The sequence below is a fragment of the Nocardia coubleae NBRC 108252 genome (assembly GCF_001612805.1).
GTDB lineage: Bacteria > Actinomycetota > Actinomycetes > Mycobacteriales > Mycobacteriaceae > Nocardia > Nocardia coubleae.
This window is the reverse complement of the sequence record NZ_BDBD01000021.1, coordinates 227,525-284,104: the sequence shown is the minus strand read 5'-3', so window position 1 is coordinate 284,104 and position 56,580 is coordinate 227,525. Positions and strand designations below refer to the sequence as shown.

The following is a 56,580-nucleotide window of genomic DNA, read 5'->3' as shown; positions in this document are numbered from 1 at the left end:
CGAGTGGTGCCGTGTGGCTGGGGCGGTCGAGGTGCGGCTGGGGGGTTCTGTTGTGGTGGGTGAGGCGGGGGGAAACGCGGTTGTCCGTTCCCCTTAGGATTGGGGCGTGACCAGCGCAGCCCCAGACAACTCGCGTAATCGTGCCGATGCCCTGCCCAAGAGCTGGAATCCCAGCGAGGTAGAGGCCGACCTGTACGAGGGCTGGGTAAACGCCGGGTACTTCACCGCCGACGCCACCTCGGCCAAGCCCGCGTACTCCATCGTGCTGCCGCCGCCGAACGTCACCGGCACCCTGCACATGGGGCACGCGCTCGACCACACCCTCATGGACCTGCTCACCCGCCGCAAGCGGATGCAGGGGTACGAGGTGCTGTGGCTGCCGGGCATGGACCACGCGGGCATCGCGACCCAGACCGTGGTGGAGAAGCAGCTCGCCGTCGACGGCAAGAACAAAGAGGACTTCGGCCGCGAGCTGTTCATCGACAAGGTGTGGGACTGGAAGCGCGAGTCCGGCGGCCAGATCCAGGGGCAGATGCGCCGCCTCGGTGACGGTGTCGACTGGAGCCGCGACCGGTTCACCATGGACGACGGGCTCTCGCGCGCCGTGCAGACCATCTTCAAACGGCTCTACGACGCGGGCCTGATCTACCGCGCCGAGCGGCTGGTGAACTGGTCGCCCGTGCTGCAGACCGGCATCTCCGACCTCGAGGTCGACCACAAGGAGGTCGACGGCGAGCTCGTGAGCATGCGCTTCGGCTCCCTGAACGACGACGAACCGCACGTCATCGTGGCCACCACCCGGGTGGAGACGATGCTCGGCGACACCGCCGTGGCCGTCCACCCGGACGACGAGCGGTACAAGGCGCTGATCGGCACCACGCTGTACCACCCGATCACCGGCCGTCAGATCCCGATCGTCGCCGACGACTACGTCGACCCGGAATTCGGTTCCGGCGCGGTGAAGATCACCCCCGCCCACGACCCCAACGACTTCGAACTCGGTCTGCGCCACGGCCTGCCGATGCCGACGATCATGGACAAGTCGGGCCGGATCGCCGACACCGGAACGGAATTCGACGGCATGGACCGTTTCGAGGCGCGCGTGAAGATCCGCGAACGCCTCGAGGCCGAGGGCCGCATCGTCGGGCGCAAGTACCCCTACAAGCATCAGGTCGGTCACTCGGAGCGCTCCGGCGAGCCGATCGAGCCGCGCCTGTCGATGCAGTGGTGGGTCAAGGTCGACACCCTGGCGAAAGCCGCGGGCGACGCGGTGCGCGACGGTGACGTGAAGATCCATCCGGCCAGTCAGGAACCGCGCTGGTTCGACTGGGTCGACAACATGCACGACTGGTGCATCTCGCGTCAGCTGTGGTGGGGCCACCGCATCCCGATCTGGTACGGGCCCGAAGGCGAGATCGTCTGCCTCGGCCCGGACGAGCAGGCCCCCGAGGGCTGGGTGCAGGACCCCGACGTGCTCGACACCTGGTTCTCCTCGGGTCTGTGGCCGTTCTCCACGATGGGCTGGCCCGACGCGACCCCCGAGCTGGCGAAGTTCTATCCGACCAGCGTGCTCGTCACCGGTTACGACATCCTGTTCTTCTGGGTGGCCCGGATGATGATGTTCGGCATGTACGTCAGCGACGATCCGGTGCTGACGGCAGGCAAGGGCGGGCAGAAGCAGGTCCCGTTCGAAGACGTGTTCCTGCACGGCCTCATCCGCGACCAGCACGGCAAGAAGATGTCGAAGTCGCGCGGTAACGGCATCGACCCGCTGGACTGGATCAACTCCTACGGCGCCGACGCGCTGCGCTTCACCCTGGCCCGCGGCGCCCAGCCCGGCGGCGACCTCTCGGTCGGTGAGTCGCACGCGCTCGCCTCGCGCAGCTTCGTCACCAAGCTGTTCAACGCCACCAAGTTCGCGCTGATGAACGGTGCCCGCACCGGCGACCTGCCCGCGCGCGAGACGCTCACCGACGCCGACCGCTGGATCCTCGACCGGCTCGACCAGGTCCGCGCCGATGTCGATTCCGCGTTCGATTCCTACGAATTCGGCAAAGCCTGCGAGGCGCTGTACCACTTCGCCTGGGACGAACTGTGCGACTGGTACCTGGAACTGTCGAAGGTGCAGTTCGCCGAGTCCGATGCGCGCGCCGAGAGCACCTCGGTGATCCTCGGCAACGTGCTCGACGCGGTGCTTCGCCTGCTGCATCCGGTGATCCCGTTCGTCACCGAGACCCTCTGGAAGGCGCTCACCGGCGGTGAATCGGTGGTGGTCGCGCCGTGGCCGCAGGCCAGTGGCGTCGCCGCCGACGAGCGGGCCGCCCAGCGGGTCGCCGACGCGCAGCGGCTCATCACCGAGATCCGCCGCTTCCGTGGCGATCAAGGCCTGGCGGACAAGCAGAAGGTGAAGGCCACGCTGGTCGGCATCGAGGAAGCCGGACTCGCCGGTTTCGCGGCGTCGGTGGCGAACCTGGCCCGCCTCACCGAACCCGGTGACGACTTCGCGACCACCGCCGAGGTGGAGGTCCGCCTGTCCACGGGCACGGTGACCGTCCAGCTCGACACCTCCGGCGCCATCGACCTCGACGCCGAACGGCGCAGGCTGGAAAAGGATCTCGCGGTCGCGCAGAAGGACCTCGACCAGACCACCGCCAAACTGGCCAACGAGGCGTTCCTGGCCAAGGCGCCGCAGCAGGTGGTCGACAAGATCACCGCTCGCCGCGAGGTGGCCACCGCGGAGGTCGCCCGGATCAGCGCGCGCCTGGCGGAGCTGAGCGCCAAATGAGCGACCTCGGCCCCGACGACGGCGATCTCGGCCCCGAGGAGGCAGGCTTCGGCGGTGACGACTACCGCCCGGCCCAGCTCGGCACCGGCCCGTCGCCGGTCGAGCTGGCCGAAATGGCGCTCGTCGAAGCCGAACTCGACAAACGCTGGCCGGAAACCAAGATCGAGCCGTCGCTCACGCGCATCAGCACCCTGATGGATCTGCTCGGCAACCCGCAGCACAACTACCCGGCCATCCACATCGCGGGCACCAACGGCAAGACCTCGGTGACCAGGATGATCGACGCGCTGCTCACCGCCCTGCACCGGCGTACCGGCCGGATCACCAGCCCGCACCTGCAGCTGGCGACCGAGCGGATCAGCATCGACAACGCGCCGATCAGCCCCGCCCGGTATGTGGAGACCTACCACGAGCTCGCGCCGTACATCGACATGATCGACAAGCGCTCCGCCGAGGCGGGCGGCCCGGCGATGAGCAAGTTCGAGGTGCTCACCGGCATGGCCTACGCCGCGTTCGCCGAGGCACCCGTCGACGTGGCCGTCGTCGAGACCGGCATGGGCGGTACCTGGGACGCCACCAACGTGATCGACGGCCAGGTCGCCGTCATCACCCCGATCGGCCTGGACCACACCGAGTACCTCGGCCCCGACCTCGAGTCGATCGCCAAGGAAAAAGCGGGAATCATCAAGCGCGCCAAGGAAGCTCTGGTTCCGGTCGACACCGTCGCGGTGATCGCCGAACAGGCCCCCGAGGTGATGGACGTGCTGCTGCGCCGGGCCGTGGAGGCCGACGCGGCGGTCGCGCGCGAAGGCGCCGAATTCCGGCTGCTGGAACGGGCCGTCGCGATCGGCGGCCAACTGCTGACCCTGCAGGGGCTCGGCGGCGTCTACGACGAGATCTTCCTGCCGCTGCACGGCGAACACCAGGCCCGCAATGCCGCCCTCGCGCTGGCCGCCGTCGAGGCGTTCTTCGGGGCGGGTGCCGAGCGTCAGCTCGACATCGAAGCCGTGCGCGCCGGATTCGCGGCCGTCACCAGTCCCGGACGGATGGAACGGATGCGCAACGCGCCGACCATCTTCGTCGACGCCGCCCACAACCCGGCGGGCGCGCAGGCGCTGGCGAACACGCTCACCGGCGAATTCGACTTCCGCAAGCTGGTCGGTGTGGTCGCCGTCCTCGGCGACAAGGACGCGGCGGGCATCCTCGACGCCCTGGAACCGGTGTTCGACGAGATCGTCGTCACCAGCAACGGGTCGCCGCGCGCCATGGATGTGGACACCCTCGCCGACCTGGCCGTCCAGCGTTTCGGCGACGAGCGGGTGATCACCGCCGACACCCTGCCCGACGCCCTGGAGTCGGCGATCGCCCTGGCCGAACAGGCAGGCGACGACGGCGATGTGATCTCGGGTGCGGGCGTGATCGTCACCGGATCGGTGGTCACCGCCGGCGCCGCCCGCGCCCTGTTCGGGAAGGGGCCGGCGTGAGTGGTCAGCCGGAAAACGACGCGAGCGCGCCGAACGGATCGAGCATGAGTGAGGTACCCCCGCCCGCTACCGATCCCTGGAAGGGATTCCGGGGGGTGATGGCCGGGACGCTGATCCTCGAGGCGATCGTGGTGTTGCTGGCACTGCCGGTCGTGGGTTCGGTCGGCGGCGGGGTGACCTGGTTCTCGGGCACCTATCTGGTGGTCCTGGCGCTGCTGATGATTCTCGGCGCCGGATTGCAGCGCAAGCCGTGGGCCATCCCGTTCAACCTCGGGCTGCAGGTCCTGGTGCTGGCGGGAACGTTCATCCACCTGTCGATCGGGATCATCGGGCTGGTATTCGCGGCCGTGTGGGCATTCATCCTGCTGCTGCGCGCCGACGTGCAGCGACGCATGGACGCCGGGTTGTTGCCGAGCCAGCGGATGCGGCGGACCCAGTCCTGAACGGGGTCGTTCGGCGTGGACGCCTACCCGACGCTAGGGTTAGCGCGTGACTGAGCAGACGTTGGTACTCATCAAGCCGGACGGTGTCTCCCGTGGCCTCGTCGGCGAGGTCCTGGCGCGCATCGAGCGCAAGGGCCTCACCATCAAGGCGCTGGAGCTGAAGAACGTGTCCGCCGAACTGGCGGGCGAGCACTACGCCGAACACGCCGAGCGGCCGTTCTTCGGTTCGCTGATCGAATTCATCACCTCCGGCCCGGTCGTCGCGGCCGTGCTCGAGGGCCCGCGCGCGATCGCGGCGTTCCGTCAGCTCGCCGGTGGCACCGACCCGGTCGAGAAGGCCGTCCCCGGAACCATCCGCGGCGACTTCGGCCTCGAGACCCAGTACAACCTCGTTCACGGCTCCGACTCGCCCGAGTCCGCCAAGCGTGAGATCGCGCTCTGGTTCCCCGAATTCCCTGCTTGACCGTGCTGTCCTCGCTCGTCGCGTCCGGTTCGGACGCGACGGGCTCGAGTGACGGTTCCGCGCGCGAGTTGCGCCGATGGCGATCACCGCGCGAACCATATGGGATACTGAAGACGGATGTGTTCGATACCGATGTCATCGAAGCCCCACCAGGGCGGTCGGTGACAGCCTGACGCGCAGGTACGCGGCAGCGGCGACGGACATGACCGGATGACACCGCAGTTGGATGCCGATCATCGCTGCCATGGACAACCCTGTTGCTGGGGTTGCCGGGCACGCTGGATGAGCGCCTCAGCGCGCGGCGTCACGCCGTACAGCCAGGCGCCGCGTGACCGGTTGGCCCGCCAGATGATCGATTCCAGGCGCGACCGGATACGCGGGGCGAGACCAGATGACCCTCGTACCATCGGGTACGAGGTGCACGGACGATGCCCCCGCGCCGGCCGCGTCACTCCCGTACCGGGGATGGACGCGCCCGGGGGCCCGAGGAGACTTCGTGGCCGAACAAGAGCCGCTGGACACAACACAACAGGATGCCGATCAATTGCCGGAGCGAATTCGAGTTCATGCACTGGCCAAACGACTGGGAGTGACCAGCAAGCGCATCCTGGCCAAGTTGGCCGAGCTGGGCGCCGAGGCGCGCAGCGTGCAATCCAATGTCGACCGGGCGGTCGCCGAGACCGTACGCGACGCGATCGCCGCCGCCGACGCCGAGACCGGCGAACCCCCGGCACCCGCCCCGACCACCAGGGGTAGGAAGAAAGCCACCGCACCCGTCGCCGAGCAGCCGGCCGACCCGACCACCACCTTGTTCTCCGCGCCCGAAGTCGCGCGCCCCGACGAGGTGTTCGCCCCGATGGCCGACGACGCCCACACCGGGCTGTTCACGCACCGGGCGACCGAGGAACCGGCCCCCGAACCGGTGGCCTTCGAGGCGCCCTCGGTCGGCATGCCGCTGTTCCTGCCGCCCGACGCGAGCGCCGCCGAAGAGGCGCGCAAGCGCCGTCGCGCCGAACGCGCGCCCAAGAAGGTGGAAGAGCCCGTCGAGGAGCCCGAGGCGCTCGACGAGACCGAGGCCACCGACCAGTCCGGTGACACCGATACCGATTCCGACAGCGACAACGACGCCGACGGGCAGCCGCGCCGCCGTCGCCGCGGGCGCCGTGGTCGCGGTCGCGGCCGTGGCGAGCAGTCCGCCGACGGCGAGGACAACGACTCCGACGATCACGACACCGAGGACGAGCCCGCCGCCGAGCAGCCCGCCCCGGCCGAGGCCGAGCAGTCCGACGACACCGACGAAGACGACGACAACCAGCCCGAGGGCGCGAGCCGCCGCCGTCGGCGCCGTCGCCGTCGCAAGGTCGGCGGGGAGTCCGCCGACACCGACGCCGCCGCCGAGGACGACCCGCCGAACACGGTCGTGCACGAGCGCGAGCCGCGCAACAAGAGCCGCAGCCGGACCGGTGCCTCCGACGAGGTGCAGGGCATCTCCGGTTCCACCCGCCTGGAAGCCAAGCGTCAGCGCCGCCGCGACGGCCGCGACGCGGGCCGCCGCCGTCCGCCGATCCTCACCGAGTCGGAGTTCCTCGCCCGTCGCGAGGCCGTCGACCGGGTGATGGTCGTGCGCGAGAAGGCGTTCGACCCGGCCGAACACGCACCGGGTCACCAGACCACCACGCAGGTCGCGGTACTCGAGGACAACATCCTCGTCGAGCACTTCGTGACCAGCTCCGGTCAGGCATCGATGGTCGGCAACGTGTACCTGGGCAAGGTGCAGAACGTGCTGCCGAGCATGGAGGCCGCGTTCATCGACATCGGCCGCGGCCGCAACGGTGTGCTCTACGCCGGTGAGGTGAACTGGGAGGCCGCCGGTCTGGGCGGCAAGGAACGCAAGATCGAGCAGGCGCTCAAGCCGGGCGACACAGTGCTGGTCCAGGTCTCCAAGGACCCGGTCGGCCACAAGGGTGCCCGCCTGACGACCCAGATCTCCCTCGCCGGTCGCTTCCTGGTGTACGTGCCGGGTGGCACCTCCACCGGCATCAGCCGCAAGCTGCCCGACACCGAGCGCAAGCGGCTCAAGGAGATCCTGCGCGAGATCGTGCCCGCCGACGCCGGCGTCATCATCCGCACCGCCTCCGAAGGCGTGAGCGAGCCCGAGCTGGCGCGCGACGTGGAACGGCTGCAGGCCACCTGGCGCACCATCGAAGAGGCCTCGAAGAACGCGGCCAAGGACGCGCCCAAGGCTCTCTACGAAGAGCCGGACATGCTGGTGAAGGTCATCCGCGACCTGTTCAACGAGGACTTCGCCAAGCTGGTCATCGAGGGTGAGCGCGCGTGGAGCACCGTCGAGAACTACGTGCGAACCGTCGCCCCCGACCTGCTGCCGCGGGTGAACCGGCACGAGAACAACGGTGTCGACGTGTTCGACGCCTACCGCATCGACGAGCAGCTGGCCAAGGCTCTGGATCGCAAGGTGTGGCTGCCCTCGGGCGGCACCCTGGTGATCGACCGCACCGAGGCGATGACCGTCGTCGACGTCAACACCGGCAAGTTCACCGGTTCCGGCTCCTCGAACCTCGAGGAGACCGTCACCAAGAACAACCTGGAAGCGGCCGAGGAGATCGTTCGCCAGATGCGGCTGCGCGACATCGGCGGCATGATCGTCGTCGACTTCATCGACATGGTGCTCGAGTCCAACCGCGATCTGGTGCTGCGCCGCCTCACCGAGGCGCTCGGTCGCGACCGCACCCGCCACCAGGTGTCGGAAGTCACCTCGCTGGGCCTGGTCCAGATGACGCGCAAGAAGCTGGGCACCGGCCTGGTCGAGGCGTTCTCCACCACCTGTGAGCACTGCCACGGCCGCGGCATCCTCGTGCACTCCTACCCGGTCGATTCCGGGTCGGGCATCGAGGAACCGCGCGGCAAGGAGAGCGGTTCGCGGCGTCGTCGCGGCAAGGACAAGGACCGCGACACCAAGCCCGCCCAGACGGCCGCACCGGCCACCAACGGCACCGCTCCGGTCGCCGAGCACGACGAGGAGGACATCGCTGTCAAGCGGGCCCACCCGGTCGCGCTGGCGATGGCCGCCCACCACGGCGACGAGGACGGCGAGACAGTGCAGGCCGAGGTCGAGACCGAGCAGCCGGCTCCCGAGCCGACCCGCTCGCGCTCCCGGTCCCGGTCGCGGCGGTCCAACCGCGCCGCGCAGACCGAGACCGCGATCGACAGCCCCGCGCTGACCGGGGTCGTCCCGGCCGAGGACGAGGTGGTCGAGGAGGTCGTCGTCACGCCCGCCCCGGCCGACGAGGCGCCGACGGTCGAGCCCGTCGAATCGTCCTCGCTCGCCCAGGAACCCGTCGAGGAGCCCGCCGCTCCCGTCGCCGAGGAACCCGCACCGGTGACCGAGGAACCGGCCGCCAGGGCGCCGCGTAGGCGTCGGGTAGCCCGTTCGACGGCGGCTCCGGCCGCCGACAGCGCGGGCGCGGTGTTCGTCGTCTCGGCGAACGAGCAGCCGCCCGCGGCAGCCGTCGTGGACTTCGACGCCGAACCCGTCGTCGTCCCGCAGCGCAAGCCGCGCAGGCGTGCGGTGGCACGTCCGGCGGGCGCGCCTGCGCCGGAATCGAACTGAGGTGACGTCCCCCGATTCGGCGCTGACCGGCCGAATTGGGGGACGGCATACCGTTCTGGTAACCTAGGTCGGTCGCTGCCCAGCGATTGGGCATCCGGCCGGACGGCCGGGTGATACCGCAGGCAGGCAGCTAACGTTCTTCCCCCGCACGTGCGGGGATGAGCCCAGAAATACGCGTCGCAGCTGCGGCGTGGACATGTGCAGGACCAACGTGAGTGGAGGAAGCCGACCGATGGCAGCGTACGCAATCGTCAAGACCGGCGGAAAGCAGTACAAGGTCGCGGTCGGTGACCTGGTGAAGGTCGAGAAGATCGAGGGCAAGCCCGGCGACGCCGTGGCCCTGACCCCGGTTCTCGTCGTCGACGGCGCCGATCTGACCACCGATGCCGACAAGCTGGCCAAGATCTCCGTGGCCGCCGAGGTCGTCGATCAGACCAAGGGTCCGAAGATCCGGATTCACAAGTTCAAGAACAAGACCGGCTACCACAAGCGCCAGGGTCACCGTCAGCCGCTGACGGTCATCAAGGTCACCGGCATCAAGTAAGAATTCCCGAGGAGACGAAGCAATGGCACATAAGAAGGGTGCATCCAGCTCCCGGAACGGTCGTGATTCGAACGCCCAGCGCCTCGGCGTGAAGCGCTTCGGCGGCCAGAAGGTCAGCGCGGGCGAGATCCTCGTCCGTCAGCGCGGAACCCACTTCCACCCCGGCGTCAACGTCGGCCGTGGTGGCGACGACACCCTGTTCGCCCTCGCGGCGGGCGCGGTCGAGTTCGGCACCAAGCGTGGCCGCAAGACCGTCAACATCGTTGTCCCGGAGCCGGTCCAGGCCTGACCGCCTGGAGCGTCAGCTCCCCACGGACACCAGAGCGGGTCAGGGTTTCCCTGACCCGCTCTGTCGCGTTCGTCCACCATTACCGCAAACGACAAGTCAGAAGGAGGAGGATCAACCCATGTCCAAATTCATCGACCGCGTCGTGCTGCATGTTCGTGCCGGTAGAGGTGGACACGGTTGTGCCTCGGTGCACCGTGAGAAGTTCAAGCCGCTCGGCGGTCCCGACGGGGGCAACGGTGGCAACGGTGGCGATGTGATCCTCGAGGTCGACGCCAACGTGCACACCCTGCTCGATTTCCACTTCCATCCCCACGCCAAGGCGGGCAACGGCAAGCCGGGCGAGGGTGGTAACCGCGACGGCAAGCAGGGCACCGACCTGGTGCTGCAGGTGCCCGACGGCACCGTGGTCGTGGACAGCGACGGCAAGGTCGTGGTCGACCTCGTCGGCGTCGGCAACCGGTTCATCATCGCCCGTGGTGGTCGCGGTGGCCTCGGCAACGCCTCGCTGGCGTCCAAGGCGCGCAAGGCGCCCGGTTTCGCGCTGCTCGGCGAGGAGGGCGAGGAACTCGATCTCGTTCTCGAGCTGAAGTCGGTCGCCGATGTGGGTCTGGTCGGGTTCCCGTCGGCCGGTAAGTCGTCGCTGGTCTCGGTGCTCTCGGCCGCCAAGCCGAAGATCGCCGACTACCCGTTCACGACGCTCGTGCCGAACCTCGGCGTGGTGCAGTCCGGCGACACCACCTTCACCGTCGCCGACGTGCCCGGCCTGATCCCCGGCGCCAGCCAGGGTCGCGGCCTCGGGCTCGACTTCCTGCGCCACCTGGAACGGTGCGCGGTGCTCGCCCACGTCGTCGACTGCGCGACCCTCGAACCCGGCCGCGACCCCGTCTCCGATGTCGACGCGCTCGAGGCGGAACTCGCCGCGTACAAGCCCGCGCTCTCCGGTGACGAGAGCCTGGGCGACCTGGCCGACCGCCCGCGCGTGGTCATCCTGAACAAGACCGACGTCCCCGACGGCAAAGAGCTCGCCGAGATGGTGACGCCCGAATTCACCGCCCGCGGCTGGCCGGTCTTCGAGATCTCGGCCGTGAGCCGCGCCGGTCTGCGTCCGCTGACCTTCGCGCTGGCCGACATGGTCCGCCAGTACCGCGAAGACCACCCCAAGGCGGCGCCCAAGCGTCCGATCATCCGCCCGATCGCGACCGACGAGTCCGGTTTCAGCGTGATCGCCGATCCGCAGGAACCCGGCGGTTTCATCGTGCGCGGAACCCGGCCGGAACGCTGGATCCGCCAGACCGATTTCAACAACGACGAGGCCGTGGGTTACCTGGCCGACCGGTTGGCTCGTCTCGGTGTCGAAGCGGAGCTGGTGAAGCAGGGTGCCGAACCCGGCTGCCCGGTGACCATCGGCGAGGTGACCTTCGAGTGGGAGCCGCAGATCTCGGCCGGTGTCGACATGCAGCCGACCGGGCGCGGCACCGACCTGCGACTCGAGAACAACGACCGCATCGGCGCGGCCGAGCGCAAGCTCGCCTCGCAGGCGCGGCGTGGTCTGCTCGACGAGAACGGTGAACGGAAGAGTTGACGGTGGTGTCGCGCCCGGCGAAATTCGCTGTCGGGCGCGACGAGTCGGTCGGCATACTGCGGTAGGGCTCCTGCGAGCCCGTCGACGACGATTCGTGCAGGGAGTTGGGCGATGCAGGTGGGTTCGGAGCTGAGTCAGGGACGGGCCGCGATCGTGTCGGCGCGCACCGTGGTGGTGAAGATCGGTTCGTCGGCTCTCACCAGCCTCGAAGGCGGTCTCGACACCGGCCGGCTCGATTTGCTCGCCGATGCCGTCGAGGCGCGGATGCGGGCCGGGTCCGATGTGGTCGTCGTGTCCTCGGGTGCCATCGGCGCCGGGCTCGCACCGCTGGGCCTGTCGAAGCGGCCCAAGGATCTGGCGACCAAACAGGCCGCGGCCAGTGTCGGCCAGCTCGCCCTGGCACACGCCTGGGGAACCTCGTTCGCGCGGTACGGCCGCACCGTCGGCCAGATACTTCTCTCCGCCGATGATTTCGCGCGTCGTGAGCATCATCGCAACGCGCAGCGCACCCTCGATCGGTTGCGTTCGCTCGGTGCGGTCGCGGTGGTCAACGAGAACGACACCGTGGCCACCGAGGAGATCCGTTTCGGTGACAACGACCGCCTCGCCGCCCTCGTCGCGCACCTCGTGGGCGCCGACGCCCTGATCCTGCTCTCCGATGTGGCCGGACTCTACGACGGCGACCCGCGCAAGGGGCCCGCCAATTTCATTCCCGAGGTGCGCGGCAGTGCCGACCTCGACGGCGTCATCGCGGGCAGCGGCGGTGCGCTCGGCACCGGCGGCATGGCCTCCAAACTGTCGGCCGCCCGCCTCGCCGCCGACGCGGGCATCCCCGTCCTGCTCGCCTCGGCCGCCGAAGCCGCGACCGCCCTCTCCGCGGGTACCGTCGGCACCGCCTTCGCCGCCCGCCCCGTCCGCCTGTCGGGCCGCAAGTTCTGGGTCCGCCACGCCGCCGACACCCGCGGCGCCGTCCTGCTCGACGACGGCGCCGTCGCCGCCGTCGCCGAACGCCGCTCCCTGCTCGCCGCGGGCATCACCGGCCTGCGCGGCCGCTTCTTCGGCGGCGACGTGGTCGACCTCGTCAGCCCCACCGACGAGGTCATCGCCCGAGGCGTCGTCGAATACGACAGCACCGAACTGTCCACCATGCTCGGCCGCTCCACCACCGACCTCCCCGAAACCATGCAGCGCCCGGTCATCCACGCCGACGACCTCGTCAAGGTGTGAGCGTTCCGCCCCCGATCGTCGAGCCGACGGGGCCGAGCCGGGGCCAGCTGCTTCTCTCGGTGAATCGCGCTTTGTGGGGCGAAGTGTCGGCTGCTGTCCGGGCAGTGCTCTGCAAGGCGGAAGAGGGCGTGATCTCGATCAGCTTCGTCGTCGAGGGACCGATCACGGATGACGATCGCGATTTGATCAGCTGTGTAGCCGCCGAAGTCGTCGCCGACTTTTCCGATCACTGCGTGGACGAGCGCATCGAACGCGTGGATCCGCCGACAAGAGTCGCCGTACTTCCGGGATGGCACATCGTCTTCCATCGGCGTGAACGCTGATCGACTTCGGCATGCGCGCCGACGACCCCGGCGCATGAGGAGAACGTGCCGTCCACGGCAGGCGGAAACCCAGCCCTGAGGGTTGGCGGCGAGCTCCGGACTGCGTCGGATCGACCTTGCCCGCCGCGACCCACGCCGACCGCAGTGTTTGTGCGCCGTGTTGATCGCAACAACTGCACTGAGTAACAGGCGCTGATTTCGCCGGCTGACCACCCGGCGCTGGCCGCGCACCCGGCGGACCGCAACACGCGCGCTGATCGGTCTGCACCGAACGAGACGCCTAGAGTGCAACTCCGATATCAGCGCGGCCGCTGATCCTCGCTGAGTTCGGTCGGCTCGTGATCGTTTTCGGCCTGTCTTGAGCAGTACGGCCTGTCCTGCGGGCGTCAACGTATCGAGTCGATGCCTGAAATTGCGCTGGGATGGCCCCCGTCGGTCCATCTCGGCTGTGGGACGCGACCGGGTGCATTCCCGGTCGGATGCGTCGACTCTATCGCTGCGGCGGGATGACGCCCGGTTGGTCCAGGCCGCCGGGGTGCTGGGGTGGTGGTGCGGGCTGGGGTGGATCGGCGCCGGGGACGGGGCCGGTGACGCCGGGTTGGCCGCCGGGGTCGGACATGTCGGGGGCGTTCTGGGGTGGGGGTGGTGCGGGTGCGACCGGTGGAGTGTTGGTGTCCGGGGCGGTCGGGTTGGAGTCCTGTTGAGTTGGCGGTGCGGGCGGGTTGCTCGGCGGTGAAGGGTTCGCGCTCGGTGGCGCGGGTGGTTCGCTCGGGGGTGCCGGGCTTTCCTCCTGCGGCGGAGCAGGATTCGTCGGCGGCGGCGCCGGTGGCTCGGTGGGTGGTGCCGGGACTTCGGTTGTAGGGCTCGGGCTTTCGCTGGGCGGCGCCGGGAGCTCGCTCGTTGGGGCGGGGCTTTCGCTGGGCGGTGCCGGGAGTTCGGTGGTGGGGGAAGGACTTTCGCTCGGCGGGGCTGGTGGCTCGCTGGACGGGACCGGAATCTCGCTCGACGGTGCCGGGAGTTCGGTGGTGGGGGAGGGGCTTTCGCTCGGCGGGGCCGGTGGCTCGCTCGTCGGCGTAGGGCTTTCGCTGGGCGGTGCGGGGAGTTCGGTGGTCGGGGCGGGGCTTTCGCTGGGCGGTGCCGGGAGTTCGGTGGTCGGTGCAGGGCTTTCGCTGGGGGTGGCGGGGTTGGGGCTCGGCGGTGTGGGCTCGCCAGGCTGCGCCGGGTTTTCGGTCGGCGCAGGCGCTTCGGTGGACGGTGCTGGGGGCGCGGGGTTTTCGGTGGTGTGGGTGGAGTTGTTCGGGTTGGCGGGTGCCGGGGTTTCGGGGTTCTGGGGGGTGGCCTCGGCAGGCGGAGCACCATTGGTCCGGGGCGGGTCGTCCAGTGGGACAGGGGAATCCGCAGCGGGGACGGGAAGGGCGGGGACGCCGGTTCCGGCCAGGGTGTAGGCGGGCTTGTAGATCATGTTCATGGCCAGGAGCGCTTCCTGGCGCAACGCTTCGGCCGCCATCTGCGCGTCGATGACATCCGCGGCTGCCAGCAGCCGGGCGATGGTGCCGATCGGGCCGGAGTCGCCGGGGGCGACCACCGCCAGTTTCACCGCTTCGGCGGCGGCCGCCACCCCACCGAGGCGGGTGCCGACTTCCGCCATCACCGCGGCCAATTCGTCGATGGCGGCGGCGAAACTGCGGGTGCTGGCGGCGGCGGCTTCGGCGGCCGCGCCTTCCCATCCCGCTTCCTCCATCACCTGGTCGGCGTTGGCCTTGGCGACGGGGAGGGTGACGAGGGCGGCGGCGGTTTCCAGCCAGGCCATCGAGGCACCGAGGATCTCGCCCGCGTCGATCTGCTGGGTGCGAGCGTAGATCTGCTCGTGCGGCATGGATTCGAAGTGCTCCATCGCACTGATGTAGGTGGGATCAGTACTCATCAGTGCACCCGCGTATCGATGGCGCGCAGCGCGGCGGCCGCGGCGGCGTCGGCTTCCTCGTAGAGGCCCGCGCTGAGCAGGAACGCCTCACGCATCCGGTACGCCGCTTCGATGTAGCGATCGAGCAGATCGGCGGCGTCGCGTGCCTTGTGGGCGAAGCCGGCCTGTAATTGCTGTGCGGAGACGAAACCACCGAATCCGCCTGCCTCGGCGGCGTTTTCGAGGTCGTGGCGTAATTCGGCGAGCCGGTCGGCCTGCTGTGCGTAGAGATCGGCACACCGGCGCGCGGCCTCGGGATCGAATTTCACCGTCCCCGCCGCGGCGGCGCTGCGGAACCGGGAGATCTCGGCTCGGCTGCTCTCGATCGTCATCGCGTCTCCCCTCCAGATCAAGCGTCGGTGTCCAGGCTAGCCGGACCTACGATTGTGCGAACTGTGCGCCGGTGCCACCCGGCGCTGCAGTTGCGCGGCGAGCTGACCGGACGAAGCGGGAACCACGTGCACCGTTTCCCCCACCCGCAGCAGGTAGCGCCCGTCGCCCGCGACGTCGATCCAGCTGTAATGCAGCGGCGGGGAAGGGGTTTCACGGTCGAGTCCGGTTTCGATGCGGATATGCCCCTCGGCGGTGTGCGGGCGGCGCAGCAAACGCTGGATCCGGGGCACCGCGGGATGGGCCGCGATCACGGTCTCCTCATCGCGCACCGCGTCGGCCGCCGCCTCACGCGCGGGTTCACGTCCGGGCGGTGTGTCGGGCAGGCAGGCGGTGACGCGCGCCCCGATTCCGGCACTGTGCCCGATCGAAACCCGCACCTGCCCACCGTAATCGGGCCGGGTGCCGGGTTCCTGCACGACGAGAACCGCGTGATCGTAGACAGCGCAGGCCAATAACCGGATCTCGCTGCCCGGCGTGTGCCCGCCGCCGACGAGCACGATCCTGGCGTGCGGTTCGGCGACGATCCGCAGGCACGCGGTGAGATCGGGATCGGTGCCGGGCGTGAGTCGCTGGTCGAGCGTCGAACGTAATCGGCGCGCTTCGTCCTCGGTGCGCGGCGTTTCGAGCAGCCGCAGCGGAAACGGCACCCGGTCGCGACCGGTCTCCCGCCAGACGTGCGCGAACTCGTCCGCGGTGAAGGTCCATCCCATTGCCGATCCCATCCTTACCGAACCAGGACGAGCTCAGCCTAACCGCAGTGTCCGATTCCGGCGCACCGTTCATCCGCCCGAATGGAAACTCCGGCGCAATGAGTACCGGGATGAGTATTTCGGCGGACGTCTGTCACCGCTGTGACTCCTACCGTCAGGACAGATCCGTTGACTGGAGGAGCTATGACCTACGTGTTCGAGGCGGCCGTCCGACTCGCGGAACTGGGGTGAGGACCATGCGTACTCGCGGCATCACCACGGCACTGGCCGCCGTTCTCGTGCTCGCCTTCGGCGCGGCCTGCGGTGACGACAGTGACGCGGCGACCTACTACGGCGACGAACTCGCCCTCGGCAACGGCCAGATCCGCACCTACGTGACGACCGACGACTCGGGCAAGCCGACCGAGGTCGGCCTGCGAATCCAGGAGGCGGCACTGGAGGGGCTGCCCATGCCGGCCGGTGAGCCGGAGGGCCCACCCCCCGCCGGTAGACCGCTGGCGCTGCCGAAGGAAGCGGCGGGCGCGGTGGTCGACCACCTCACCTTCGATTGGGTGCCGCACGGCCATCCACCGGCAGGCATGTTCGACAAGCCGCACTTCGACTCCCACTTCTATTTCATCGACCCGGCGGCGGTGACGGCGATCAGCCCACAGGACCCGCAGTTCCTGGCGAAAGCGGCCGTGAACCCGGACGCGAAATACATGCCTGCCGGCTATGTGACGGCGCCCGAGCCGATCGAGATGCAGGCGGTCCCCGCGATGGGCGTGCACTGGCTCGACATGAGCAATCCGGTCGCGCCGGGGCAATTCACGCAAACCCTGATCAACGGCTCCTGGGACGGCCAGTACATCTTCACCGAGCCGATGTTCACCCTGGAATGGCTGCTCACCAAGCCGTCGTTCACCGGCGACATTCCGCAGCCGCAGGCCTACCAGCGCACCGCGCGGTATCCGACCACCTATTCGATCAGCTTCGACGATACGGCCGACGAGTATGTGGTGACGGTCGGTGGGCTCACCGATCGCACCGCTTCCTGACCCTTCTGCAAGCCCCTCACCTGCGAGTAGGCTCGTCTACTCGGAGGTGAGGTGTGATCACCGAGCTGATCGGGCGCGAGTGGGAGCTGGCGGACCTGCTGGCCCGGCTCGACGATGCGGTCCACGCGGTTCCGCAGCAGGTGATCTGTACCTGCGAGGCCGGGGTCGGCAAGACCAGGCTGGTCGCCGAGCTGGCGGCGCGCGCCCGTGAACGCGGGGTGCGCACGCTCTGGGCGCGGGCGCTCGAGCTGCCCGATCCGCCTCCGTTCTGGTTGTGGCGCCAGGCGCTGGGTCCGGGGATCGCCGCGCCCGACGGCGACCGGGTCGCGCTGTTCGAGGCGTTCGCGGCAAGCTTGGACGACGGCGCGGCAACCGGCACGCTGCTGGTGATCCACGACATCCACTGGGCCGACGAGCCCTCGCTGCAGGCCCTGCTCTATGTCGTGCGCGGGCTGCGGGATCGCCGGGTCATGGTGTGCGCCACCGAGCGCACCGGCGCCGAGGACGGCGGCTGGACCGCGATCAAGCCCGAACTCCTGCGTGAACCGGTCACCGCCTCGCTGCCCGTACGTGGCCTCTCGCCCGCGGACTCGGCGCGTTGCCTACAGCTCGAAGCGGGCCGCGCGCTGCCGGCCGAACTGGCGGACCGTGCGTTCGACATGACCGGCGGAAACCCCTTCTACCTGCGTGAACTCGGCCGGTCGATGCGCGGTACCACCGACGACGCGCTGCACCTGCCGACCAGTCTGCGCGAGGTGGTGCGCGCGCGGATGGTGCCGCGGTCGGCCCGGGCCGTCGAGCTGTTGCGGGCGGCTTCGATTCTGGGTGAGCGGTTCTCGATCGCGGTGGCCGCGCGGCTGGTCGAGCGCTCGGCGGCGGACTGCCTGGCCGCGGTGGACGAGGCGGTCGACGCGGGTCTGCTGGCGACCGACGACGATCCGGGCACCGTGCGGTTCGCGCACGCGCTGGTGCGGGCCGCCCTGCTCGACGATCTGTCGCTGCACCAGCGCGTGGTGCTGCATCAGCGGGCGGCTCTGGCCATCGAGGCGTTGTATCCCGATGCGGTGGAGGCGAATTCGGCCGCACTGGCCTGGCACTGGGCGAACGCGGCGGTGACCGGAGCACACGAACCCGCCGTGCGCTGGGCGCGCCGCGCCGCACAGGTGGCGTTGCGGGAGCTGGCTTTCGAGGACGCCGTGCGGTTCTACGGGCTGGCGATGACCCATGCCGCCGAGCTGGAACCGCTCGAGCGGGGCAGGTTGCTGCTGGAGCGGGCCGCCGCCCAGGTCCGCACCGGTCGCCTCGTCGCCGCCCGTGCCGATTGCGCCGCCGCCGAGGCACTGGCCCGCAAATCAGGGGAACCGGTCCTGCAGGCCGAGGCGGCCTTGGTGCTCGAGCCGATCGGGGAGCGCGGCTGGGACCGCGCTATCGCCGACGCGTGCGCCGAAGCGCTCGCCGCCGCCGACCTGCCCATTTCGCTGCGAGCCCGGTTGCTGGCCCGGTCCACCGAAACCGCGATCTACCTCGGCCGCTCACAGGGTGTCGACGCGTCGAGCCGGGTCGCGCTCGCGGTGGCCGAGCGCAGTGACGACCCGGCGGTCCTCGCCGCCGCGTTGCGGGCGCGTCAGCTCGCCTGCAGCGGACCCGACCATCGCGAGGAACATCGCGAACTCGCCACCAGAATGATCGCCGCGGGCGAGCACGCGCGCGACCCGGCCATGGAGATGTGGGGCAGGTTGTGGCGCATCGATGCGCTGTGGGAACAGGGTGACCTCGGCGCGATCACCAGGGAGCTGTCGTGCCTGTCCTGGTGCACCGAACACACCGGCGGGCCGATGGCGCGGTGGCACCGGCTGGTCGCGGAAGCCGCGCTGGCCCAGGCGCGCGCCGAGTTCGACGACGCTCTCGACCGGGCCCGGCGGGCACACGAGCTGGCCACCACACTCGGCCATCCCGCCGCGTTCGGCGCCTACCGATCACTACTGGTCGTGGTCGGGCACCACCGCGGCCATCCGCCGGAGGCACTGGCAATGCCGCAGGCACCCGTGCGCGGCGAGGTGCGCAATCTGCTGTTCGCCGCGCTCGGCACCGCGTTCCCGATGGTCGACAGCGGCATGACCGCAGCGGCCGAGTCCCTCTACCGTGGCCTCGGCCGTCCCGGAACCTGGGTGATCCCACCGTATTTCGCGCTCGATGTGCTCGCCGTCGGTGGTGCGGTCGCGGCCGGTCTCGGCATCGTCGACGACGTGGCCTACTTCCGTGAGCGGCTGAGCCGCTACCGCCACGGCCACGTCACCGGCGGTGGTGGCAATGCGCACTATCTGGGGCCCGTCGAGTTGTGGCTGGGGAAATTCGCTGCCGCACTCGACGATCCGGATACCGCCGAAAAGGATCTGCGCGCGGCGGCGCGAACCGCCCGCACGATCGGCGCCCCCGGATTCGCCGTCGAGGCCGACTGCGAACTGGCGGAACTCCTACTCGTCCGGGGCGCCACCGCCGATGCCGTCGCGGTGGCCGAGGGTGCGTTGCCGGTGGCCGAATCGGTCGGGATGACGCCGTGGATCGAGCGGTTGCGGATGGTCGCGGTGCACGAAAACCATGGCACGACACTGACTCCGCGCGAACGCGAGGTCGCCCGGCTCGTGGCTCGTGGCCTCACGAACCGGGAGATCGCTGCCGCGCTCGTCCTGTCCGAACGCACCGCGCAGAACCATGTGCAGCACATTCTCACCAAACTCGGCTTCACCAGCCGCAGCCGCATCGCGTCCTGGGTCGGCAGCGGCCGGATCGATCAGTAACCGCGCTGCGGATCCACGATCGCGCGCAAGGGTTCGCCCGCCACGAACCGGGCGACGTTGGCGCCGACATGATCGGCGAAAGCGGCGAGGCGCAGTTGCGGCGGATTGGAATCGTGCGGGGTGATGATCGCGTTCGGCAGGTCCCACAGCGGATGCCCGTCGGGCAGCGGTTCCGGGTCGGTGACATCGAGTCCGGCACCGCCGATGAGGCCGCGCCGCAGTGCGTCGACCAGCGCGTCGGTGTCGATCAGGCTGCCGCGCGCCACATTCACCACCCACGACGACGGCTTGAGCCTGGCCAGCTCGTCGGCACCGATCAGATGACGCGTCTGCGCGGTCGCCGGGGCCGCGACGACCACGTGGTCGGTGTGCGACCAGACTCGTCCGAGCTGATCGGCGGGCACCGTCTCCACGTCGGCGCCGATTCCGGGTCCGGTGACGCGGTTGCCCGACCGGTTCACCGCGATCACGTGCGCGCCGAGCGGGGCGAGCATCGGGATCAGCGCTCGGCCGATACCGCCCGCGCCGACGATCGTCACCGTCTTGCCGCGCAACGACCCCACGTGCGGGAAGAACTCGCGCTGCCGCCACGAGGTCGCACGCAACTGCTCGGGCAGATACCGAACGCCCGCCAGCAACAGCATCAGCGCGTGTTCGGCGACGCTGTGCGCGAAGGCACCTGCCGCGGAGGTGAACGTCGGGCCGGGGTGGGCGGCGAACACGCCCGCATCGAAGAAGTCCTCGATCCCCGCGGCGGGCAACTGCACCCAGCGCACCGACGCGGGCAATTCGGCCGGGAAATCAGCGGGCGTCCCGGTCCAGATCAGGGCGTCGGCGTCGGCGAGCGGACCGACCCGGGCACCCGCGCCGACAACCGCCTTCTCGAGCAGTCGCGGAGCGTTCGGGTCCGGACCGATCGCGACGGTGATCGCGGATTCCTGCACAAAGTCCTCCTGGTTGGTGCCGGGGCGGGCAGAGTTCCGATTCTTCCGGACCGCCGGGACCGCGTCGAGCCAGGACCTCACGATTCGTCGAGGTCGACGGGTTCGTCCACGCCGTGGCGGTCGGCGAGTTCCAGCAGTGGCGTGATGTCGAAGACGGCGTCGTCCATGTCGGCCTGGATGTCACCGAGTTCGGCGTAGCGGGCGGGGACGGTCCGGATCGTGAAATCACGAGGATGGATGGAGTCGATCTCGTCCCAGCGCACCGGTGTCGACACGGTGGCCTCGGGAACGCCACGCACCGAATAGGCGGCGGCGATGGTGTGGTCGCGCGCGTTCTGGTTGTAGTCGACGAACAGGGCTTTGGGGTCGCGATCGCGCCGCCACCACGCGGTCGTCACGTCGTCGGGCGCGCGTCGCTCGACTTCCTGGGCGAAGGCCAGCGCCGCTCGGCGCACCTGCTGGAAGCCGCGCTCGGGCGCGATCCGCACGTAGACGTGCAGGCCGTGACCGCCGGAGGTCTTCGGCCAGCCGACGGCACCGAACTCGTCGAGGACCTCGTGCACCACCCCGGCGACGCGCTGCACCCGCGACCACGGGCAATCGGGCATGGGATCCAGGTCGATGCGCCACTCGTCGGGTGACTCGGTGTCGGTCGAGCGGGAATTCCAGGGATGGAACTCCACGGTGGACATCTGCACCGCCCACGCGACGTCGGCGAGCTTCTCGACACAGAGTTCGTCGGCGTGCCTGCCGTAGCGCGGGAAGTACACCCGCACGGTCGGAATCCAGTCGGGCGCACCGGCGGGCAACCGTTTCTGATGGACCTTGTCACCGGCCAGCCCCTTGGGGAAGCGGTGCAGCATGCACGGCCGGTCGCGTAGCGCGTTGACGATGCCGTCGCCGACGCTGAGGTAGTAGTTCACCAGGTCGAGCTTGGTCACCCCGAGCTCGGGAAAGTACACCCGATCGGGATTGCTGACCCGTACCGTGTACTCACCCACCGGCAGTTCGACCGCCGGAGCCGCAGACTTGGCCACACGCGCAACGATAGACGAGCGGGCCCGCCCCGTGGCCGGGTAACGGACCCGCGTGGCGCGCGACTACAGCTCGTACACCCCAAAGGCCCGGTGCTGGATGCACATCGGCATCACATGCACCTGCTCGGTCCATTCGAATTTGGCCGCCGCCTCGACGGTTTCGCGTTCGGCGACGCACACGGTGTTGGTGCCGGGCATCGTCAACGGGTTGAGCACGGCCAGCGGGATGCCCGCGTGGATGCCGCTGTAGAGACCGCCGCTGAAGCACAGCGGGGTGATGGCGATGCCGCGTCGTGCGCTTTCGCGGTCGGCGGCGGCCTGGGCGCCCGGCACGCCGGAGCAGTCGAGCGGGTTCTCGTTCGTCGCCTGGGCAGGGGCGGTGAAAAGGGTGAAGCCGGCCGCACAGCCCGTGGCGACGGCCATCAGGGTTCGAGCAAATGTGGTCCTGGTCATAGCCGCATTGAAACACTGCTCACCGGCGGTACACACAATCGGCGACGGCGTGTCGGGCCCGATCAGCGCGCGACGGCCTCGAGGACACAGACCGGCGCCACGGTCTCCACCGTGCGCGTCAGGGTGAAACCGCTGCGGTCGAGCAGGGCGCGGAACTCGGCTTCGGTGCGTTCGTGGCCGCCCTCGGTATTGACCAGCATCTCCAGATCGACGAATTTGCCCGGGTGCGGCCGATGATGCTCGGGCAGCACCAGCTCGATCACCAGCAGCGTCGCGGCCGGGCCCATGGCGGCGCGGACGGTGCGCAGGATGCGTTCGGCGTGCTCGTCGGACCAGTCGTGGACGATGTTCTTGAGCAGATAGGCGTCGGCGCCCGCGGGCACGGCCTCGAAGAACGAGCCCGCTTCCACCGTGCAGCGCCGCCCGAGTCCGGCTGCCGCGAGATCGGAGCTCAGATCCTCGACCACGCCGGGCAGGTCGAACACCACCCCGGTGGTCGAGGGATGCCTGCGGAGAATCTCGACGAGCAGGCTGCCGCGTCCGCCGCCGACGTCGACGAGGGTGTCGAACCGGCCGAAGTCGTAGGCGGCGAGCAGCGGTTCGATCGACAGCGTGCCGATGCTGGTCATCGCGCGATCGAACAGGTCGCCCACCGCACGATTGCGCGCGGCGTATTCGAAAAAGCTCGCGCCCTCCAGCGCCTGGCCGACCGCCTCGCCGGTGCGGACGGCATCACCGAGATGGGTCCAGTGGTTGCGGTGGTAGGGGGAGCCGAAGAAACGGGCCACCTCACGCATGGTCACCGCCGCGTCGCCGCGCAACGCCTCACCGATGCGGGTCAGGGCGTATCTGCCGTCGCGGCGCTGAGCGAACACCTCGTAGCTCACGAGCAGCCGCAGGAGCCTGCGTAGTCCGTCCTCGTCCACGTCGAGCGCGCTCGCCAGTTGCGCCGAGGTGCGCGGGCCGTCGGCGAGCTGGTCGGCGATGCCGAGCTCGGCGGCGGTGCTGATGGCCTGGGAGAGGAATCCCGCGAACTGCAGTTCCAGCAGCGCGATATGGCCGGGGACGAGCCGCCGGTGGAGTCTGGCCAGCGCGTCGCGCACCCGGTCGAACGCGTGGACCACGGGAATCGGGGGCAGCTTCTTCGACGTCATCACGACTCCATCGTCGGCCGTTCGACCTGCGCGTACTTGCTGAGAGTACGGGATCGGACGCGCTGGGCGGGAGTGGATCAGGTCGGCGTGGCCAGCGCGAACGGCAGCACCGCGTCCGCGCCGCTCGTCCGGAGGGCGTGGGCGGCGACGGTCATGGTCCAGCCGGTGTCGGTAAGGGTGTCGACCAGTAGGATCGGTCCGTCCACCTGCGACAGGTCGGGTACCTCCCAGTAGTCGAACAACCCCGCGACGCGGTGGGCCGAGTTCGCCGCCGAGACCGGGGGCCGGTCGGGGCGCGCGTGCAGGGTGCCCAGGTCGGTGAGCCGCCCGATCTGGGCGAGTCGCTGCGCGAGACTGGTGGTGAGCTGGGGGTAGCGCGGCGATTCCAGGGCGAGGACCGAGGTGGGGCGGGCCGCCCAGTCCCAGTCGCGCAGTACGGCGATGCAGGCGTCGAACACCGCGTCGGGTACCGGGGCGTCGGGCCCGTCGAGCAGGGCCCGCAGGCGTTGGCCCCAGCCCAGATCGGTGAGCCGGCCGAGCACCCGCCCGGTCTCGGCGCCGCCGGTGATCTTGCCCGACAACGGGATTCCGAGTTTCGCCATGCCGGTCGGCCACTGTTTGCGCGGGGCGAGGTCGAGGCCGGGGCGGTCGAGCCGGGCCCGGGTGGCGGCGATCGCGGCGTCGTCGATGCTGGTGTCGGGGCGGGTGCCGGTGCAGTTGTCGCAGCGGCCGCAGTCGAGCTCGGCGGTGGCCAGGCCGTCGAGGCCGGGGTCGTCGAGCTGGCGGCGCAGGAACGTCATCCGGCAGGTCGTGGTCGACTGGTAGTCGATCATCGCCTGCTGTTCGGCGTCGCGGGCGGCGGCGAGACGTTCGTAGCGTTCGGTGTCGTAGGTCCAGCTCTGTCCGGTGGACAGCCAGCCGCCGCGCACCCGGCGAACCGCGCCGTCGACGTCGAGCACTTTCAGCACCATCTCGAGCCGCGAACGGTTCAGCTCCACGAGCGGTTCGAGCGCCGCCGTCGACATCGCCCGATCCGTGTCGAGTGCGGCGAGCACCGAGCGCACGATGTGTTCACGGGGGAAGGCGACGGAGGCGAAGTAACTCCAGATGCGCGCGTCCTCCGGGCCGGGCAGCAGCACCACCTCGGCGCGGTCGGTGCCGCGCCCGGCGCGGCCGACCTGCTGGTAGTAGGCGATCGGCGAGGACGGCGCCCCGACGTGCACCACGAAACCGAGATCGGGCTTGTCGAAGCCCATCCCGAGTGCCGAGGTCGCGATCAGGGCCTTGACTTCGTTGTTCAGCAGCGCAGCCTCGAGCGCTTCGCGTTCGGCCGGGTCCGTTTGGCCGGTGTAGGCGGCGACGGTGTGCCCGTGGGTGGCGAGCACGTCGGCCAGGTCGTTCGCCGCGGCGACGGTGAGGCAGTAGATGATGCCGGAACCGGGCATCCGATCGAGGTGGGCGCCGAGCCACGCTGTGCGTTGCACCGCGTCGTCGAACCGGACCACCGACAAGTGCAGCGACTCGCGATCCAGGGTGCCGCGCAACACCAGTGTGTCGGTGCCGATCTGCCCGGCCACATCGGTGACGACCCGGTCGTTGGCGGTCGCCGTGGTGGCCAGCACCGGCACATCGGTGCCGAGGTCGGCGATGAGGGTGCGGATGCGGCGGTAATCGGGACGGAAATCGTGACCCCAATCCGACACGCAATGCGCCTCATCGATCACGACCAGCCCCGCATCGGCCGCGAGTTTCGGCAGCACCTGATCGCGGAAGTCGGGATTGTTCAAGCGTTCCGGGCTCACCAGCAGCACATCGACCGCACCATCGGCGACCCGCTGATGGATCTCGTCCCACTCGGTGACATTGCCCGAGTTGATGGTGGCCGCCACCACCCCCGCTCGTTCGGCGGCGGCCACCTGGTTGCGCATGAGGGCGAGCAGCGGCGACACGATCACCGTCGGCCCCCGACCCGCCCAGCGCAGCAGTTTGGCCGCGATGAAATACACCGCGGACTTACCCCAGCCGGTGCGCTGGACGACGAGCGCCCGGCTGCGCCGCACGACGAGCGCCTCGATCGCCGTCCACTGGTCCTCGCGTAGCCGGGCCTGCGGCCCGGCGAGGTCGCGGAGCAGCTCCTCGGCGCGTTCGCGCAGGTCGGGAGCCATCAGGTCGAGCACGTCGTTACCTGCCGCTGTGGTCATGGGCCCTATGCTGCCCCACCCCACCGACAGGTTTGATCGGCGATACAGACCGCCCGCCGAGTCACCCCTTCACGCACAGGACCTGACGCAAGGTCGCGACCACGTCGACCAGATCGGTCTGGGCCGCGATCACCTCGTCGATGTCCTTGTACGCGGCCGGGATCTCGTCGACCACGCCCGCGTCCTTGCGCGACTCCACGCCCTCGGTCTGGGCGATCAGGTCCGCGACGGTGAACTGCCGCTTGGCCGCGTTGCGGCTCATCCGGCGTCCGGCGCCGTGCGAGGCCGACTGGAACGACAGCGGGTTGCCCTTGCCGCGCACCACATACGAGCGCGTGCCCATCGACCCCGGAATCAGCGCCAGCGCACCGGCACCCGCCCGCACCGCACCCTTACGGGTCACCAGCATCGGCACGCCGTCGATGACCTCCTCGGCCACATAGTTGTGATGGCAGCTGATCGGCTCCTCGAACCGCACCGGCCGCTGACCGAATTCGTCCCGCACCGCCCGGCACACCAGCGACAGCATCACCGCGCGATTGCGCGCCGCGTACTCCTGGGCCCAGGCGAGGTCCCGGCGATAGGCGTCCATCTCCGGTGTCCCGGAAAGAAAAACGGCCAGGTCCCGATCGGGCAGCGACTGGTTGTGCGACAGCGCCCGCGCGATCGCCATGTGCCGCTCCGCCAGCTCCTTGCCGATATTGCGCGAGCCGGAGTGGAGCAGGATCCACACGGCGTCGTCCTGGTCGAGGCAGATTTCGATGAAGTGATTGCCGCCGCCGAGCGATCCGATCTGCTTTTGCGCCTTGGACTCCAACGCGGAAACACCAGGGTGCAGCTCGCCGAATTCACGCCAGAACCGGTCCCATCCCTTGGTGCGGGCGGACTGCCCGTGCGACCCGGCGTGCAGCGCGGTGACGTTCACCGCCTCCTTGTGCGCGCTGAACCCCACCGGCACCGCCTCCTCGATCCGCGAACGGAGCGAGCGCAGGTCGTCGGGCAGATCCGCCGCCGTCAGGTCCGTCTTCACGCTCTCCATACCGCACCCGATATCCACACCGACGGCGGCGGGCGCCACCGCGTCACGCATGGCGATGACCGAACCGACCGTCGCGCCTTTGCCCAGGTGCACATCCGGCATCACGCGCAGCCCGTGCACCCAGGGCAGTTCCGCGATATTGCGGAGCTGCTTCAGTGCGGCCTGCTCGATCTGGTGCTCGTCTGCCCACATGAGCGTCTGCGCTCGGGTACCGCGCAGCTCGACGGGAAACATGGTCGGTCCTTTCCTTGGTGTAATACCAACGGTAGGGGCCGTGTCGTGGGCGGCGCACCCCATTTACAACGCGGCCGCGATCTGTTCCCGTCCGGGGATGGACGCGCTGGCGCCGAGCTGGGTAGTCGCCAGGGCGCCGGCTGCGTTTGCCCAGTTCAGAGCGGCGGCCGCGCCCTGCGACCAGGTTGCTACGAGGGCGCCGGTGAAGGCATCGCCCGCGCCCGTCGTGTCGACCACGTCGACACGACGCCCACCGGCGACCAGTTCCGTGTCGCCGCCACGGTAGACCGCACCGTCGGCGCCCAGGGTTCGCACCACGTGCGCAACCGGTCCCAAGGTCGACGAGAACTGTTCGTATTCCAGCGAATTCACGATCGCCAGGTCGACATCGGCCCACAGTCGCGCGGGCAGCGGCTGGACGGGGGAGGGGTTCAGGGCGACGAGGGTGCCTGCGGAGCCGGCGTGGTGTGCGGCCGCTGTGACTGTTTCGAGGGGGATCTCGAGCTGGCACAGCAGGATGTCGGCGGCCGCGATCGTCGCGAGCTCCGCTTCGGTCAGGTCGGTCATCCGGCCGTTCGCGCCGGCCACGACGATGATGCTGTTCTCGCCGTCGCCGTCGACCACGATCGTCGCTACCCCACTGGGGCCGGGGACCGTGCGCAGCAGTGTGGTGTCGATGCCCGCGCCGTCGAGGGTCGCACGCAGGGTGGCGCCGAAGGCGTCGTCGCCGACCGCGCCGAGGAAACGCACGTCGGCACCGGAGCGGGCCGCCGCGATCGCCTGGTTGGCGCCTTTCCCGCCCGGAACCGTGGCGAAGCCGGAGCCGAGCACGGTTTCTCCGGGGGCGGGCCGATGCGCGGTAGTGGTGACCAGGTCCATATTGACGCTGCCCAACACCACGACGGTCGGTGCGGCGGAGTGGTTCATAAACCTCGAATCTAGCGGCGACGGCGTTGTGCGGTGCCGCTTGAGACTCGGCGTCAGTGGTCGAGTGGCGGGGCGCCTGCTCGCAAGACCCTGTGGATAACTCGGTCCCGCTGCCGGTCGGAGCCACATTCCGGGTCCCGGGTGGCGTCGTGCGGAGCAGGCGCACTGCGTACGCTGATACCCATGACGGTAGAAGTGACCCCCGAGCTCGACATCCGCGCAGCGGTGCACGACGCCGCCCGCAGGGCTCGCGTCGCGTCCCGTGCGCTCGCTCAGCTCACCACGGCGCAGAAGAACGACGCACTGCACGCCGCGGCCGATGCGCTGCTCGCCGCGGCCGACCGCGTGCTCGCGGCCAACGACGCCGATATCGAGATCGCCCGCGCGGCGGGCACCCAGGAGAACCTGCTCGACCGGCTGCGGCTCACCAAGGCCCGCATCGACGGGATCGCCTCGGGTCTGCGTCAGGTCGCAGGCCTGCCCGATCCGGTCGGTGTGGTCGTGCGCGGCAGCACCCTGCCCAACGGGCTCGAGATCCGGCAGACCAGGGTGCCGCTCGGTGTGGTCGGCATGGTGTACGAGGCGCGGCCCAATGTCACCGTCGACGCCTTCGGCCTGGCACTGAAATCGGGCAACGCGGCGCTGCTGCGCGGCTCGTCCTCGGCGGCGAACTCCAATGCCGCGCTCGTGGAGATCCTGCGCGAAGCGCTCACCGCCCAGGGCATTCCGGCCGACTCGGTGCAGCTGCTGCCCAGCAACGACCGGTCGAGCGTCACCCACCTGATCCAGGCGCGCGGCCTGGTCGACGTGGTCATCCCGCGCGGCGGTGCGGGACTCATCAATGCCGTCGTCCGCGACGCGCAGGTGCCGACCATCGAGACCGGCACCGGCAACTGCCACGTCTACGTGCACAGCGCCGCCGACCTCGACATGGCCGAGGCGATCGTGCTCAATGCCAAGACCCGCCGTCCCAGCGTGTGCAACGCCGCCGAGACGCTCCTCATCGATGCCGCCGTCGCCGAGACCGCGCTGCCGCGGCTGAGCAAGGCACTCGAGGACGCGGGCGTCACCATTCACGGTGACCTGCCCGGTCAGGTGCCCGCCACCGATGCCGACTGGGGCGAGGAGTACCTCACCATGGATATCGCCGTGAAGGTCGTCGACGATCTCGACGCCGCGGTCGAGCACATCAACACCTGGGGCACCGGCCACACCGAGGCCATCGTCACCGCCGACCTGGCCGCCGCGCGTGAGTTCACCGCCCGCGTCGACGCCGCCGCCGTGATGGTCAACGCCTCCACCGCGTTCACCGACGGCGAGCAGTTCGGCTTCGGTGCCGAGATCGGCATCTCCACCCAGAAGCTGCACGCCCGCGGCCCGATGGCCCTGCCCGAACTCACCTCCACCAAGTGGATCGTGTGGGGCGACGGCCAGACTCGGCCGGTGTGACCGTGACCCTGGTACAGGAACCGATCTTCACCTCGGTCGACGACGTCATCGCCCGGCTGGCCACCACCGGCTACCTGGCCGACAAGGCCACGGCCACCTCGGTGTTCCTCGCCGACCGGCTGGGCAAACCGCTGCTCATCGAGGGCCCGGCGGGCGTCGGCAAGACCGAACTCTCGCGCGCGGTGGCCCAGGTCGCCGATGCCGAACTGGTGCGTTTGCAGTGCTACGAGGGTGTCGACGAGGCTCGCGCCCTCTACGAGTGGAACCACGCCAAGCAGATCCTGCGGATCCAGGCGTCGAGCGAAAACGATTGGGCCGAAACCAAAGCCGACGTCTTCACCGAGGAGTTCCTGCTCTCGCGTCCGCTGCTCACCGCGATCCGGCGCACCGATCCCACGGTGCTGCTGATCGACGAGACCGACAAGGCCGACGTCGAGATCGAGGGTCTGCTGCTCGAGGTCCTCAGCGATTTCGCGGTCACCGTTCCGGAGCTCGGCACGATCACCGCCACCCGTAAGCCGTTCGTGGTGCTCACCTCCAACGCCACCCGCGAACTGTCCGAGGCGCTCAAGCGCCGCTGCCTGTACCTGCACCTGGACTTCCCCGACGAAGACCTCGAGCGCCGCATCCTGGCCAGCCGGGTACCCGAGCTGTCGGCGGTGGTGTCCGAGCAGCTGGTGCGCATCGTGCATGTGCTGCGCGGCATGCAGCTCAAGAAGCTGCCGTCGGTGGCCGAGACGATCGACTGGGGCAACACCCTGCTCGCACTGGGTTCCCAGGACCTCGACGACGCCACCGTGCGGGCCACGCTCGGCGTGGTGCTCAAGCACCGCAGCGACCACCAGCGCGCACTGTCCGAGCTGAAACTGGCCTGAGGCATGACCGCGCCCGCGCCCCACGGCATCAGTGGTCACGTCGCGGGTTTCGTCGCGGCGTTGCGCTCGCGTGGCGTGCCGGTCGGTCCGTCGGAAACCGTCGACGCCGGCCAGGTACTCACCGTGCTCGACCTGCTCGACCGGGAAGCGGTGCGGGAGGGCCTGGCCTGCGCTCTGCTGCGTCGGCCCACCCACCGCGCCACCTTCGACAGCCTCTTCGACCTGTGGTTCCCGGTCGCCGTCGGGCAGCGCAGTGCCGAGGCGCCCGAACTGCCGCGCACACCCGACGGACGCGTCGACCTGCCCGCCCTGCGCGAACAGCTCGCCGAATTGCTCGCCACCCCAGACAGCGGCAACCAGCTAGAGCTGCTCGCCGCCCAGGTGGTGGAGCAGCTCGGGCGGTACCAATCGGCGCGTGGGCCGTCGTTCTCCGCCTACCAGGCGCTCAAAGACCTTGCGCCGCAGACCTTGCTGGCGCGTGCGCTGGCCGGTCTCGCCCTCCCGCCCGACGCGAGCGAACGCGACGCCGAGATCGCGCAACGCCTGCTGCGGATGCGCATCGCCGGGTTCCGCGCCACCGTGGAGGAGGAGACGAACCGCCGCGTCGCCGAGCAGATCGGGCGGGAACGGGTCGCCACCTACGGGGTCGCCCGGCAAGCGGAGGACGCCGACTTCCTGCGCGCCTCCGAACGTGAACTCGCCGATCTGCGCCGGGGAACCCATCGGCTGGCGCGGATTCTCGCCTCGCGTCTGGCGGTGCGGCGCAAGCGTTCCCGTCGCGGCGAGATCGACCTGCGCAAAACCCTGCGGGCATCGATGTCAACCGGCGGCGTGCCGATCGACCTGGTGCAGCGCAAACCGCGCCCCGGGCGCCCTGATCTGGTTCTGCTGTGCGACATCTCGGGCTCGGTGGCCGGCTTCAGCGGCTTCACCCTCCTGCTGGTGAGCGCCCTGCGCGAACAGTTCTCCCGGGTGCGGATCTTCGCGTTCGTCGACCGCACCGACGAGGTCACCGACTACTTCGGCCCGCAGACCGGTCTCGACGACGTGCTCACCAGAATCTTCACCGAGTCCACCGTCATCGATTCCGACGGTCACTCCGACTACGGTCAGGCCTTCACCAGTTTCGCCCACAACTTCGGTGACGCCGTCACCAGCCGCACCTCGCTGCTTGTCCTCGGCGACGGCCGGACCAATTACCGCAACCCGCAGGTCGATACATTGCGCGGTCTGGTCGAAACCGCCAAACACGCGCACTGGCTCAACCCGGAGCCGCACAATCTCTGGGGCACCGGCGATTCGGCCGCACCCGACTACGGTGCGGTGATCGAGATGCACGAATGCCGGTCGGCCCGACAGCTCACCGACGTCGTGTCGAAACTGCTGCCCGTCTGAGGAGCCGCGAGATGGATGTATTGGCGTACTGCCTGGCCAAACCCGGTGCGTGGGAAGACGAACCGTGGGAGGGCGACACCGTGGCCAAGGTGGGCGACAAGGTGTTCGCGTTCCTCGGCGCGGGCACCTCGATCGGTCTCAAATGCGGGCGAGACCGCGCCGAAGCCGACGAACTGGTCACCATCTACCCCGACGATGTCACCGCCTCGGCCTACATCGGCCGCTACGGCTGGAACAGCATTCGCGTCGGCGGCGCCGTTCCCGACGACGAACTACGCGAACTCATCGACGCGTCCTACGACGCGATCGTCGCCAAACTCCCGAAGTCCAAACGGCCGCAGCGCTGAAACGTTGAGCGGACGTTAAGCCACTTGTAGGGGCGAACCACCAAGATCACCGCCATGCTGGCAGGGGCGTCGCGCGACGACGGGCGAACTGAACACCGGGGATCGGACCGCGAGATCGGACTCGCCGCCCGCGTCTGTGTCGTGCGGATGTGGTTCGCCCGGTGAGCGACCGGTTCGCCGCCGAGAACGATGACGCTCGAGCCGAATTCGCCGCCCCAGCCGAACCCGCCGCCCATGCCGCACTCGTCGGGCCTGCCGTCCACGCCGCGCGGGTCGGAGGGGCGATCGACGAGGGCGCCGGCCACGATGCCGAGCTCCGGGTCGGTGCCCCCGCCGGTCAGGTGAATGCCTCCGGTTCGGCTGCCGCCGAGGCGGCCCGCCTTCTCGAGCCCGGTTCGCTGGCCCGCGCCGCGCGAAAGCTAGCGACGATCGCCGCGGCGCGCCTCATCGATGCACCCGACGCGGCGGAGGCGCAGTTGCGGCGCGCCCTGGTCGTCGGCGCGGCGGAGCTCGGGGTACGGGAGCGGGCGGAGCTACGGACACGGCTGGTCACCGCTGTCGCCGCCCAACCCGGTCGCGCTCGCGATGTCGCCCGCGCGGCTGCCGCGGCCGCCGCCGACTGGGCGCCGATCTCACCGGCCGACTCGACACATCTGTGGATCGTCGCGGGCCGCTCGTGGCATCGGGCGCGATCGCATACCGAGGCGGTGCGGGCGTTCGACCAGGCGCTGCTCGGCGGGGCATCAGTCGGCTACCCACCCGGCGAGCTCGCGCGAGTCCGTGCGGTCTTCGCCGAATCGCTCAACCACCTCGGCCGATACCGTGAGGCAGCCTGGCAGTTCACCGAGGCCGCCCGGCTGATCGCCGCCTCGCCCACCGAGCGGCACCGGCACGCCGATCTGCTGTGGTCGGCGGCGGTGGCAAGGGAATGTTGCGGGCAGGAATCGGAGGCGCTCGGCGGTTACCTGCGCGCGGCCGGCCTCTGGGGTGAACAGGACAAGATCGTGCCCCGCGCGCGCTGCCTGCGCGCGGCGGCCTGGCTGCAACTACGCGGCCCCGGCGGGACGCCGCGGGGCCCGTGGTGGGTGACCCTGGACGTGCTGCTCACCGAACTGAACCGCCTCGTCGCCGCCGACCCGGCCGCCCACCACGTCGAGGAGCTGCGTCGCACCCGCAGTCAGTTCGCCCAGATGTGCGCCCAGTCCTCGGGCACGGCCGAGCACCGGCCGGCCGAAGCGGGCCCGCGACCACGGCGAGCCGATCGGCCACTGTTCCCGGAGCCCTCCGATCCGTACGAATGGTGGCGGTCCTATTAAGCTCGGACCTCATGCACGAGACAGCCCGGCCGCGCCGCAAGCTCGGCGTGATGGGTGGCACGTTCGATCCCGTTCACCACGGTCACCTCGTCGCCGCCAGCGAGGTCGCGCACCTGTTCGACCTGGACGAGGTGATCTTCGTCCCGACCGGTCAGCCCTGGCAGAAGGCGGGCAAACAGGTCAGTCCCGCCGAGGACCGCTACCTGATGACCGTGATCGCCACCGCGTCCAACCCGAGGTTCTCGGTGAGCCGGGCCGACATCGAACGCAACAAGGTCACCTACACCGTCGACACCCTGCGCGAGATGCAGAGCGCCCATCCCGACGCCGAGCTGTACTTCATCACCGGTGCGGACGCGCTGGCCAACATCCTGACATGGCAGGATTGGGCCGAACTGTTCGAACTGGCGAAGTTCGTCGGGGTGAGCCGTCCGGGGTACGAGCTGAACACCGACCATCTCGAGGAACATCTGCGGGACCTTCCCGCCGATGCCGTGACGATGATCGAGATCCCCGCGCTGGCCATCTCGTCGAGCGAATGCCGTCGCCGCGCCGCGCAGGGTCGGCCGGTCTGGTACCTCGTCCCCGATGGCGTGGTGCAGTACATATCGAAGCGGCACCTCTATGTGCCCGCAGGAACGGAAGGTAAGGCATGAGCGCCACCGCCGAAGCGGTCGAGATGGCCAGAGTCGCCGCACTCGCGGCCGACGACAAGCTCGCCACCGATGTCGTTGTCCTCGACGTCTCCGAACAGCTGGTGATCACCGACTGCTTCGTGATCGCGTCTGCGCCCAACGAGCGTCAGGTCAACGCGATCGTCGACAACGTCGAGGAGAAGCTGCGCGAGGCCGGGCACAAGCCGGTTCGTCGCGAAGGCACCCGCGAGGGACGCTGGGCGCTGCTCGACTACGTCGACGTGGTCGTGCACATCCAGCACAACGACGAGCGCAACTTCTACGCCCTCGAACGCCTGTGGCGTGACTGCCCGACGGTCCCCGTCGACGGCATCGCCGCACCCAAGGCCCCGGCCGCCGACGACGACGCGCAGGCAGAGGCAGACAGCGAGTGAGCAAGTACGCCCATGTGCGCACGCTGATCCTGCTGCGGCACGGGCAGACCGAATGGAACGCCGCCGACCGGATGCAGGGCCAGATCGACACCGATCTCACCGAGCTCGGTCGTCAGCAGGCCAAAGAGGCTGCCCGAGAACTGGTTTCACGCAACGCCATCGCCATCCACGCCTCCGATCTGCGTCGTGCCAAGGAAACCGCCCAGGCCCTCGGTGACCTCAGCGATCTGCCGGTGATCACCGATACCCGCTTGCGCGAGACCAACCTGGGCGACTGGGAAGGCCTGACCCACCTCGAGGTGGACGCCGACTACCCCGGGGCCCGGGTGCAGTGGCGGCTCGACGCCACCTACCGCCCGCCCGGTGGCGAGAGCAAACTCGAGGTCGGCGCCCGGTCGCTGCCCGTGGTGCGCGAACTGTACAACGAGCGGCAGGATTGGCCCGGTCGGACTATCATCCTGGTTGCGCACGGCGGGCTGATCGCTGCCCTGACGGCCGCGTTGCTGGATCTGCCACCGGAGAACTGGCCTGCCCTCGGTGGGCTGGCCAATACGAGCTGGGTGCAGCTGTCCAGTCACGGCCCGGATGTCGACCGACCCGGCTGGCGCCTCGATGTTTGGAACGCAGCGGCGAAGGTAGCTCCCGATGTCCTCTGAAGAGCCCGTCCGATCGGTACCGGACGAATTGTTCCAGCAGGTGACGGCCAAGCCCGGACGGCAATTGCCGGACGCGCTGTTCGGCCCGCCACCGGCGCGGCCCGCACGCCCCGAGCGTGAGGAGCCGATCCGTTCGGTACCCGACGAACTCTTCAAGCAGGTCACCGCGCGCAGCACGCGGTCGCTGCCCGACGCGCTGTTCGGGCCGCCGCCTTCCCCGGTCGCGGAAACCGAGGCCGATTCGTCGTCCGAGGGCGAGTCCGGTTCGAGTGCACAGGATTCCGGTGAGGAGTCGCCCGACGACGAGGGTTCCGTAGCGGCGAATGTTGTCGACGATGTCGGGAAGGTCGGCGCCGGTTCGTCCGAGAGCGCCGACGTACTGACAAACGGCTCGGATTCCCCTGCAGCTCAGGCTGATACTGGCACCGCGCAGACAGAAACGGCTCAGCCGCAGGCGGAGGCTTCGGTTGTCGCTCCGATCGAAACTGCTCCTGCGCAGGACGACGCTTCCGGTATCGCTCACGCGGAATCGGTTTCGGTGCACGCTGATGCGGCCGCTGGAGCGCGGCTCGGAGCTGAGACGACGGAATCCGGGTCCACGGCAGAAGGGGAGCCCACTGCGCAGTCTTTGCTCGCGCCTTCCCCGGTCCAACCGACCGATGGTGTGAGTGTGGCGCCGAGTGTTCTCGCGGAACCTGCTGCACCACAGGATCAGTCGATCAGCACCATCGATGCCGAGGCGCCCGCGGTTCGGCAGGAGGCCTCGACCGAGGTGGTGGAGCAGGCGTCGCCTCGGCCGGTGCTGTTGGTGATCGCCGATTCGCTCGCCTACTTCGGGCCCAAGGGCGGGTTGCCTGCCGATGATCCGAGGATCTGGCCGAATCTCGTGGCGGCCGAACTGGATTGGGATGTCGAGCTGGTCGCCCGGATCGGGTGGACCTGTCGTGACGCCTACTGGGCACTGATCGGTGATCCCCGGGTGTGGGCCGCGGTGCCGCGAGCGGGGGCTGTCGTATTCGCCGTCGGCGGCATGGACACCCTGCCTTCGCCGCTGCCCACCGCCCTGCGGGAGACGATCCGCTACATCCGTCCGCCCCGGCTGCGTCGCGGGGTGCGGGCCACCTACAACTGGCTGCAGCCGAAGCTGTCGAAACTCGGTCGCCCCGTTGCTCTTCCACCGAGGGTGAGCGTGGACTATCTGGAGCAGTCGCGTGAGGCGCTGACCCAGTTGCGTCCGGAGCTGCCGGTGGTCGCGGTGTTGCCGTCGGTGCATCGCTGCGATGCCTACGGTCGCGTGCACCGTGGTCGGCCGCGCGCGGTGAAGGCGTTGCGGGCGTGGTCGGCGCGTACCTCGGTGCCGCTGGTCGACCTCGGCGAAGCCGTGCGCGACGACATCGAATCGGGATCGGCCAACCCCGACGGTATCCACTGGGGCTGGGCCGGGCATCAGGCGGTCGCCACCGCCATGACCAAGGCGCTGCAGGAGGTCCGGTAGTCCGTGGCCGTTGTGGTGGTCACCGATTCGGCGGCCGGGTTGCCCGCCGACCTCGTCGCCGAGCTCGGTATCGAAGTGGTGCCCCTGCACGTGCTGGTCGGTGACCGGCAGCTGCGCGAGGGCGTCGAGCCGGTCGAGATCGACTACAGCGCCGACTCGGTCACCACGTCGGCGGCCTCGCCGGGTGAGTTGCGCGAGGCCTACGAACGCGCCATGGAGCACAGCGGCGGCGACGGAGTGGTCGCCGTGCACCTGTCGCGGATGTTGTCGGCGACCTGGGAGGCCGGGCGACAGGCGGTGAGCGAGATGGGCGCCGACGGCCGTGTGCGCCTGGTGGATTCGCTCGGCGCGGGCTTGGCCACGGGATTGCCCGTCCTCGGCGCCGCCCGCCGCGCCCGGGCCGGTGACACCCTCGACGCGGTCTACGAGTGTGCGGTCGCCGCCGCCACCCGTGCCCGCACCTTCATTCTGGTGAACCGCACCGAACAGTTGCGTAAGGGCGGCAGGCTCAGCAGCGCGGCTGCCTTCTTCGGTAGCGAGCTCGTCACCAAACCGCTGCTGCAGTTGGTCGAGGGCAAACTGGAGCTGCGGGAAAAAGTGCGCACACGGTCGCGCGCCGTGACCAAGCTCGTCGCCGCCGCGACGTCCGCCGCGGGCACCGACGGCGTAGCCCTCGGTATCCAGCACCTGGGTGCCGCCGAGGCCGCCGAGTCCCTGGCCACCCAACTGCGCGAACAGAATCCCACCCTCACCGAACTCCACATCGCGGAATTCGGCCCCACGCTCGGTGTTCACCTCGGTGTGGGCGCCCTCGGCGTCGCGGTGCTGCCCGGCGGATGCACCTAGGCCGAGAATCTCGGTGAGGACAACCGGCGCGCCCGGATAAGTCCCCTGCTTACGGTGGAGAACATGACCGCCTCCACCACGCGACCGACCCCACCCGCCGTCGAAGTGCTGACCGTCGACTGGGAGCATCCGGACGCGGACGTGCTGCGCGCGGAGATGTCGGCAGAGGTCGGCCCGCGCTACGCGTATATCGAATTCGTCGGGCCGCCACCGACAGTCGTCGATCCGCGCACCGTCCACAAGACCTTCGTGGCCTACGCGGGCCGGACACCCGCAGGCCATGCCGCGGTGCGCTGGAACGCCGGGGAGCTGGAGCTCAAGCGGATGTTCGTCCGGCCGGCCTTTCGTGGCACGGGCACAGCGACGGCTCTGCTCGCGGCCGTCGAAGCGGCGGCGCGGGAGGCGGGGCAACCGCGGCTCATCCTGCAGACCGGGCACCTGCAACCCGATGCGGTGCGGTTCTACGAACGCAGTGGATATCACCGGATCCCGCTGTTCGCGCCGTATCACGAGCTGCCGCTGTCGAACTGCTTCGCCAAGAACCTGGCCTGAAAGGGTGCGGTGGCCGGGCTCTACGATGCCAGCGTGACCGCATTCGACGAGTTCGACTTTCCCGATACCTCGAACATGCCGCCGCGTAGGCAACACATCCTCGCGGTGATCCGGGATTCGGTGCTCGCGCACGGTTATCCGCCGAGTGCGCGCGAGATCGCCGACGCGGTGGGGCTGCGATCCACCTCGACGGTCTCCAAACATCTGAAGGCGCTGGAGGAGGACGGTTTTCTGCGTCGCGGCGCGGCGATGACCCGGCCCATCGACGTGCGTCTTTTCCTGCGTGGCGCACCCGGCGCGGGCTCCGACTCGGCCGTCAGCGTGCCGGTTGTCGGTGACATCGCGGCGGGCACACCGATCACCGCCGAACAGCATGCCGACGACGTCTTGACGCTGCCACGTGAACTGGTCGGACGCGGTGAGGTCTTCGGCCTCCGGGTGCGCGGCGACTCCATGATCGACGCCGCCATCTGCGACGGCGATCTCGTCGTCGTCCGCAGCCAGCGTGAGGCGAACTCCGGCGACATCGTGGCGGCCATGATCGGCGAGGAGGCGACTGTGAAGGTGTACCGCCGCCGCAACGGACACATCCACCTCGAACCGTGCAACCCCGCCTATTCGACGATCGACGGCGACGACGCCGTCGTCCTCGGCAAAGTGGTCTCGGTGATGCGCCGGCTCTGAGCCCGCCGCTACGACGGACCGAACCAGTCCAGCGACCGGCCGTGCGGGTCGGCGAAGGCCGCCGCGACCCCGTCCAGTGCGACCACCATGCGCGCCTCCTCGGACGCCCGTGGCGGGAGCCGCCCGGACAGCCAGGGCAGCACGCCCGTGCCTTCCTGGGAAATCCAGTGGCAGGGCAGTGATCGCACTGTCGTGCGGAACTGTTCCCTGGCTTCCGGCGCGAGGTAGGTGAGGACGGCGCTGTGGAATACCACCACGGTGCTGTCGGTCGGCGCGGCGCGCACGAGTTCGGCGATCCGTTCGTTCAGATCGCCCGTGACGAGGATCGGTGGGTCGGCCGCGACGATCTCGCAGGCCGCGCGCAGTCGCGTCTTCCGGTCCTCCTGGCCGGGCCAGACGAGTGCCTCCAACCATTCGCGGTTGTGCCGGTCGGTGACGTCGAGTGGGTTCAGATCGACGCCTGCGCGATAGACGACCTCCGGCAGGGCGGTCGGCACGGGGACCGGGCCGGTCACGGTGCAGGGCAACACCACCGGTGACTCGCCGTCCGGTGGGTTCAGCACTGTTGTGCCGTATCGGTAGCTGAAACGGTCCGGGTAGAGACACAAACCCGCGGAGGCGCCGACCTCGATGAGTGCGAGTGGGCCCGGTAGCCCGGCCAGCACCGGAAGCAGTGTCGCCGCGCGGCCGACCTCGTTGGTCTGCGTGCGGTGGGACAACGCCGTTGTCGCGATCGCCTCCCACCGTTCGATCAGCTGCGTGCGGAACTCGCTGTAGGGCACCGCGTTCACGCCGTTCACCGTCGCGGCGGCGAGCACGAGGTTGGGTTGCTGCTTCTCGACGGGCAGCCGCGCCAGCAGGGCCAGGACCGCCGGGTCCTCGGCGATGTCGAGGGCACGGCGGTAGTACAGCGGGGAGTTGGTGTGGACTTCCCGCACCGCGAAGTCGCGGAAGCGTTGTGCCAGGTGCATATGTACCTGCGTACTGCGAATCGGCCATGAGCGCACGGTATTCGGCGAGCACCGCCGGTGGTCGGTGGGAAAGCGCCGCTGACCGAGAGTTGTCCACAGGGTGCGAGTTATCCACAGGCCCGTTGAAAGCCCAGGTGGGCGGCGGGTTTCGAGGAGAGCCGAGGGCTAGCGTCGCCGCCATGCCACGACACGAAGAGCACGAGCGAGTTCGGCAGCGGTTGGGCGGGCTCGCGGTGCAGGACAAACCACGACCACCTACGACGGTTCGGTGGGAGGCGGACGACGAGCCCCTCGGCTACCGGCGGGGCGGCGCCGCCGATCCGCCGCGTACCGGTCACTGGGACGACGACGAGCTGACTCCCGCGGACGGGGCGCCGGGCGAGGTGGGGGCGCCCGGCTGGCTGGACGAGGAAGGCCGGCGCGGCCGGAACCGGTTGGTGCCGGAACGTTTTCGTCAGGCTCGGATAGATCCGGGACGGCGCGGTGCGTTGGCGCTCGGGATCATCGGCCTGGTCGCGGTGGTGCTTACCGGGGTGATGGTGATGCGCGATCGCCCGGTATCGCAGGCGGTGCCACCGGTGCCGGCACTGCGCGCCGAGCACATCACTCCGCGCGCTGAACAGACCGCTGTGGTAGCGGCGGCGAGCGGTGCCGCGACCGATGATCCGGGAGCCGGAACCGGGGGTGGGAGTGGGGAACTCGTCGTCAGCGTGGTGGGTTTGGTGCAGCGTGCCGGACTGCATCGTCTGCCCGGCGGGGCACGTGTCGCCGACGCGATCGAGATGGCGGGCGGGGCCCGCGAGGGTGCCGACCTCGCGGGACTGAATCTCGCCCAGCGGCTCACCGACGGCGATCAGGTGGTTGTCGGTGCCGCCGGGCCCCAGGCGGGTCAACCCGCGCAGGGCAGCGCGATGATCAGTGCCGCCGGTGGGCCACCGGGTTCGAGCTCGGCGGGGGCGGTCGCGGGTCCCGGTGCGGTCGGCGGCAATTCGCGAGTCGACCTCAATTCGGCGACGGAGGCTGAACTCGATGCGCTGCCCGGCGTCGGACCGGTCACCGCGAAAGCGATCATCACGTGGCGGACGACCAATGGGCCGTTCACCGATGTGGCGCAACTCGGTGAGGTGAACGGTATCGGTCCGGCCCGACTGGCTCGCCTGCGCGATCTGGTCACGACATGACCCGTGCGCGAGACGCGATCGGCACCGGCCTGCGTGATCAGGTTGTGCAGGCCGCCGGTGCGGCGGGTCGATGAGGATCGGGGCGGACAGGGCGAGAGCGGAGATGTCGAGCCGAGCTGTCGACCGGCCGTTGGCAACCAGTTCCGCGTCGGTCGGCAGGTCGTCGTCCAGATCGCCGGGGTCGAGTCGTCGTCCATGGGTGACGCCGGACAACACGGCGGCCGACGAGGATCAGGAGCCCCAGGTCCTCGATATGCGGCTGGTGCCCGCCGCGCTCGGGTGCTGGGCGGCCACGCTCATCGCCCTGACCCTCGGGTGGCGAGCGGGGGTGGTGCTGGCCGTCCTGGCGGTGCTGGGAGCGATCTGCGCGTGGGTCGGCTTGTTGTGGGCGATGGCGCATCGCCGGGAACGGTGGCGGGTCGTCGCTGTGGTGGGGACAGCGACGATGCTGCTCGGCGCCGGATTCGGGGCGGCGGCCGCGTGGCGGGAACATCACGTGCAGGCGCATCCGTTGCGGGAATCGGTCGGACGAACCGTGACAGTGGTAGCGGAGATCTCGGACGACGCCAAACAGATTCGGGCAGGCTCGTTCGGCGGTGAACGGCGATGGATCCTCCGGGCAGGACTGCGCGAGTTCGGCAACGGTGCGCACCGCACACAAGCCGGTGGCGCGCTGGTGGTTCTCGCTGCGGGGGAGGAGTGGGCGGAACTCGCGCCGGGACAGGTGGTTCGGTTCCGGGGAACGGTGAGCGAACCGTTGCGGGCAGACCTCACCGTTGCCACGTTGCGGGCGAGCACCGAACCGGAACGCATCGGTGTTCCGCCCTGGTGGCAACGACTCGCGACGGGCGTACGCGCCGACCTATCCGACGCGGCGGCGCGCGCCCTCCCGCCCGACGCGGCGGGTCTGCTGCCCGCCCTGGTGGTCGGCGACACCGCCGCCCTGTCGACTGAGGTCAGAGATGCCTTCGGAATCGCCGGCTTGCAGCACTTGTGCGTAGTCAGCGGAGCCAATTTCACGATCTTGTTGACCGCGCTGCTCGGCTTGAGCCGTATCCTCACCGCCGGACCGAGAACCAGGGCAGCGACCGCCGCCGGGGCAGTGGTGGTGTTCGTGATCCTCGCCCGGCCGGATCCCAGTGTGTTGCGCGCGGCCGCAATGGGTTCGGTGACGGTCCTCGCCTTGCTGACCGGACGACGCAAACAGGCACTACCCGCCCTGTGCGGTGCGGTGATCGGATTGCTCGCCGTCGCACCGGAATTGGCGGTGAGCGCGGGATTCGCGCTGTCGGTTCTCGCCACGGCCGGGCTGATCCTGCTCGCACCGAGCTGGGCGGACTGGTTGCGCGAGCGCGGGTGGTGGCGGGTACCCGCCGAGATTCTCGCGGTGTCGGCGGCGGCCTTCGTCGTGACACTGCCGCTGATGGTCGCCCTGTCCGGGCGGGTGAGTCTGGTAGCGGTCGCCGCCAATGCCCTCGTCGCACCCGTGGTCGGAGTGATCACGGTGATCGGAGCGGTCGGTGCCGTAGTCGCGTGTCTGTGGGTGGACGCGGCCGTGTGGGTGCTGTGGTGTGCGCGCCCGCCACTGTGGTGGTTGCTCGGGGTCGCCGAACACGCTGCCGCCCTTCCCGGCGCCGCCGTCACGGTGCAGTCGGGCACTGCGGCGGGCCTGGTCGCGGCTGCTCTTATGGTCGTCTTGGTGGCGGCATTGCGCTGGTCGCGGACCCGTCGGCTCTTTGCCGTCGTCTGCCTCGGTATCGCGGTCGTCCTGGTCCCAGTCCGGCTCTGGCACCCCGGGTGGCCGCCTGCGGGCTGGGTCCTCGCCATGTGTGATGTGGGCCAGGGAGACGCCCTCGCCCTCGCTGTCGCCCCCGGTGCCGCCGTAGTCGTCGACGTCGGCCCCGACCCCCGCCCCATCCGCCGCTGCCTCGACCGCCTCCGGGTCACCCGGGTCCCCCTCCTCGTCCTCACCCACCCGCACGCAGACCACATCGACGGCCTCGCGGGTGCCCTCCACGGCCGCACAGTAGACGCCATAGCCACCGCCCCCGGCGAAACCCGCCAACCCATCTGCCCCACGCCAACCCTTGGATCGCAGTCGAGGTCTGCGGACGCGCTGCTGAGAGCTACTTCGAGACTGCCGACAGCCTGCGTTCGGTCTGCCTCGAGTGAGACGACTACCAGGGAGAGCGTTGGCGCTCATGACCATTCAGGCGACGGAGTGCGCAGGGTCGTGGAGCTTGCGGAGGACGCGGGGATTCCACTGATCGAGCTGCATCAGGGACACGTGTTGCGTTTCGGGGCGACCGAACTCGACGTTCTCGCGCCGGGGGAGCGGGCCCCCGGTTCGCTGGAACTAGATGATGCCAATGATCGGTCGCTGGTCGTGCGGGCGCGCACGGCACTCGGGACGGTGCTGCTGACAGGCGACATCGAGAGCGAGGCTCAGCGGAAGATGATGCGCGGCAACGACATCAGAGCCGATGTGCTCAAAGTTCCGCACCACGGTTCGTGGACGACCACCGCGGAATTCCTGCGCGCGGTCCGGCCGCGCCTGGCATTGATCAGCTCCGGCACCGACAACACCTTCGGACATCCACACCCGGATGTCATCGGGGTGCTCACCTCGCTGGGCGCGACAATCGCCCGAACCGACCTCGACGGCGATGTCATCGTGCTCGGGAGTGCGACAGAACAACGAATGGTCAAGTCCCGCCGACTACCGCCACCGACACCTCGTCCACGTCGAGCACTGCGATGCCGAGGACGACGTGATCCCATGCGTGAGGCGCTACAGGAAGGCGCTGACACAGTGCGATCGCTCGCGCGGCCGGACCCGTGCGCGGCGGACGAGCCGCGGTATCGCGACCCTCGCCGATCCCGTCGGTCCACCTACGTAGGATCGCCTCGTGAGCGAACTCCCTGCGGTGCATCTGGTTCTCGGTGACGAGGAGCTGCTGGTCGAGCGCGCTGTCGCGCGGGTGATGACCGAGGTACGGGCGGGGGCGCCCGACCCGGATTCGGTGCCGGTGGACAGGATGCGCGCCGGTGACGCCAGCACCGCCGAACTGGCCGAACTGCTCAGCCCCTCACTGTTCGCCGAAGACCGCGTGATCGTGCTCGAATCGGCGGCCGAGGCGGGCAAGGACGCGGTGGCGGTGATCACCGACGCGGCAGCCGACCCGCCGCCCGGCGTGGTCCTGATGGTGCTGCACTCCGGTGGCGGCCGCGCCAAGGCACTGGTCCCGGCGCTGCAGAAGCAGGGCGCCGTGGTGCACGAATGCGCCAAGCTCACCAAACCGGCGGAGCGGGTCGAATTCGTGCGCAACGAGTTCCGGGCCGCGGGCGTGAAGGTCGGGGCCGAAGCGGTGCAGGTGCTGATCGAATGCGTCGGGTTCGAGCTGCGTGAACTGGCCGCGGCCTGTTCGCAGCTGGTGTCCGACACCGGCGGCAAGATCGATGTGAACGCCGTCCGCCGGTACTACTCGGGCCGTGCCGAGGTGACCGGATTCGATGTCGCCGAACTCGCTGTCGCCGGCGACCGGTCCGCCGCCATGGAGGCGCTGCGCTGGGCAACCGACCGGGGCGTGCCGCACGTGTTGCTGGCCGACGCGCTGGCCGACTCGGTCCACACCATCGCCAAGGTGGGATCGGCCGGCCGCGGCGACCCGTTCAAACTGGCTCAGCAGCTCGGTATGCCGCCGTGGAAGGTGAAGAAGGCCCAAGCGCAGGCGCGTGGCTGGAACCCGGCCTCGATCGGCACCGCCCTGCAGGTGGTGGCCGCCCTCAACGCCGACGTCAAGGGCGGCGCCGCCGATGCCACCTTCGCCGTGGAGCACGCACTCGCGCGGATCCTCGACCTGCGGGCCACCGGCTGAGGGTCAGTCGCCGATGACGGCGAGGGCCTCCTCGTCTTCCTCGAGGTCCTCGTACCGGCCCTCCCACTCCTCGTAGAGCGGGATCTCGTCTTCACGGGTGACGACCCAGGCGACGCTGTAGCCGCCGTCCTCGTCGGGCACCATCACGTTCTCGATCTTGAGACCGAGCCCGAGGATCTCCGCCGCGCGGATCACCTCGGCCAGGTCGTCGCCTCGTACCACCGTCTGATTCGCGTACACCGTCAACATGCGCGGAATGGTAGCCGACGACAAAAGCCGCCGTGGTCATCGAGGCCACGGCGGCTGCGTCTTGCGAACCGGGTACTAGCGACCCGGGCAGATCAGATCTTGTTCAGAGCCAGCGCGAGCGCGGACTTCTTGTTGGCGGCCTGGTTGGCGTGGATGACGCCCTTGGAGGCAGCCTTGTCGAGCTTGCGGCTCGCGAACTGCAGCTGCTCGGCAGCCTTTTCCTTGTCACCGCTGGCAGCAGCTTCGCGGAAGTTGCGGATCGCGGTGCGCAGCGCGGACTTGACCGACTGGTTGCGCTTGCGCGCTTCCTCGTTGGTACGGATCCGCTTCATCTGGGACTTGATGTTGGCCACGCCTGTATCCTCTGGTTTCCTGTCGCTGGGTGGTATGTCTTGAAAGCTCGTCGGGCGCGCGCCCACGATGCAGCAGATGGTGCTGAACTACGGGTAACACCGCGCCGAAGATCGAGGTTACCAGCTCGGCACCGCCCGGCGAAATCGACCCCGCCCGTCCACATCGGTGCGGACGGCGAGTTCACCCGTTTCAGGTGATGCGAGAAATTTACGTGTGGCTCACACGGCGTTGTCGCCGGGTAGTGGACAGTTTTCTCCCATGACCTCCACCACAACGCCGGGTACGGCACGATCCGCCTCACCGGCGTTGGTGAGCACGAACGGTCATCCGGCGGTCGCACACACCGGCTTGTTCCACGGCTACGGCCCCGGCCGCTTCGCCGACGCCTTCGACGAGATGTTCGACCCGAACGGCAAGGTTCGCGCGCCCTACCGGGGCATTCACGCGGCGATGGCCGCCAACGACGTCCACGATCTGGCCAAACGCTCCGCCGCCCTGGATCGCGCGTTCATCGACCAGGGCATCACCTTCTCGCTGTCGGGAAAGGAACGCCCCTTCCCCCTCGACCTGGTGCCGCGCGTGATCGCCGCGGCCGAGTGGGCGCATCTCGAGCGGGGCATCACCCAGCGGGTCCGCGCCCTCGAGCTGTTCCTGGCCGACGTGTACGGCGAGCAGAACATCCTGCGCGACGGGGTGATCCCGAAGCGCCTGGTCACCTCCTGTGCGCACTTCCACCGCGAGGCCGCGGGCATCGTCCCGCCCAACGGTGTGCGCATCCATGTGTCGGGCATCGACCTGGTGCGTGACGAACACGGCGATTTCCGGGTGCTCGAGGACAATCTGCGCTCGCCGTCGGGAGTCTCCTATGTGATGGAGAACCGGCGGACGATGGCGCGCGTCTTCCCCGACCTGTTCTCCTCGCACCTGGTCCGCGCGGTCGGCGACTATCCGGCGCACCTGCTGCGGGCATTGCGTGCCTCGGCGGCACCCAACGAGGCCGACCCGACGGTGGTCGTCCTCACACCCGGGGTGCACAACGCGGCGTATTTCGAGCATTCGCTGCTGGCCAGGCAGATGGGGGTGGAGCTGGTCGAGGGTCGTGACCTGTTCTGCCGCGACAATGTCGTCTACCTGCGGACCACCGAGGGGGAACGACAGGTCGACGTGATCTACCGCCGCATCGACGACATCTACCTCGACCCGATGCACTTCCGCCCGGACTCGGTGCTCGGCGTCGCCGGTGTGCTCAACGCCGCCCGCGCGGGCAATGTGGTGATCTCCAGTGCCGTCGGCAACGGCGTGGGCGACGACAAACTCGTCTACACCTACGTGCCGGCGATCATCGAGTACTACCTGGGCGAGAAACCGATCCTGCCCAATGTCGACACCTTCCGCTGCTGGCTCGACGAGGAACGCGCCGAGGTACTCGACCGGCTCGACGAACTGGTGGTCAAACCGGTGGAGGGCTCGGGCGGCTACGGCATCGTGATCGGCCCCGACGCCGACCGCGCCGAACTCGATGCCGTCCGCCGCAAGGTCTGCGCCGATCCGAGGGGCTGGATCGCGCAACCGGTGGTGCAGCTCTCGACGGTGCCGACCAAGATCGGCGACGACCTGGTCCCACGGCACGTGGACCTGCGCCCGTTCGCGGTGAACGACGGCGACAGCATCTGGGTGCTGCCCGGCGGCCTCACCCGCGTCGCGCTGCCCGAAGGGTCGCTGGTGGTGAACTCGAGCCAGGGCGGGGGCAGCAAGGACACCTGGGTGCTGGCAGGCCGCTCCGACGACAGCGAGCTGGCCGGCCCGCAGCTGGTGAGTGATCCGCTCCGCGCCGATCCGTTCGAGCAGGGCCGCGACCTCACCACCTCGCAGGCTCATCAGCAACAGCAGCAGCAACAACAGACCCAGCGGCTGATCGGGGATTGACCACATGCTCGCCCGCAATGCCGAATCCCTGTACTGGATCGGCCGCTACGTCGAGCGCGCCGACGACACCGCCCGCATTCTCGACGTGGCCGTGCACCAACTCCTCGAGGACGCCACCGTCGACGCCGACCGCACGTCGCGGGTCCTGCTCGAGGTGCTCGGCATCGAACCGCCCGGCGGTTTGCGCCTGGACGTCTGGTCGGTCACCGATCTGGTCGCGTTCAGCCACCAGCACGGCGTGTCCATCAGCGAGTCCATCGCGAAGGCGCGCGAAAACGCCCGTGGTGCAAGGGAAGTCACCTCCAGCGAGATGTGGGAGTGCCTCAACACCACCTACAACGGGCTGGCGGCCGCCGAACAGGCCGCCCGTGGGCTGGGTCCGCACGAATTCTTCGCCTACGTCAAGGACCGCGCGGCGATGTTCACGGGCCTGACCGACTCGACGCTGAGCCGCGACGACGGGTACCGCTTCCTGCTGCTCGGCCGTTCCATCGAACGCATCGACATGATGGTCCGCTTGCTGCTGTCCCGGGCCGGTGACCGCACCTCCTCACCCGCCTGGGTGACGGTGCTGCGCTCGGCGGGCGCGCACGACACGTACCTGCGCACCCACCGTGGCGCGCTCGACGCGGCACGGGTGGCCGAATTCATCCTGCTCGACCGGCTTTTCCCGCGATCGGTGTTCCATGCGTTGCTGGTTGCCGAGGCCTGTCTGACCGAGTTGGATCCGCGGCCGGGCAGCCGCGTCGGTGCCCGCCACGAAGCGCAACGCGTGCTCGGCCGGGCGCGCAGCGAACTGGAATTCCTGCCGCCCGGCGTGCTGCTGGAAAACCTGCAGACCCGGTTGCTCGCCTTGCAGAAGGCGTGTCGCGAGGTCGGGGAAGCCGTGTCGCGGCAGTACTTCCACGCCGCACCGTGGGTGGCGTGGACCGATGTGCGGCGCGGCACCGACACCACCGTGACCGTGGAGGGGGAGCTGTGAGCTGGCGGATGCGGGTGGTGCACACCACCGGATACCTCTACGACGCGCCGGTGACGCGCTCGTTCAACGAGGCAAGACTCACCCGAGGGCGGACAGCAGGCAGAACGTGATCCTCAACCGGGTCGAAACCGTGCCCACCACCCGGTCCTACCGCTACACCGACTATTGGGGAACGGCCGTCACCGCGTTCGATCTGCACGCCCCGCACACCGAACTGGAGGTGAGCGGGTCGTCGGTGGTGGAAACCGAACCGTTCACCGAACCGGCGACGGAACTGACCTGGGACGAGTTGCGTGGCGAACGCACCGTCGACCGGTTCGACGAAATGCTCGGTCCCACCGCCTACGTGCCCCGCGACGAGCCCCTCGACGCCGTGGCCAAACAGCTGGCGCGCGGCGTCTCGCCCGCCGAAGCCGTGGTCCGGGCGGCCGAATGGGTGCACCGGGAAATGGACTACAGCGCGGGCACCACCTCGGTGCACACCTCGGCCCCGCAGGCCTTCACCGAACGGCGCGGCGTGTGCCAGGACTTCGCGCACCTGACACTGGTGTTGTTGCGTGCCATGGGAATTCCCAGCCGCTATGTGTCGGGATATCTGCATCCGAACCCGGCCGCGCCGATCGGGGAGGCGGTGGCGGGGGAGTCGCACGCCTGGGTGGAGGCCTGGACGGGACAGTGGTGGGGTTACGACCCGACCAACAATCTGGCGGTCAACGAGCAGCACGTGTCGGTGGGTGTCGGGCGGGACTACGCGGACGTACCGCCACTGAAAGGAGTGTTCTCCGGCGGCGGCTCGACAGACCTCGCGGTCGTTGTAGAGGTCACTCGCCTGGCGTAATGTCCGAAACGCTCGTGCGGACCCCGCTCGTCGCGGGGATCATTCTCCCGGAGAGGTGGTCGCAGATGTCGCTCACAGCACAAGAACTCACTGAACCCGAAGTCATCCCCGAGCCCAAGAAATGGGCGGCGGAAGCGCTCGGCACGTTCCTGCTCGTCATGGGCGGTGTCGGCACCGCGGTGATCGCCGGTGATCGGGTGGGTGCGCTCGGTGTGGCGCTGGCCTTCGGTCTCACCCTGCTGTTCCTCGTGTACTCCATCGGGCCGATCTCGGGCTGCCACGTCAACCCGGCGGTCACGCTCGGCCAGCTGTTACTCGGGCGGGTCACGGTCGTCTCGGCGGTCGGCTACTGGGTCGCCCAGCTCATCGGTGGCCTCCTGGCCGGGTTGGTGCTGTTCGCGGTGGCCAAGAACCTGCCGAGCTACGACCGGCCGGTCGACGGCCTCGGCGCCAACGGCTGGGGCAAGCACAGTCCGTCGGCGGCCACCGGCCCGCTCGGCGAGGTCGTGGTGCAGAACGGGTACGGCATGGCGGCCATGATCATCATCGAGGTGATGCTCACCGCGGTGCTGGTCTTCGTCGTGCTCGCTTCGACCGACCGCCTCTCGGATGTACCGCTGGCCGGTATGTCGATCGGTTTCACGCTCGCCGTGATCCACCTGATCTCGATCCCGGTCGACAACACCTCGGTCAATCCGGCGCGCAGCCTCGCGGTCGCTCCGTACCAGGACGGCGCGATGGGTCAGGTGTGGGCGTTCTTCGTGTTCCCGCTGATCGGTGGTGTGCTCGGGGCCTTGGTGTACGGCATGATCTTCGGCCGTTCCCGGGATGTACTGAGCTGAGACGGGCTTTACGACCCCCGATCCGGTGCGTCCGGGTCGGGGGTCGTCGCGTCAGCTCCAGCTGTATTCGGCGACCAGCCGGTGCGCGACCAGGTCGAAGGTCTTGCGTTCGACGATCGCGCCTTCGCGCCGGATGCCGTCCTCGGGCACATCGAGCACCCGGTCCAGCCGCACCCAGCTCGCCCGGCCCGCGTGGTCCCAGGGACCCGAGCCGATGCCCACCCAGTTGCGGTCGTGCGCGCGTTCGGGTTTCGACGACAGCATCAGCCCAAGCAGCGTCTTGCGGTCGCGACCGACGACCAGGACCGGGCGGTCCTTTCCGTTGGTCGGGTCCTCCTCGAACGGCACCCAGGTCCACACCACCTCACCCGGGTCGGCGCGCCCGTCCAATTGCGGGCAGTAGACGATCTGGCGGGCCCGATGCGCGGTCGGCACGGGGGTGGAGGCGGTCGGGCGCACCGGCACGACGGGGCCGGGCTTGGCGCCGCCCAACGCACCCGCCAGCTTCTCGAGCAGCCGAGGTCCCTGCTTGCGCACGATCTTCGGCCCCTGCTCCTTGGCGATCACGCCGAGCTGCTTGCCGAGAGTGTTCCAACTGCTGGCCATGCTTGGAAATATAACGACTGACCCGGCTCCGGTGCACCGGTGACAGAGCCGCGCGTGTGGTCATGGGACGATGGACCCAGTTCGCCGATACCCCTCGAGGAGTGGAGTGGCTTCCAGCTTTGCCGATACGACGTTCACCGATCCGTCGCGGATCAGGAACTTCTGCATCATCGCCCACATCGACCACGGCAAGTCGACCCTGGCCGATCGGATGTTGCAGCTGACCGGTGTGGTCGAGGAGCGGGCGATGCGCGCCCAGTACCTGGACCGGATGGACATCGAGCGCGAGCGCGGGATCACCATCAAGGCGCAGAACGTCCGGCTGCCGTGGCAGGTCGACGGCACCGACTACGTGCTGCACCTGATCGACACCCCGGGCCACGTCGACTTCACCTACGAGGTGTCGCGTGCGCTCGAGGCCTGTGAGGGTGCGATCCTGCTGGTCGACGCCGCGCAGGGGATCGAGGCACAGACCCTCGCCAATCTCTACCTGGCGATGGACAAGGACCTCACCATCATCCCGGTCCTGAACAAGATCGACCTGCCCGCCGCCGACCCGGATCGCTACGCCGCCGAGATCGCCCACATCGTCGGCTGTGAGCCCGACGACGTGCTTCGCGTCTCCGGCAAGACCGGCGTCGGTGTGCCCGCGCTGCTCGACGAGGCGGTCCGGCTGGTCCCGCCGCCGGTCGGTGACGCCGACGCGCCCGCCCGCGCCATGATCTTCGACTCCGTCTACGACACCTACCGCGGCGTGGTCACCTACATCCGTGTGGTCGACGGCAAGCTGACCCCGCGCCAGAAGATCAAGATGATGTCGACCGGCGCGACCCACGAGCTGCTCGAGATCGGCATCGTCTCGCCCGAACCCAAGCCCACCCAGGGCTTGGGCGTCGGTGAGGTGGGATACCTCATCACCGGCGTGAAGGACGTTCGTCAGTCCAAGGTCGGTGACACCATCACCAGCGCCCGCGACGGCGCGACGCAGGCCCTCACCGGGTACCGCGAACCCCAGCCGATGGTCTACTCCGGCCTCTACCCGGTGGACGGTTCGGACTACCCGAACCTGCGCGACGCCCTGGACAAGCTCCAGCTCAACGACGCCGCGCTCACCTACGTGCCGGAAACCTCGGTGGCGCTCGGTTTCGGCTTCCGCTGCGGCTTCCTCGGTCTGCTGCACATGGAGATCACCCGTGAACGCCTGGAGCGCGAGTTCGGCCTCGATCTCATCTCCACCGCGCCCAACGTGATCTACCGCGTGGTCATGGAAGACGGCAAGGAACACATCGTCACCAACCCCTCGTTCTGGCCGGAGGGCAAGGTGCGCCAGGCGTTCGAGCCGGTCACCAAGTGCACCGTGATCGCGCCGAGCGAGTTCATCGGTTCGATCATGGAGCTGTGCCAGTCGCGCCGCGGCGAGCTGCTCGGCATGGACTACCTGTCCGAGACCCGCGTCGAGATGCGGTACACGCTGCCGATGGCCGAGATCATCTTCGACTTCTTCGATTCGCTGAAGTCGCGCACGCGCGGCTACGCCAGCCTCGATTACGAAGAGGCGGGCGAGCAGGAAGCCGCGCTGGTGAAGGTCGACATCCTGTTGCAGGGCGAGGCCGTCGACGCGTTCAGCGCCATCGTGCACAAGGACGCGGCCCAGCCCTACGGCAACAAGATGACGACCAAGCTGCGCGAACTCATCCCGCGTCAGCAGTTCGAGGTGCCCATCCAGGCGGCGATCGGCTCGAAGATCATCGCGCGCGAGAACATCCGCGCCATCCGCAAGGACGTGCTCGCCAAGTGCTACGGCGGTGACATCAGCCGTAAGCGCAAGCTGCTCGAGAAGCAGAAGGAAGGCAAGAAGCGCATGAAGACCATCGGCCGGGTCGACGTGCCGCAGGAGGCCTTCGTGGCCGCGCTGTCCTCGGACGCGGCCTCGGACAAGCCGAAGGGCAAGTAACTCAGCCGGGTTCGGTGGGTACACGCACGGTGAGGCGTGTGCCGCCGAGCGGGCTGCGGCTCAATTCGGCTGTACCGCCGTGTAATTCGGCCTGTTGACGAACCAGCGCCAGTCCGAGTCCCGATCCGGGTGAACCGGGACGTTTGACGAAGCGGTCGAAAGCGTTGGCGCCCAGGTGTTCCGGGATGCCGGTGCCGTTGTCGTCGATGGTGATCGAGCCCGGCTCCGCCCGGACCCGCACCACGTTCGCCTGGCCGTGGTGTACCGCGTTGGCGACGGCGTTCGTCACGATCAGCATGATTCCGCCGGGCAGCCCTGTCATCGGGACCGGATCGCAGGCGGTGAGCGTGATCTCGGTGCCGGGGTGGGCGCGGCGCGCGTTCTGCACCGCGCGGTCGAGGGTTTCGCACAGCTCGAACGGTTCGAACGCGGCGCGGTCGGTGAGTTCGCCGACGGCCAGGCGCTCGAGATCGGTGAGGGTGTGCTCGATCTGGCGCTCGGCCGCGAGCACGTCGGCCAGGACGGTGCCGCGCTGCTCGGCGGGTAGTTCGGTACCGGCGAGCACCTGCAGATCGGTGCGCATGGCGGTGAGCGGGGTGCGCAGTTCGTGCGCGCAGACGGCGGCGAAATCGCGGGCGCTCGCCAGGGCCTGATTGGTTTGTCCGTGGGCGGTTTCCAGGCGTTCGAGCATGCGGTTGATGGCGTCGGACAGTTCCTCGGCCTCCCTGACCCCGCGCCCCGGCAGCGGCGGCAGGCGGTCGAGGGTATCGATCTCGTGTGTGGCCGAGGCGAGCCTGCGCAGCGGCCGGGCCGCGAAACCGGCCAGCACCCAACCCAATCCGGCCGCGACGAGAACACCGCCCACGCCGATGCCGAGCCCGATCAGCTGGCTGCGGGTGATGGCGGCATCGATCAGGTCGCGATCGGGGTTGAGCCGCACGACCATGCCGGGCGCGCCCTGCACGAGCGCCAGCCCCACATCCGGCGGTGCCGGGCGGGTGAGCGTTCGACCGTCGGGCAGCGAGGCGTTCGGCGGTGCCGGGCTGACCTGGGAGCCCTCGGTGGGCGCGGGTGATGACTCGAAGGGTGTCGCGGGTTCGGCCGGAAGCGGTGGTGCCGAGGGGATTTCACGGGCGGGATGGGCGACGATCACCCGCATCGTCGACACGGTCTCGTCGAGCTGACGGGCGCCCGCCGCCTTCAGCAGTGCCGCGTAGGTGAGCCCGAGCGTCACCGCGACGACCGCGGCGACCACCGCCGACACCACCGCGACCCGGGTACGCAACGACCACGAGCGCGTCCTCACGGCTGCTCCCGCATGACGAACCCGACCCCGCGCACGGTGTGCACCACTCGCTCCACCCCGTCGGCCTCCAATTTCCGGCGTAGATACGACACGAACACATCAACCACATTCGTGTCGGTGCTGAAGTCGTAGCCCCACACGGTGGACAGGATCTGTTCGCGACCGAGCACGATGCCCACATTGCGGGCCAGCATCGCCAGCAGTTCGAACTCGCGTTTGGTCAGGTCGACCGGCCGTCCGGCCGCGTGCACCCGGTGCCCGGCCAGGTCGATCGCCACCGCACCGACACGGATCGTCTCGCCGTTGGACCCGCCGGTGACCGGCCTGCGCCGCAACAACGCCCGCAGCCGGGCCACCAGTTCGCCGAGGTCGAAGGGCTTGGTGAGGTAGTCGTCGGCACCCTTTTCCAGGGCGGCGATGCGGTCGGTCACCGCGCTGCGGGCGCTGAGCACGCAGATGGGGATGTCGTTGCCCAATGCCCGCAACGCCGTGACAACGCCCACGCCGTCGAGCTCGGGCATGTTCACATCGAGCACCATCGCGTCGGGTGCGGCCGAGCGCACCAGGGTGAGGGCAGCGGCGCCGTCGCTCGCGGTGAGCACCTCGAACCCCGACAGTTCCAGCCCGCGCCGCAGCGACGCGAGCACGCGGACCTCGTCGTCGACGACCAAGATCTGCTGTCCGGTCATCTGCTCACCCTAGTGCGATCGATCGTCACAGCAGGTCAGCGCGGGAAAGCCGGGCGCGCGGGGCGTGCGCCGTCGGGCAGCTCGACGACGGTCCGCTCCCCGCCCGGTGCGATCCGCACACATTCGACGCCCTCGGGCAGCTCGCCGGGTGCGCCCGGGCCGATGTGGATCGTGCGGTCGTGGCCGGGATGTGCGGGGAAACGCTCGAGGTCGATACGCGGTTCGAGCGGCGGTTCGGGCGGCACGGGCAGGTCGCCGCCGGGGGCGGTACAGATGATCCGGACGTGTTCGCCGCGGTCGGGTGCGCCGGGGTCGGCGAGCGCGGCGCCGCTGAGGGTCGCGGTGAGCAGCGCCACGCCGCCGACGGTCGCGGTGACGACGCCGATGCGGCGGCGCAGGGAGGAAGTGGTCATGATCGGTCTCCTGGCTGTGTGGTCGCCGACTCGTCTCGGTCGGCGAAACCGACGCTAGGCAGGCGATCTTCACGCTTCGTTGAGCGATCGTTAGAGTTCTCTTGGGATCTGCGTCCCCCCGGTTCCGACGGCTCGCCGAAAGGCGTTGCTCGCCATAAGGTGGGACCGGTCGTCCTGGTGGAAATGACAGTACAGATCCGGGCAATTAGTGTTGGATGATCTTCACTTCGCCTCGTTTCGTGGGTGGGGAGAGTCAGCGATGCGAGTGGTGGAGCAAGAATGACGCGGGAACTGCCTTTCGACGACGATGACGCGCGCGCCGACGGCACCGACACGGCCTACCTGGTGGCCAACGGTGTTGCTCGGGTGGCGCGGGCCGGCGCGTACGTCACCGGTGGCGCGCTGGTCGCCGCCAACGGGACGAGCCCGGAACAGGGCAGCAGCAATGCCGACAGCCGCTACGCCGGCTGGTCGTCGCAGGTGCCGAGCGACCCGGAACCCGACGCACCGAGCCCGGTCCTCACGTTTCCCGACCTGCCCGCGGAACCGGCGCCGAACCCGTTGCCCTACAGCCCCTTCGGTACGCAGCGCCCCATGGACGGCGATGTCACGCTGACCTCGCAGCCACGCGAAAGCGGTTGGCGCCCCGAGATTCCGGGTTCCGACGGTGACCAGGGCATGCGGATTCCCGGCACCGACGACGACGATTCGTCGAACGGCATCGGCATCCCCTCCTACGGGCCCAAACCGGGCTACGGCGACAGCGGCTTCGGCATCCCGGGCACCGACAAGCCGAGCGCCGGCCAGCCCGGCGCCGGACAGCCGGGCGCCGGATTCCCCGAACTCGACGGCATTCCCGGCATCGGCATCCCGGGATACGACGGCCTCCCCGGCGGTATCCCCGGTTACGACGGTGTCCCCGGCGGCGGCATCGGCATCCCCGGCTACGACGGCCTGCCCGGTGCGGGCATCCCCGGCTACGACGGCGGGATCCCCGGCTACGACCACGGCCTGCCCGGTTTCGGTGGGCTGCCCGGCTCCGACGGGGCAAGCCAGGTCGCCGGCCCCGGCGGCGCCTTCGACGGCATCGGTGGCCTGTTCGACGGCTTCGGTGCGATGGTGACCTCCGACTGGCAGGTCGACATGCACGCCGGGCTCGACGGTGTGTGGTTCACCTCCCAGATGAAGGTCGACGTGCAGGTCGGCAATGTCGGCGACGCACTCGACGACTACAGCCAGTGGCTCGGCGACGGAATTCGCATCCCCGGCGAGCCCGCACCGCTCGACGGTGCGGCGAATGGGGTACCCGGTGCCGCGACCGGCCCGGCACTGCCCGGTTCGGACGTACCCGGTGGATCGACGGGTCCGGCGCTGCCCGGCTCCGAGGCCCCTGCGGCGAGCCCTGGTCTCCCAGGATCCGCGGATCTGCCCGCATCGACTGCTCCCGGCTCGACCGGTGGGTCCCTCGCACCCGGACAGAGCGCACCCGGTCAGCCCGCGCCCGGCGCACCCGGTCAGACCGATTCCGTCACACCCGGCCCCGGCGGATCGGCCTTGCCCGGTGCCACCGCGCCCGGCTCTGGCGGGTCGGCCGTGCCCGGCGCCACCGCGCCCGGTCACACCGGACCGGGTCAGACCGCACCGACGCAAGGCACGGTCGTCCCGGGTCAGTCCGCTCCGGCCCCCGGCCATGCGGCCCCGGGCGGCGTAGCGCCGGTGACCGGTGTGCCCGCGCCCACCGCCATGGCGCCCGTCGCCCCCGCGCCGGCGGCCCCGGCGCCGATCGCTCCGGCCCCCGCCGCCATCGCACCCGCACCGGTCGCCGCGGCACCCGCTCCGGCACCCGTCGCCCCGGTCCCGGCTCCGGTTCCGGTCATCGCCGCGCCGATCGCACCGAGCCCGGTGGTCAGCACACCCCTGCAGACCACCATCCAGCCCGACGCGGCGACCACCCCCATCGCCAACGTGCTCGGCGGTCCGGCGGGTGCGTCCCCGCTCACCGCACCCGCGGCGGCTGTACCGGGTCTGCTCGCTCCGGCGCCGGTCACC

Annotated in this window: 49 protein-coding genes and 1 pseudogene (1 of these 50 running past the window's edge); 33 read left to right on the top strand and 17 right to left on the bottom strand. The window is 69.4% G+C overall.

Annotated features, from left to right (window positions below):
• The first annotated feature begins 106 nt into the window (after nt 1–106).
• The 10 genes from NCO8_RS24135 (at nt 107) to NCO8_RS24090 (ending at nt 12,768) form a co-directional block, all read left to right on the top strand.
• Nucleotides 107–2,785 carry a valine--tRNA ligase gene (locus tag NCO8_RS24135; protein ID WP_067642366.1) on the top strand — a complete coding sequence of 893 codons (2,679 nt, stop codon included), beginning with the start codon at nt 107–109 and terminating at the stop codon, nt 2,783–2,785.
• Nucleotides 2,782–4,269 (top strand): bifunctional tetrahydrofolate synthase/dihydrofolate synthase, encoded by a 1,488-nt coding sequence (folC, locus tag NCO8_RS24130; RefSeq protein WP_439951695.1) that lies wholly within the window; start codon nt 2,782–2,784, stop codon nt 4,267–4,269. Before NCO8_RS24135 ends, folC begins: the two co-directional genes overlap by 4 nt.
• 44 nt (nt 4,270–4,313) lie before the next feature.
• Nucleotides 4,314–4,712: a DUF4233 domain-containing protein gene (locus tag NCO8_RS24125; RefSeq protein WP_067642365.1), complete on the top strand. Its 399-nt coding sequence runs from the start codon at nt 4,314–4,316 to the stop codon at nt 4,710–4,712.
• A 46-nt stretch (nt 4,713–4,758) separates the two neighbouring features.
• On the top strand, nt 4,759–5,175 hold the full coding sequence (ndk, locus tag NCO8_RS24120) for a nucleoside-diphosphate kinase (RefSeq protein ID WP_067486226.1): 417 nt from the start codon (nt 4,759–4,761) through the stop codon (nt 5,173–5,175).
• 496 nt (nt 5,176–5,671) lie between these two features.
• Nucleotides 5,672–8,803: a translation initiation factor IF-2 N-terminal domain-containing protein gene (locus tag NCO8_RS24115; RefSeq protein WP_067642364.1), complete on the top strand. Its 3,132-nt coding sequence runs from the start codon at nt 5,672–5,674 to the stop codon at nt 8,801–8,803.
• A gap of 232 nt (nt 8,804–9,035) precedes the next feature.
• Complete coding sequence (gene rplU / locus NCO8_RS24110) at nt 9,036–9,347, top strand: 50S ribosomal protein L21 (protein ID WP_067486230.1); 312 nt, start codon at nt 9,036–9,038, stop codon at nt 9,345–9,347.
• Between the two features lie 22 nt (nt 9,348–9,369).
• Nucleotides 9,370–9,636 (top strand): 50S ribosomal protein L27, encoded by a 267-nt coding sequence (gene rpmA, locus NCO8_RS24105; protein ID WP_067486232.1) that lies wholly within the window; start codon nt 9,370–9,372, stop codon nt 9,634–9,636.
• A 118-nt stretch (nt 9,637–9,754) separates the two neighbouring features.
• Nucleotides 9,755–11,218 (top strand): GTPase ObgE, encoded by a 1,464-nt coding sequence (gene obgE, locus NCO8_RS24100; RefSeq protein ID WP_067642363.1) that lies wholly within the window; start codon nt 9,755–9,757, stop codon nt 11,216–11,218.
• A 111-nt stretch (nt 11,219–11,329) separates the two neighbouring features.
• The gene (proB, locus tag NCO8_RS24095; RefSeq protein WP_157105064.1) at nt 11,330–12,445 is read left to right on the top strand and encodes a glutamate 5-kinase; all 1,116 of its coding nucleotides are present in this window, start codon (nt 11,330–11,332) and stop codon (nt 12,443–12,445) included.
• A complete protein-coding gene (locus tag NCO8_RS24090; protein WP_157105063.1) occupies nt 12,442–12,768 on the top strand; it encodes a MafI2 family immunity protein in 327 nt (108 codons plus the stop codon). Before proB ends, NCO8_RS24090 begins: the two co-directional genes overlap by 4 nt.
• 490 nt (nt 12,769–13,258) lie before the next feature.
• Here the strand turns inward: NCO8_RS24090 and NCO8_RS24085 are convergent, their stop codons facing one another.
• Genes NCO8_RS24085 through NCO8_RS24075 form a run of 3 tightly spaced genes read right to left on the bottom strand, consistent with a single transcriptional unit; the run spans nt 13,259 to nt 15,834 of the window.
• Nucleotides 13,259–14,692 carry a hypothetical protein gene (locus tag NCO8_RS24085; protein ID WP_067642361.1) on the bottom strand — a complete coding sequence of 478 codons (1,434 nt, stop codon included), beginning with the start codon at nt 14,690–14,692 and terminating at the stop codon, nt 13,259–13,261.
• Nucleotides 14,692–15,063, bottom strand: a complete 372-nt coding sequence (locus tag NCO8_RS24080) for a hypothetical protein (RefSeq protein WP_067642360.1) — start codon at nt 15,061–15,063, stop codon at nt 14,692–14,694. Before NCO8_RS24080 ends, NCO8_RS24085 begins: the two co-directional genes overlap by 1 nt.
• Before the next feature lie 36 nt (nt 15,064–15,099).
• Nucleotides 15,100–15,834 carry an ESX secretion-associated protein EspG gene (locus NCO8_RS24075; RefSeq protein ID WP_067642359.1) on the bottom strand — a complete coding sequence of 245 codons (735 nt, stop codon included), beginning with the start codon at nt 15,832–15,834 and terminating at the stop codon, nt 15,100–15,102.
• A 236-nt stretch (nt 15,835–16,070) separates the two neighbouring features.
• Here NCO8_RS24075 and NCO8_RS24070 point away from each other — a divergent pair, with 236 nt between their 5' ends.
• Together NCO8_RS24070 and NCO8_RS24065 are read left to right on the top strand one after the other, a co-directional pair.
• Entirely contained in the window at nt 16,071–16,871 is an 801-nt protein-coding gene (locus NCO8_RS24070) for a DUF5602 domain-containing protein (RefSeq protein WP_067642358.1), read from the top strand.
• A gap of 53 nt (nt 16,872–16,924) precedes the next feature.
• Nucleotides 16,925–19,669, top strand: coding sequence for an ATP-binding protein (locus NCO8_RS24065; protein WP_067642357.1), 2,745 nt, complete (start codon nt 16,925–16,927; stop codon nt 19,667–19,669).
• Here the strand turns inward: NCO8_RS24065 and NCO8_RS24060 are convergent.
• From NCO8_RS24060 to NCO8_RS24030, 7 genes are all read right to left on the bottom strand, one after another.
• The gene (locus NCO8_RS24060) at nt 19,663–20,613 is read right to left on the bottom strand and encodes a D-isomer specific 2-hydroxyacid dehydrogenase family protein (RefSeq protein ID WP_067642393.1); all 951 of its coding nucleotides are present in this window, start codon (nt 20,611–20,613) and stop codon (nt 19,663–19,665) included. The genes NCO8_RS24065 and NCO8_RS24060 overlap by 7 nt on opposite strands.
• A gap of 77 nt (nt 20,614–20,690) precedes the next feature.
• Nucleotides 20,691–21,650: a non-homologous end-joining DNA ligase gene (ligD, locus tag NCO8_RS24055; protein ID WP_067642356.1), complete on the bottom strand. Its 960-nt coding sequence runs from the start codon at nt 21,648–21,650 to the stop codon at nt 20,691–20,693.
• A 63-nt stretch (nt 21,651–21,713) separates the two neighbouring features.
• Nucleotides 21,714–22,103 carry a hypothetical protein gene (locus NCO8_RS24050; RefSeq protein WP_225281022.1) on the bottom strand — a complete coding sequence of 130 codons (390 nt, stop codon included), beginning with the start codon at nt 22,101–22,103 and terminating at the stop codon, nt 21,714–21,716.
• A 62-nt stretch (nt 22,104–22,165) separates the two neighbouring features.
• The gene (locus NCO8_RS24045) at nt 22,166–23,257 is read right to left on the bottom strand and encodes a methyltransferase (RefSeq protein WP_067642355.1); all 1,092 of its coding nucleotides are present in this window, start codon (nt 23,255–23,257) and stop codon (nt 22,166–22,168) included.
• Nucleotides 23,258–23,334: 77 nt separating this feature from the next.
• Complete coding sequence (locus tag NCO8_RS24040) at nt 23,335–25,458, bottom strand: RecQ family ATP-dependent DNA helicase (RefSeq protein ID WP_067642354.1); 2,124 nt, start codon at nt 25,456–25,458, stop codon at nt 23,335–23,337.
• Nucleotides 25,459–25,519: 61 nt separating this feature from the next.
• Nucleotides 25,520–26,731, bottom strand: a complete 1,212-nt coding sequence (locus NCO8_RS24035; protein WP_067642353.1) for an RtcB family protein — start codon at nt 26,729–26,731, stop codon at nt 25,520–25,522.
• 63 nt (nt 26,732–26,794) lie between these two features.
• Nucleotides 26,795–27,658 (bottom strand): ribokinase, encoded by an 864-nt coding sequence (locus tag NCO8_RS24030; RefSeq protein WP_067642352.1) that lies wholly within the window; start codon nt 27,656–27,658, stop codon nt 26,795–26,797.
• Between the two features lie 183 nt (nt 27,659–27,841).
• On the opposite strand from NCO8_RS24030, the gene NCO8_RS24025 reads away from it, so the two are divergent.
• The 12 genes from NCO8_RS24025 to lexA all read left to right on the top strand — a co-directional run bounded on the left by NCO8_RS24025 (nt 27,842) and on the right by lexA (nt 38,342).
• Entirely contained in the window at nt 27,842–29,107 is a 1,266-nt protein-coding gene (locus NCO8_RS24025; RefSeq protein WP_067642351.1) for a glutamate-5-semialdehyde dehydrogenase, read from the top strand.
• Nucleotides 29,104–29,982 (top strand): AAA family ATPase, encoded by an 879-nt coding sequence (locus NCO8_RS24020; protein WP_157105062.1) that lies wholly within the window; start codon nt 29,104–29,106, stop codon nt 29,980–29,982. The genes NCO8_RS24025 and NCO8_RS24020 overlap by 4 nt, the downstream gene beginning before the upstream one ends.
• A 3-nt stretch (nt 29,983–29,985) precedes the next feature.
• Nucleotides 29,986–31,377, top strand: coding sequence for a vWA domain-containing protein (locus NCO8_RS24015; protein WP_067642349.1), 1,392 nt, complete (start codon nt 29,986–29,988; stop codon nt 31,375–31,377).
• An 11-nt stretch (nt 31,378–31,388) separates the two neighbouring features.
• Nucleotides 31,389–31,724 (top strand): MmcQ/YjbR family DNA-binding protein, encoded by a 336-nt coding sequence (locus tag NCO8_RS24010; RefSeq protein WP_067642348.1) that lies wholly within the window; start codon nt 31,389–31,391, stop codon nt 31,722–31,724.
• A 161-nt stretch (nt 31,725–31,885) separates the two neighbouring features.
• Entirely contained in the window at nt 31,886–33,040 is a 1,155-nt protein-coding gene (locus tag NCO8_RS24005) for a hypothetical protein (RefSeq protein WP_157105061.1), read from the top strand.
• Nucleotides 33,041–33,051: 11 nt separating this feature from the next.
• On the top strand, nt 33,052–33,696 hold the full coding sequence (nadD, locus tag NCO8_RS24000; RefSeq protein ID WP_067486262.1) for a nicotinate-nucleotide adenylyltransferase: 645 nt from the start codon (nt 33,052–33,054) through the stop codon (nt 33,694–33,696).
• Nucleotides 33,693–34,109: a ribosome silencing factor gene (rsfS, locus tag NCO8_RS23995; protein ID WP_067486264.1), complete on the top strand. Its 417-nt coding sequence runs from the start codon at nt 33,693–33,695 to the stop codon at nt 34,107–34,109. The genes nadD and rsfS overlap by 4 nt, the downstream gene beginning before the upstream one ends.
• Nucleotides 34,106–34,765 (top strand): histidine phosphatase family protein, encoded by a 660-nt coding sequence (locus NCO8_RS23990; protein WP_067486266.1) that lies wholly within the window; start codon nt 34,106–34,108, stop codon nt 34,763–34,765. Before rsfS ends, NCO8_RS23990 begins: the two co-directional genes overlap by 4 nt.
• A complete protein-coding gene (gene octT, locus NCO8_RS32605; RefSeq protein WP_245655476.1) occupies nt 34,755–36,260 on the top strand; it encodes a diglucosylglycerate octanoyltransferase in 1,506 nt (501 codons plus the stop codon). Before NCO8_RS23990 ends, octT begins: the two co-directional genes overlap by 11 nt.
• Before the next feature lie 3 nt (nt 36,261–36,263).
• Nucleotides 36,264–37,106, top strand: a complete 843-nt coding sequence (locus tag NCO8_RS23980) for a DegV family protein (protein WP_067642346.1) — start codon at nt 36,264–36,266, stop codon at nt 37,104–37,106.
• A 63-nt stretch (nt 37,107–37,169) separates the two neighbouring features.
• Nucleotides 37,170–37,658, top strand: coding sequence for a GNAT family N-acetyltransferase (locus NCO8_RS23975; protein WP_067642392.1), 489 nt, complete (start codon nt 37,170–37,172; stop codon nt 37,656–37,658).
• A 75-nt stretch (nt 37,659–37,733) separates the two neighbouring features.
• Complete coding sequence (gene lexA / locus NCO8_RS23970) at nt 37,734–38,342, top strand: transcriptional repressor LexA (protein WP_210740747.1); 609 nt, start codon at nt 37,734–37,736, stop codon at nt 38,340–38,342.
• Nucleotides 38,343–38,350: 8 nt separating this feature from the next.
• Here the strand turns inward: lexA and NCO8_RS23965 are convergent, their stop codons facing one another.
• Complete coding sequence (locus tag NCO8_RS23965) at nt 38,351–39,313, bottom strand: DUF2332 domain-containing protein (RefSeq protein ID WP_067642345.1); 963 nt, start codon at nt 39,311–39,313, stop codon at nt 38,351–38,353.
• Between the two features lie 179 nt (nt 39,314–39,492).
• On the opposite strand from NCO8_RS23965, the gene NCO8_RS23960 reads away from it, so the two are divergent.
• The 3 genes from NCO8_RS23960 (at nt 39,493) to holA (ending at nt 44,372) form a co-directional block, all read left to right on the top strand.
• Complete coding sequence (locus NCO8_RS23960) at nt 39,493–40,494, top strand: ComEA family DNA-binding protein (protein WP_067642344.1); 1,002 nt, start codon at nt 39,493–39,495, stop codon at nt 40,492–40,494.
• A 199-nt stretch (nt 40,495–40,693) separates the two neighbouring features.
• On the top strand, nt 40,694–43,441 hold the full coding sequence (locus NCO8_RS23955) for a ComEC/Rec2 family competence protein (protein WP_067642343.1): 2,748 nt from the start codon (nt 40,694–40,696) through the stop codon (nt 43,439–43,441).
• A complete protein-coding gene (gene holA, locus NCO8_RS23950) occupies nt 43,404–44,372 on the top strand; it encodes a DNA polymerase III subunit delta (RefSeq protein WP_067642342.1) in 969 nt (322 codons plus the stop codon). Before NCO8_RS23955 ends, holA begins: the two co-directional genes overlap by 38 nt.
• Before the next feature lie 3 nt (nt 44,373–44,375).
• Here the strand turns inward: holA and NCO8_RS23945 are convergent, their stop codons facing one another.
• Nucleotides 44,376–44,621 carry a hypothetical protein gene (locus NCO8_RS23945; RefSeq protein ID WP_067486280.1) on the bottom strand — a complete coding sequence of 82 codons (246 nt, stop codon included), beginning with the start codon at nt 44,619–44,621 and terminating at the stop codon, nt 44,376–44,378.
• 92 nt (nt 44,622–44,713) lie between these two features.
• Complete coding sequence (gene rpsT / locus NCO8_RS23940; RefSeq protein ID WP_067486282.1) at nt 44,714–44,974, bottom strand: 30S ribosomal protein S20; 261 nt, start codon at nt 44,972–44,974, stop codon at nt 44,714–44,716.
• Nucleotides 44,975–45,371: 397 nt separating this feature from the next.
• Here rpsT and NCO8_RS23935 point away from each other — a divergent pair, with 397 nt between their 5' ends.
• The 4 genes and pseudogenes from NCO8_RS23935 to NCO8_RS23920 all read left to right on the top strand — a co-directional run bounded on the left by NCO8_RS23935 (nt 45,372) and on the right by NCO8_RS23920 (nt 49,563).
• Complete coding sequence (locus NCO8_RS23935; RefSeq protein WP_245655477.1) at nt 45,372–46,901, top strand: circularly permuted type 2 ATP-grasp protein; 1,530 nt, start codon at nt 45,372–45,374, stop codon at nt 46,899–46,901.
• 4 nt (nt 46,902–46,905) lie between these two features.
• Complete coding sequence (locus tag NCO8_RS23930; protein WP_067642341.1) at nt 46,906–47,883, top strand: alpha-E domain-containing protein; 978 nt, start codon at nt 46,906–46,908, stop codon at nt 47,881–47,883.
• Nucleotides 47,884–47,891: 8 nt separating this feature from the next.
• Nucleotides 47,892–48,721 (top strand): annotated as a pseudogene (locus tag NCO8_RS23925) (transglutaminase family protein).
• A gap of 65 nt (nt 48,722–48,786) precedes the next feature.
• Nucleotides 48,787–49,563, top strand: a complete 777-nt coding sequence (locus NCO8_RS23920) for an aquaporin (RefSeq protein WP_067642390.1) — start codon at nt 48,787–48,789, stop codon at nt 49,561–49,563.
• Between the two features lie 51 nt (nt 49,564–49,614).
• Here the strand turns inward: NCO8_RS23920 and NCO8_RS23915 are convergent, their stop codons facing one another.
• Complete coding sequence (locus NCO8_RS23915) at nt 49,615–50,169, bottom strand: type II toxin-antitoxin system PemK/MazF family toxin (protein WP_067642340.1); 555 nt, start codon at nt 50,167–50,169, stop codon at nt 49,615–49,617.
• 70 nt (nt 50,170–50,239) lie between these two features.
• On the opposite strand from NCO8_RS23915, the gene lepA reads away from it, so the two are divergent.
• Complete coding sequence (lepA, locus tag NCO8_RS23910) at nt 50,240–52,123, top strand: translation elongation factor 4 (RefSeq protein WP_067642339.1); 1,884 nt, start codon at nt 50,240–50,242, stop codon at nt 52,121–52,123.
• Nucleotide 52,124: 1 nt separating this feature from the next.
• Here lepA and NCO8_RS23905 read toward each other — a convergent pair whose 3' ends face one another.
• Genes NCO8_RS23905 through NCO8_RS23895 form a run of 3 tightly spaced genes read right to left on the bottom strand, consistent with a single transcriptional unit; the run spans nt 52,125 to nt 54,531 of the window.
• Nucleotides 52,125–53,429, bottom strand: a complete 1,305-nt coding sequence (locus NCO8_RS23905) for a sensor histidine kinase (RefSeq protein ID WP_067642338.1) — start codon at nt 53,427–53,429, stop codon at nt 52,125–52,127.
• Entirely contained in the window at nt 53,426–54,118 is a 693-nt protein-coding gene (locus NCO8_RS23900) for a response regulator transcription factor (RefSeq protein WP_067642337.1), read from the bottom strand. Before NCO8_RS23900 ends, NCO8_RS23905 begins: the two co-directional genes overlap by 4 nt.
• A gap of 35 nt (nt 54,119–54,153) precedes the next feature.
• Nucleotides 54,154–54,531: a hypothetical protein gene (locus NCO8_RS23895; protein WP_067642336.1), complete on the bottom strand. Its 378-nt coding sequence runs from the start codon at nt 54,529–54,531 to the stop codon at nt 54,154–54,156.
• Between the two features lie 279 nt (nt 54,532–54,810).
• Here NCO8_RS23895 and NCO8_RS23890 point away from each other — a divergent pair, with 279 nt between their 5' ends.
• A protein-coding gene (locus NCO8_RS23890; RefSeq protein WP_067642335.1) for a hypothetical protein crosses the window boundary here: on the top strand, nt 54,811–56,580 show its 5' portion. 600 nt of this gene lie beyond the right edge of the window; only the first 1,770 of its 2,370 coding nucleotides appear in the window; the start codon lies at nt 54,811–54,813; the stop codon falls past the right edge of the window.

Excerpts from the sequence above, each read along its gene's own strand:
- NCO8_RS23975 (WP_067642392.1), top strand. The coding sequence starts at position 37,170 with ATGACCGCCTCCACCACGCGACCGACCCCACCCGCCGTCGAAGTGCTG.
- obgE (WP_067642363.1), top strand. The coding sequence starts at position 9,755 with ATGTCCAAATTCATCGACCGCGTCGTGCTGCATGTTCGTGCCGGTAGA.
- proB (WP_157105064.1), top strand. The coding sequence starts at position 11,330 with ATGCAGGTGGGTTCGGAGCTGAGTCAGGGACGGGCCGCGATCGTGTCG.
- NCO8_RS23945 (WP_067486280.1), bottom strand. The coding sequence starts at position 44,621 with ATGTTGACGGTGTACGCGAATCAGACGGTGGTACGAGGCGACGACCTG.
- rplU (WP_067486230.1), top strand. The coding sequence starts at position 9,036 with ATGGCAGCGTACGCAATCGTCAAGACCGGCGGAAAGCAGTACAAGGTC.
- NCO8_RS24035 (WP_067642353.1), bottom strand. The coding sequence starts at position 26,731 with ATGTTTCCCGTCGAGCTGCGCGGTACCCGAGCGCAGACGCTCATGTGG.
- NCO8_RS23900 (WP_067642337.1), bottom strand. The coding sequence starts at position 54,118 with ATGACCGGACAGCAGATCTTGGTCGTCGACGACGAGGTCCGCGTGCTC.
- NCO8_RS24010 (WP_067642348.1), top strand. The coding sequence starts at position 31,389 with ATGGATGTATTGGCGTACTGCCTGGCCAAACCCGGTGCGTGGGAAGAC.
- NCO8_RS23895 (WP_067642336.1), bottom strand. The coding sequence starts at position 54,531 with ATGACCACTTCCTCCCTGCGCCGCCGCATCGGCGTCGTCACCGCGACC.
- NCO8_RS24030 (WP_067642352.1), bottom strand. The coding sequence starts at position 27,658 with ATGAACCACTCCGCCGCACCGACCGTCGTGGTGTTGGGCAGCGTCAAT.
- nadD (WP_067486262.1), top strand. The coding sequence starts at position 33,052 with ATGCACGAGACAGCCCGGCCGCGCCGCAAGCTCGGCGTGATGGGTGGC.
- NCO8_RS24070 (WP_067642358.1), top strand. The coding sequence starts at position 16,071 with ATGCGTACTCGCGGCATCACCACGGCACTGGCCGCCGTTCTCGTGCTC.
- rpmA (WP_067486232.1), top strand. The coding sequence starts at position 9,370 with ATGGCACATAAGAAGGGTGCATCCAGCTCCCGGAACGGTCGTGATTCG.
- NCO8_RS23930 (WP_067642341.1), top strand. The coding sequence starts at position 46,906 with ATGCTCGCCCGCAATGCCGAATCCCTGTACTGGATCGGCCGCTACGTC.
- NCO8_RS23915 (WP_067642340.1), bottom strand. The coding sequence starts at position 50,169 with ATGGCCAGCAGTTGGAACACTCTCGGCAAGCAGCTCGGCGTGATCGCC.
- NCO8_RS24015 (WP_067642349.1), top strand. The coding sequence starts at position 29,986 with ATGACCGCGCCCGCGCCCCACGGCATCAGTGGTCACGTCGCGGGTTTC.
- octT (WP_245655476.1), top strand. The coding sequence starts at position 34,755 with ATGTCCTCTGAAGAGCCCGTCCGATCGGTACCGGACGAATTGTTCCAG.
- NCO8_RS24040 (WP_067642354.1), bottom strand. The coding sequence starts at position 25,458 with ATGACCACAGCGGCAGGTAACGACGTGCTCGACCTGATGGCTCCCGAC.
- NCO8_RS23960 (WP_067642344.1), top strand. The coding sequence starts at position 39,493 with ATGCCACGACACGAAGAGCACGAGCGAGTTCGGCAGCGGTTGGGCGGG.
- folC (WP_439951695.1), top strand. The coding sequence starts at position 2,782 with ATGAGCGACCTCGGCCCCGACGACGGCGATCTCGGCCCCGAGGAGGCA.
- lepA (WP_067642339.1), top strand. The coding sequence starts at position 50,240 with ATGGACCCAGTTCGCCGATACCCCTCGAGGAGTGGAGTGGCTTCCAGC.
- NCO8_RS24075 (WP_067642359.1), bottom strand. The coding sequence starts at position 15,834 with ATGGGATGGACCTTCACCGCGGACGAGTTCGCGCACGTCTGGCGGGAG.
- NCO8_RS23935 (WP_245655477.1), top strand. The coding sequence starts at position 45,372 with ATGTTCGACCCGAACGGCAAGGTTCGCGCGCCCTACCGGGGCATTCAC.
- NCO8_RS24125 (WP_067642365.1), top strand. The coding sequence starts at position 4,314 with ATGAGTGAGGTACCCCCGCCCGCTACCGATCCCTGGAAGGGATTCCGG.
- NCO8_RS24045 (WP_067642355.1), bottom strand. The coding sequence starts at position 23,257 with ATGACGTCGAAGAAGCTGCCCCCGATTCCCGTGGTCCACGCGTTCGAC.
- NCO8_RS24025 (WP_067642351.1), top strand. The coding sequence starts at position 27,842 with ATGACGGTAGAAGTGACCCCCGAGCTCGACATCCGCGCAGCGGTGCAC.
- NCO8_RS23920 (WP_067642390.1), top strand. The coding sequence starts at position 48,787 with ATGTCGCTCACAGCACAAGAACTCACTGAACCCGAAGTCATCCCCGAG.
- rsfS (WP_067486264.1), top strand. The coding sequence starts at position 33,693 with ATGAGCGCCACCGCCGAAGCGGTCGAGATGGCCAGAGTCGCCGCACTC.
- NCO8_RS24080 (WP_067642360.1), bottom strand. The coding sequence starts at position 15,063 with ATGACGATCGAGAGCAGCCGAGCCGAGATCTCCCGGTTCCGCAGCGCC.
- NCO8_RS24085 (WP_067642361.1), bottom strand. The coding sequence starts at position 14,692 with ATGAGTACTGATCCCACCTACATCAGTGCGATGGAGCACTTCGAATCC.
- NCO8_RS24050 (WP_225281022.1), bottom strand. The coding sequence starts at position 22,103 with ATGACCAGGACCACATTTGCTCGAACCCTGATGGCCGTCGCCACGGGC.
- lexA (WP_210740747.1), top strand. The coding sequence starts at position 37,734 with ATGCCGCCGCGTAGGCAACACATCCTCGCGGTGATCCGGGATTCGGTG.
- NCO8_RS23965 (WP_067642345.1), bottom strand. The coding sequence starts at position 39,313 with ATGCACCTGGCACAACGCTTCCGCGACTTCGCGGTGCGGGAAGTCCAC.